The 57671-nt window shown below is 40.2% G+C and carries 55 protein-coding genes and 3 riboswitches (2 of these 58 cut by a window edge); of the genes, 43 read left to right on the top strand and 12 right to left on the bottom strand.

What is annotated here, in order from left to right; genetic code table 11:
- From qoxC to N9I19_RS03645, 11 genes are all read left to right on the top strand, one after another.
- Nucleotides 1-536, top strand: the 3' portion of a protein-coding gene (qoxC, locus tag N9I19_RS03690; RefSeq protein ID WP_061463593.1) for a cytochrome aa3 quinol oxidase subunit III. 61 nt of this gene lie to the left of the window's left edge; 536 of the gene's 597 nt are visible here — the last part of the coding sequence; its start codon lies beyond the left edge, outside the window; it ends in the stop codon at nucleotides 534-536.
- A 2-nt stretch (nucleotides 537-538) separates the two neighbouring features.
- Nucleotides 539-826, top strand: coding sequence for a cytochrome aa3 quinol oxidase subunit IV (gene qoxD / locus N9I19_RS03685; protein ID WP_089364036.1), 288 nt, complete (start codon nucleotides 539-541; stop codon nucleotides 824-826).
- Nucleotides 827-1647: 821 nt separating this feature from the next.
- Nucleotides 1648-1788, top strand: a complete 141-nt coding sequence (locus N9I19_RS25150) for a hypothetical protein (protein ID WP_411730402.1) — start codon at nucleotides 1648-1650, stop codon at nucleotides 1786-1788.
- A gap of 81 nt (nucleotides 1789-1869) precedes the next feature.
- On the top strand, nucleotides 1870-2049 hold the full coding sequence (locus N9I19_RS25145) for a hypothetical protein (RefSeq protein ID WP_061463591.1): 180 nt from the start codon (nucleotides 1870-1872) through the stop codon (nucleotides 2047-2049).
- Between the two features lie 756 nt (nucleotides 2050-2805).
- A complete protein-coding gene (locus N9I19_RS03675) occupies nucleotides 2806-3048 on the top strand; it encodes a YozE family protein (protein WP_061463589.1) in 243 nt (80 codons plus the stop codon).
- 14 nt (nucleotides 3049-3062) lie between these two features.
- Entirely contained in the window at nucleotides 3063-4829 is a 1767-nt protein-coding gene (locus tag N9I19_RS03670; protein ID WP_317777006.1) for an ATP-binding protein, read from the top strand.
- Nucleotides 4830-5004: 175 nt separating this feature from the next.
- The gene (locus N9I19_RS03665) at nucleotides 5005-5712 is read left to right on the top strand and encodes a hypothetical protein (protein ID WP_061463587.1); all 708 of its coding nucleotides are present in this window, start codon (nucleotides 5005-5007) and stop codon (nucleotides 5710-5712) included.
- 176 nt (nucleotides 5713-5888) lie between these two features.
- Nucleotides 5889-6059, top strand: a complete 171-nt coding sequence (locus tag N9I19_RS03660; RefSeq protein WP_064505166.1) for a YozD family protein — start codon at nucleotides 5889-5891, stop codon at nucleotides 6057-6059.
- A gap of 241 nt (nucleotides 6060-6300) precedes the next feature.
- On the top strand, nucleotides 6301-7005 hold the full coding sequence (gene deoD, locus N9I19_RS03655; RefSeq protein WP_061463586.1) for a purine-nucleoside phosphorylase: 705 nt from the start codon (nucleotides 6301-6303) through the stop codon (nucleotides 7003-7005).
- Nucleotides 7006-7299: 294 nt separating this feature from the next.
- Complete coding sequence (locus tag N9I19_RS03650; protein ID WP_317777005.1) at nucleotides 7300-8757, top strand: lmo1851 family serine protease; 1458 nt, start codon at nucleotides 7300-7302, stop codon at nucleotides 8755-8757.
- A 108-nt stretch (nucleotides 8758-8865) separates the two neighbouring features.
- On the top strand, nucleotides 8866-9753 hold the full coding sequence (locus N9I19_RS03645; RefSeq protein WP_317777004.1) for an LCP family protein: 888 nt from the start codon (nucleotides 8866-8868) through the stop codon (nucleotides 9751-9753).
- Nucleotides 9754-9929: 176 nt separating this feature from the next.
- On the opposite strand, the gene mtnA is transcribed toward N9I19_RS03645, so the two are convergent.
- The 3 genes from mtnA to N9I19_RS03630 all read right to left on the bottom strand — a co-directional run bounded on the left by mtnA (nucleotide 9930) and on the right by N9I19_RS03630 (nucleotide 13279).
- Nucleotides 9930-10976 (bottom strand): S-methyl-5-thioribose-1-phosphate isomerase, encoded by a 1047-nt coding sequence (gene mtnA, locus N9I19_RS03640; protein WP_317777003.1) that lies wholly within the window; start codon nucleotides 10974-10976, stop codon nucleotides 9930-9932.
- A 14-nt stretch (nucleotides 10977-10990) separates the two neighbouring features.
- Nucleotides 10991-12193, bottom strand: a complete 1203-nt coding sequence (gene mtnK, locus N9I19_RS03635; RefSeq protein WP_317777002.1) for an S-methyl-5-thioribose kinase — start codon at nucleotides 12191-12193, stop codon at nucleotides 10991-10993.
- Nucleotides 12194-12270: 77 nt separating this feature from the next.
- Nucleotides 12271-12425: riboswitch (SAM riboswitch) on the bottom strand.
- 71 nt (nucleotides 12426-12496) lie between these two features.
- On the bottom strand, nucleotides 12497-13279 hold the full coding sequence (locus N9I19_RS03630; RefSeq protein WP_289320220.1) for a carbon-nitrogen family hydrolase: 783 nt from the start codon (nucleotides 13277-13279) through the stop codon (nucleotides 12497-12499).
- A gap of 99 nt (nucleotides 13280-13378) precedes the next feature.
- Between N9I19_RS03630 and N9I19_RS03625 the strand changes: the two genes are divergently transcribed.
- The 7 genes from N9I19_RS03625 (at nucleotide 13379) to N9I19_RS03595 (ending at nucleotide 19495) form a co-directional block, all read left to right on the top strand.
- The gene (locus N9I19_RS03625) at nucleotides 13379-14551 is read left to right on the top strand and encodes a pyridoxal phosphate-dependent aminotransferase (RefSeq protein WP_089364029.1); all 1173 of its coding nucleotides are present in this window, start codon (nucleotides 13379-13381) and stop codon (nucleotides 14549-14551) included.
- Between the two features lie 129 nt (nucleotides 14552-14680).
- Nucleotides 14681-14833, top strand: a riboswitch (SAM riboswitch).
- 105 nt (nucleotides 14834-14938) lie between these two features.
- The gene (mtnW, locus tag N9I19_RS03620) at nucleotides 14939-16171 is read left to right on the top strand and encodes a 2,3-diketo-5-methylthiopentyl-1-phosphate enolase (protein WP_317777001.1); all 1233 of its coding nucleotides are present in this window, start codon (nucleotides 14939-14941) and stop codon (nucleotides 16169-16171) included.
- Nucleotides 16172-16177: 6 nt separating this feature from the next.
- On the top strand, nucleotides 16178-16837 hold the full coding sequence (locus N9I19_RS03615) for a 2-hydroxy-3-keto-5-methylthiopentenyl-1-phosphate phosphatase (protein ID WP_317777000.1): 660 nt from the start codon (nucleotides 16178-16180) through the stop codon (nucleotides 16835-16837).
- Nucleotides 16834-17463 carry a methylthioribulose 1-phosphate dehydratase gene (locus N9I19_RS03610; RefSeq protein ID WP_317776999.1) on the top strand — a complete coding sequence of 210 codons (630 nt, stop codon included), beginning with the start codon at nucleotides 16834-16836 and terminating at the stop codon, nucleotides 17461-17463. The genes N9I19_RS03615 and N9I19_RS03610 overlap by 4 nt, the downstream gene beginning before the upstream one ends.
- Before the next feature lie 250 nt (nucleotides 17464-17713).
- Nucleotides 17714-18247 carry a cupin domain-containing protein gene (locus tag N9I19_RS03605; protein WP_317776998.1) on the top strand — a complete coding sequence of 178 codons (534 nt, stop codon included), beginning with the start codon at nucleotides 17714-17716 and terminating at the stop codon, nucleotides 18245-18247.
- Nucleotides 18248-18371: 124 nt separating this feature from the next.
- Entirely contained in the window at nucleotides 18372-19298 is a 927-nt protein-coding gene (locus N9I19_RS03600; protein WP_284470456.1) for a CobW family GTP-binding protein, read from the top strand.
- Nucleotides 19299-19360: 62 nt separating this feature from the next.
- A complete protein-coding gene (locus tag N9I19_RS03595) occupies nucleotides 19361-19495 on the top strand; it encodes a hypothetical protein (RefSeq protein ID WP_284470457.1) in 135 nt (44 codons plus the stop codon).
- A 68-nt stretch (nucleotides 19496-19563) separates the two neighbouring features.
- Here N9I19_RS03595 and N9I19_RS03590 read toward each other — a convergent pair whose 3' ends face one another.
- Complete coding sequence (locus N9I19_RS03590) at nucleotides 19564-19806, bottom strand: hypothetical protein (RefSeq protein ID WP_061463574.1); 243 nt, start codon at nucleotides 19804-19806, stop codon at nucleotides 19564-19566.
- Between the two features lie 110 nt (nucleotides 19807-19916).
- Here N9I19_RS03590 and N9I19_RS03585 point away from each other — a divergent pair, with 110 nt between their 5' ends.
- From N9I19_RS03585 to N9I19_RS03560, 6 genes are all read left to right on the top strand, one after another.
- On the top strand, nucleotides 19917-20183 hold the full coding sequence (locus N9I19_RS03585; RefSeq protein ID WP_089364061.1) for a hypothetical protein: 267 nt from the start codon (nucleotides 19917-19919) through the stop codon (nucleotides 20181-20183).
- A 118-nt stretch (nucleotides 20184-20301) separates the two neighbouring features.
- Nucleotides 20302-21264: a YncE family protein gene (locus N9I19_RS03580; RefSeq protein WP_317776997.1), complete on the top strand. Its 963-nt coding sequence runs from the start codon at nucleotides 20302-20304 to the stop codon at nucleotides 21262-21264.
- A 5-nt stretch (nucleotides 21265-21269) separates the two neighbouring features.
- On the top strand, nucleotides 21270-21956 hold the full coding sequence (locus tag N9I19_RS03575; RefSeq protein WP_317776996.1) for a response regulator transcription factor: 687 nt from the start codon (nucleotides 21270-21272) through the stop codon (nucleotides 21954-21956).
- Complete coding sequence (locus N9I19_RS03570; protein WP_317776995.1) at nucleotides 21953-23368, top strand: sensor histidine kinase; 1416 nt, start codon at nucleotides 21953-21955, stop codon at nucleotides 23366-23368. The genes N9I19_RS03575 and N9I19_RS03570 overlap by 4 nt, the downstream gene beginning before the upstream one ends.
- 19 nt (nucleotides 23369-23387) lie before the next feature.
- Entirely contained in the window at nucleotides 23388-23825 is a 438-nt protein-coding gene (locus N9I19_RS03565; RefSeq protein WP_089364022.1) for a FixH family protein, read from the top strand.
- A gap of 448 nt (nucleotides 23826-24273) precedes the next feature.
- Nucleotides 24274-24993, top strand: a complete 720-nt coding sequence (locus N9I19_RS03560; protein WP_317776994.1) for a CAP domain-containing protein — start codon at nucleotides 24274-24276, stop codon at nucleotides 24991-24993.
- 202 nt (nucleotides 24994-25195) lie between these two features.
- Here the strand turns inward: N9I19_RS03560 and N9I19_RS03555 are convergent, their stop codons facing one another.
- Nucleotides 25196-25663 (bottom strand): Hsp20/alpha crystallin family protein, encoded by a 468-nt coding sequence (locus N9I19_RS03555; protein WP_317776993.1) that lies wholly within the window; start codon nucleotides 25661-25663, stop codon nucleotides 25196-25198.
- A gap of 159 nt (nucleotides 25664-25822) precedes the next feature.
- Here N9I19_RS03555 and N9I19_RS03550 point away from each other — a divergent pair, with 159 nt between their 5' ends.
- Nucleotides 25823-26596, top strand: coding sequence for an SDR family oxidoreductase (locus tag N9I19_RS03550; RefSeq protein ID WP_289337444.1), 774 nt, complete (start codon nucleotides 25823-25825; stop codon nucleotides 26594-26596).
- A gap of 49 nt (nucleotides 26597-26645) precedes the next feature.
- Here N9I19_RS03550 and N9I19_RS03545 read toward each other — a convergent pair whose 3' ends face one another.
- Nucleotides 26646-28001, bottom strand: a complete 1356-nt coding sequence (locus tag N9I19_RS03545) for an MATE family efflux transporter (protein WP_317776992.1) — start codon at nucleotides 27999-28001, stop codon at nucleotides 26646-26648.
- Nucleotides 28002-28129: 128 nt separating this feature from the next.
- A complete protein-coding gene (locus N9I19_RS03540; protein WP_317776991.1) occupies nucleotides 28130-29242 on the bottom strand; it encodes a mechanosensitive ion channel family protein in 1113 nt (370 codons plus the stop codon).
- Nucleotides 29243-29435: 193 nt separating this feature from the next.
- On the opposite strand from N9I19_RS03540, the gene N9I19_RS03535 reads away from it, so the two are divergent.
- The gene (locus tag N9I19_RS03535) at nucleotides 29436-30524 is read left to right on the top strand and encodes an undecaprenyldiphospho-muramoylpentapeptide beta-N-acetylglucosaminyltransferase (RefSeq protein WP_411730397.1); all 1089 of its coding nucleotides are present in this window, start codon (nucleotides 29436-29438) and stop codon (nucleotides 30522-30524) included.
- Nucleotides 30525-30576: 52 nt separating this feature from the next.
- Nucleotides 30577-30726, top strand: a complete 150-nt coding sequence (locus N9I19_RS03530; protein WP_081108830.1) for a DUF2639 domain-containing protein — start codon at nucleotides 30577-30579, stop codon at nucleotides 30724-30726.
- A 33-nt stretch (nucleotides 30727-30759) separates the two neighbouring features.
- On the opposite strand, the gene N9I19_RS03525 is transcribed toward N9I19_RS03530, so the two are convergent.
- The 4 genes from N9I19_RS03525 to N9I19_RS03510 form a co-directional block, all read right to left on the bottom strand.
- A complete protein-coding gene (locus tag N9I19_RS03525; protein ID WP_081108829.1) occupies nucleotides 30760-31443 on the bottom strand; it encodes an LrgB family protein in 684 nt (227 codons plus the stop codon).
- Nucleotides 31418-31810 (bottom strand): CidA/LrgA family protein, encoded by a 393-nt coding sequence (locus N9I19_RS03520; protein ID WP_089364014.1) that lies wholly within the window; start codon nucleotides 31808-31810, stop codon nucleotides 31418-31420. The genes N9I19_RS03525 and N9I19_RS03520 overlap by 26 nt, the downstream gene beginning before the upstream one ends.
- Nucleotides 31811-32016: 206 nt before the next feature.
- A complete protein-coding gene (locus N9I19_RS03515; RefSeq protein ID WP_061463563.1) occupies nucleotides 32017-32571 on the bottom strand; it encodes a GNAT family N-acetyltransferase in 555 nt (184 codons plus the stop codon).
- Nucleotides 32572-32923: 352 nt separating this feature from the next.
- Nucleotides 32924-33703: an undecaprenyl-diphosphate phosphatase gene (locus tag N9I19_RS03510; protein WP_317777080.1), complete on the bottom strand. Its 780-nt coding sequence runs from the start codon at nucleotides 33701-33703 to the stop codon at nucleotides 32924-32926.
- Nucleotides 33704-33927: 224 nt separating this feature from the next.
- Between N9I19_RS03510 and N9I19_RS03505 the strand changes: the two genes are divergently transcribed.
- The 5 genes from N9I19_RS03505 to dapF all read left to right on the top strand — a co-directional run bounded on the left by N9I19_RS03505 (nucleotide 33928) and on the right by dapF (nucleotide 38557).
- A complete protein-coding gene (locus N9I19_RS03505) occupies nucleotides 33928-34248 on the top strand; it encodes a DUF4870 domain-containing protein (protein ID WP_061463562.1) in 321 nt (106 codons plus the stop codon).
- 224 nt (nucleotides 34249-34472) lie between these two features.
- Nucleotides 34473-35267, top strand: coding sequence for a hypothetical protein (locus N9I19_RS03500; protein ID WP_317776989.1), 795 nt, complete (start codon nucleotides 34473-34475; stop codon nucleotides 35265-35267).
- 89 nt (nucleotides 35268-35356) lie between these two features.
- Nucleotides 35357-35929, top strand: coding sequence for a beta-class carbonic anhydrase (locus tag N9I19_RS03495; protein ID WP_061463560.1), 573 nt, complete (start codon nucleotides 35357-35359; stop codon nucleotides 35927-35929).
- 156 nt (nucleotides 35930-36085) lie between these two features.
- Entirely contained in the window at nucleotides 36086-37387 is a 1302-nt protein-coding gene (locus tag N9I19_RS03490) for an NCS2 family permease (protein WP_317776988.1), read from the top strand.
- 183 nt (nucleotides 37388-37570) lie between these two features.
- A complete protein-coding gene (gene dapF / locus N9I19_RS03485; RefSeq protein WP_061463558.1) occupies nucleotides 37571-38557 on the top strand; it encodes a diaminopimelate epimerase in 987 nt (328 codons plus the stop codon).
- Nucleotides 38558-38573: 16 nt separating this feature from the next.
- Here dapF and ligD read toward each other — a convergent pair whose 3' ends face one another.
- Nucleotides 38574-40418, bottom strand: a complete 1845-nt coding sequence (gene ligD / locus N9I19_RS03480) for a DNA ligase D (protein WP_317776987.1) — start codon at nucleotides 40416-40418, stop codon at nucleotides 38574-38576.
- A gap of 149 nt (nucleotides 40419-40567) precedes the next feature.
- Between ligD and ku the strand changes: the two genes are divergently transcribed.
- From ku to N9I19_RS03425, 11 genes are all read left to right on the top strand, one after another.
- Entirely contained in the window at nucleotides 40568-41410 is an 843-nt protein-coding gene (ku, locus tag N9I19_RS03475; RefSeq protein WP_089364863.1) for a non-homologous end joining protein Ku, read from the top strand.
- Nucleotides 41411-41928: 518 nt separating this feature from the next.
- The gene (locus N9I19_RS03470) at nucleotides 41929-42579 is read left to right on the top strand and encodes an MOSC domain-containing protein (RefSeq protein ID WP_317776986.1); all 651 of its coding nucleotides are present in this window, start codon (nucleotides 41929-41931) and stop codon (nucleotides 42577-42579) included.
- Between the two features lie 111 nt (nucleotides 42580-42690).
- Nucleotides 42691-42789: riboswitch (SAM riboswitch) on the top strand.
- Between the two features lie 103 nt (nucleotides 42790-42892).
- A complete protein-coding gene (locus N9I19_RS03465; protein WP_317776985.1) occupies nucleotides 42893-44740 on the top strand; it encodes a bifunctional homocysteine S-methyltransferase/methylenetetrahydrofolate reductase in 1848 nt (615 codons plus the stop codon).
- Nucleotides 44733-48182 (top strand): methionine synthase, encoded by a 3450-nt coding sequence (gene metH / locus N9I19_RS03460; protein ID WP_317776984.1) that lies wholly within the window; start codon nucleotides 44733-44735, stop codon nucleotides 48180-48182. Before N9I19_RS03465 ends, metH begins: the two co-directional genes overlap by 8 nt.
- Nucleotides 48169-49074, top strand: coding sequence for a polysaccharide deacetylase family protein (locus N9I19_RS03455; RefSeq protein WP_317776983.1), 906 nt, complete (start codon nucleotides 48169-48171; stop codon nucleotides 49072-49074). The genes metH and N9I19_RS03455 overlap by 14 nt, the downstream gene beginning before the upstream one ends.
- Nucleotides 49075-49129: 55 nt before the next feature.
- Nucleotides 49130-49900: a dioxygenase family protein gene (locus N9I19_RS03450; RefSeq protein ID WP_317776982.1), complete on the top strand. Its 771-nt coding sequence runs from the start codon at nucleotides 49130-49132 to the stop codon at nucleotides 49898-49900.
- A gap of 365 nt (nucleotides 49901-50265) precedes the next feature.
- Nucleotides 50266-53118 carry a 2-oxoglutarate dehydrogenase E1 component gene (locus N9I19_RS03445; protein ID WP_317776981.1) on the top strand — a complete coding sequence of 951 codons (2853 nt, stop codon included), beginning with the start codon at nucleotides 50266-50268 and terminating at the stop codon, nucleotides 53116-53118.
- A gap of 1 nt (nucleotide 53119) precedes the next feature.
- On the top strand, nucleotides 53120-54397 hold the full coding sequence (gene odhB / locus N9I19_RS03440; protein WP_317776980.1) for a 2-oxoglutarate dehydrogenase complex dihydrolipoyllysine-residue succinyltransferase: 1278 nt from the start codon (nucleotides 53120-53122) through the stop codon (nucleotides 54395-54397).
- Nucleotides 54398-54634: 237 nt separating this feature from the next.
- On the top strand, nucleotides 54635-55387 hold the full coding sequence (locus N9I19_RS03435) for a DeoR/GlpR family DNA-binding transcription regulator (protein ID WP_061463549.1): 753 nt from the start codon (nucleotides 54635-54637) through the stop codon (nucleotides 55385-55387).
- Complete coding sequence (gene pfkB, locus N9I19_RS03430; protein ID WP_284470481.1) at nucleotides 55387-56307, top strand: 1-phosphofructokinase; 921 nt, start codon at nucleotides 55387-55389, stop codon at nucleotides 56305-56307. The genes N9I19_RS03435 and pfkB overlap by 1 nt, the downstream gene beginning before the upstream one ends.
- A 4-nt stretch (nucleotides 56308-56311) precedes the next feature.
- Nucleotides 56312-57671, top strand: partial view of a PTS fructose transporter subunit IIABC gene (locus tag N9I19_RS03425; protein ID WP_317776979.1) — the 5' portion only. The gene runs 533 nt beyond the window's last position; 1360 of the gene's 1893 nt are visible here — the first part of the coding sequence; its start codon is at nucleotides 56312-56314; its stop codon lies beyond the right edge, outside the window.

The raw sequence follows: 57671 nt of genomic DNA, 5'->3' as shown, positions 1-57671 counted from the left end.
TAGGCTTCTGGATTTTCCTTGGAGCCGAAATTATGCTTTTTGGAACACTCTTTGCATCATATTTTACATTAGTTGATCGTACGGGTAACGGTCCTATTGGAGCAGAAATTTTTGAAATCACTCCAGTACTTGCTGAAACATTTTTGCTCTTAACAAGCAGTTTTGTCATCGGGCTTGGAATTCATGCAATGCGACTTGGCAACAAGAAAGCCATGTTGACATTCTTCGTAATCACTCTTCTTCTTGGAGTAGGATTCATAGGATTTGAAATTACTGAGTTCATTACCTATTATCGCGAAGGAGCTACACTGCAAACTAGTGCATTTACATCGATGCTCTTTACAACATTAGGGACACATGGAGCACATGTTACATTAGGACTTTTCTGGGGGTCATTCATTATCCTGCAAGTGAAAAACCGCGGATTGACACCTGAAACAGCCAATAAATCCTTCATTTTTTCTCTTTACTGGCATTTCCTGGATATCGTTTGGATCTTCATCTTCACCTTTATCTACATGAAAGGAATGACATAAACATGAAGGAATTTTTCCCGGCTAAACAAGTATGGGGTTTTGTATTTTCATTGATTTTGACGGTTGTAGCTCTTTTGGTTTACTTCTTCAATATGTCAAAAGCAACAGGCATGACGATTTTTATATTGACAGCATTCATACAAGCAGCTGTTCAACTAGTTGTGTTTATGCATGCTCGAGAAACTGATGATAGCAAATCAATTTTTATGACTCTATATTGCGCTATATTCCTAGCTCTAATTACTGTCTTGGGTACAATATTATGTATGATCTGGGGTTGGAGTTATTGATATGAAACAGTTGGGAAACAGAAGGCGAATGATGAGTAATTGAAGTTGGAAATAGGGACAATGAGCCATGAATAGGGAAAAGTTTAGAATGCACTATCACAATATAACTGCTGATAAAGGGGTATGGCTTTTGTAATTCCCTTTTAAGGTTATTTCCAACGTTTAAACATTCTCGCTATTCAAATTAAATAATACACTCTACTCTAATGGATGCATTGTTATTTAAGTATATGTATTTAATGTTTTGATTATCGAATCTAACTAATGGGGGTCTTTAGTGACAGAAACAAGCGATTTGCTGGGGGAAATAGCCACTGATAGTGCTTGGGGAAAAGTAATAGCAAGGTGTTTGATGTGGGGAAAGGGTATCAAATAGAAATTACTATTTCTCCAGATGCAATGAAGCTTATCTAGAACTTCATCGTGAAAATCCTACTCGTGAGTTATATGTTCTTCATACTAATCGTAAGAACCCCAATATCAAAAAATGTGTAGGTGTAAGGCGATAGTGAAAAGACTGGATTTATTACAGCAAATAAAAGCAATAAATAATATGGAAAAACTAACAATAGGTCCAATTGAAAGGCAAGTAGAGATGATTATTCTATACTTGCCTTTTAATTTATATGTACTCACTTATAAAGTAAGTTAAACAATAGCTAAGTTCTTTTGCTTATTAAAGTAACAGATGGTGCTAGCAAAATAACTAAGGGATCAGTTGAACAACCGTGTGTCTTTTGGCTTCTTTTCGCATGTTTTCTTTAGATAAGACACACATCCCATACTTACAATAAAAAACGACCTCCAGGGGGAGAGGGAAAATCACACTGCAGCCGAATTATATCCTTTCACAATCTCCAACAAAAACGGTGTTGCGAAATTTTGAAGGTGCGATAACAACATATCCTGAACCTGTGCATTATACTCCTGGACTTGCGGATGATTATTGGGGTATATCCTGATATGGAAGATAAACGATCAGATATAGGTGTATTCGGTTTAATGAACGACAAGCAATTTTAGTGCCTGAAGGACTGAAACGAATGCATCGACGGGAAAATTACGTGACTAACCCAGAGCATGCTTCATTGAAAAACCAGCTTGGAAAGAAAGATCTGTTAAAAGAAGAGAAATTCCAGGCACAGCAAAAAAGAGCACTCCAAAGGGAGATGAATATCATGGAGATGTGTCCATGGTGTGAGAAAGGGAGCTTGCATCGGTAAAGGGGACGGTGTATTGGGAACTGATTCGAAACAGATTGAAACAAACGAAGTACAGTGAGCTAATGAACATGAAAAGGCTGTTGAAACTTAACTACTTTGACTTTTAGAATGGCTCTTTTCGTAAAGATTGTTGTTTTTAAAACGAAACTATTTAAGGTTGATTGGAGCGGAAGTGCGAGACTCCTGCGGGAGCAGCGGGACAGGTGAGACCCCACAGGCGTTTACGCCGAGGAGGCTCACCGCCCGCCCCGCGGAAAGCGAGCATCTGGAGGGGAAATCAACCACAACTCACTACCTGGTAAATAGCAACAAAGTATGTGAAAACAGCCTTTAGAATTAAGGATAAATTACCAATCCCCTCATTTTAGGCAGAAAAAGCGTAATCGCTTTTTCTATCTTTGATGAAGGGGATTTTCCCAATCACTAAAAGTAAACAATCGGGTCATTGAATATTTTGAAGTAATACCGCCCATTATGCGGCATGAATGACCATGCTTTTAATGATGAACATAAAAGGCTAAAGCGTGAATGAGTACAAAAAATTTCCCGTCTTTACAAGGATGGAATTAATAAGGAATGAGAAGGATATTTATATTGTATTTTCAGCTTATATCGAATGCGGTTCTGTAGAAAAATCGTATATTTTTATAAATTGAGGAAGAAAAAACCAAATCGATTTCTAAAAAAGTGGACGGAAGCGAAAGTTTCCGATATATTAAAGCAGAAATCATAGTTATTTTAGGGGGGCTCGACATTATGAGACCATTTTATTTATATTTAATGAAATTTCGACAACCAAAGGAAATTGATTCAATCACTAAATTTGCCAATCATGCCTATCAGGATCATGGCTTTCCAAAACAGTCGACTGATTATAATGAAGTGAGCAGTTATTTAGAATTGAATGCAGACTATCTCGAAAGTATGTCAGTATTCGATCATGCATGGGAACAATATGTCCAAATAGAAGAAGGACTCCTATTGGGAGATCAGGAATAGGGAGGATCGGAAGGATGCTTAAAAGCCTTCAAACCCGAATTTTGCTTTATTCTTTACTTATAGCAAGTGTTCCTGTTCTGATATTGGGAATCATATCCTATGAATCACAACGGTCCCTGCTGGAAAAGGAAGCAAAAAATGCCTTGAATGCAGGTTCGATGAATATTGTAAATGAAGCATATAGCTATTTGAACGAACGGATCAGTGATGTGAAGTTAATGAGTACGAATTCGGTAATCATCAATCCTGACTCTTCAAAAGAAGAGAAGTCAGTTGAACTAAAAAAGTTTATCGATGCAAAAGGAAATTATTACGGTGTCTTGCATTTGGATATGGAAGGCAATGTCATTGCAGATACCTCCAATAAAATGATCGGGGATAACCTCGGGAAGAGAATATGGTTCAAAGAGGCCAAAGAAGGTCATGAATTCCTTTCTGACGTATATAAAACCAAGGCTTACTCAGAACCCATAATTGCTTTAAGTGCGCCGGTATATGATAGTACAGGGAAGATGACCGGTGTTGTGTCTCCAGCTTTCCGATTGGAAGGGCTTTGGGAGATGATGGAGAAAAAGGCTAATGAAATTAGCGATAAATACCCAGTGGACTTTTTCATGATTAATCAGGACGGTACCATGATTTCGAAAAAAAAACCACATGGCGTCATTCAGGATTCAGCCTTGGAGGAAATGGGATTAACGAAGGAACAACTGATGGAAGCTTCGTTATCGGATGAATTGTACAGTGCAGAGAATGGGGAAAAAATCCATTCTATCCAGCCTGTCCATACGATAGCACAAACGGAGAATAAGTGGTTTGTTGTTGTTGGTGCAGATAAGAAACAGGTGTTTCAGCCTTTGAATGACCTTTTATCACGGTATCTGACCATATACAGCATCGTATTTGTTTCTATCATTCTGGCAGTCTATTTACTTACAAAGACTCTTGTGCGTCCAGTTCAAGATCTTGTCGAAGCGACTGAAGATTTCATTGAAGGGAAGGAATTCGTCGTTTCCCAAAAAAGAAGCTTCGAAGAAATGGAAAAATTGAATCTCGCCTTTCTAAGAATGATGGAAACGATAGAAGATCGTGAAAAGGAAATCGTCCGTACAGAAAAATTAAAATATGTTGGCCAGCTTGCTGCCGGGGTCGCCCATGAAATCAGGAACCCGCTGACGACAATAAAGGGCTTTTTCCAACTATTGAAGAGCCAGGATCATGATAAAACATTAATAGAAAAATATAGTGATGTCATGCTGCATGAAGTGGATCGGGTCAATGTATTCGTGACACAACTTCTTGATTTGGCTAAACCTCATCAATTAGAATGGGAGAAAATAGATTTAAAAGATTTCCTTGATGAAATTATAGATACCTATACTTCTTCAATTCCTAGTTCTCCTGTAAAATTAATTAATGGAGTGACACAATCCGTCTTTGTTTATTCAGACAAAAACCGGTTAAGACAGGTCCTCTTGAATGTCCTGAATAATTCTTCTGAAGCTATCGAAGCAAAAGGCCAGATTGAACTACACCTGACTGCCGTGTCCCAATATGTAAAATTAATGATCAGAGATGATGGAAAAGGCATCAGTCCCGAGAATTTTAAAAAAATCGGCATGCCCTTTTATACCACTAAACCTGATGGAAACGGCTTAGGTGTAGCGACCTGCATCCAGATAATGGAGGAATTAAAAGGGAGATTCCAAATTGAGAGCGTTTACGACGAAGGAACGAAAGTGACGCTCATAATCCCTACTACGAACCGTCTCATAAAATGAGACGGCTTTTTGGTTGTAGTAAAATAATGTACAGGGTTTTTCATTCCTCTTTAATAAAATGGCAAGTTACTTATCTAAATGAGCAAAATGCCCTCTCTTTTCCATTAACCTCCATGTTTGTTTGTGCATATAATTTACTAATCAACGATAAGGACCATATTGGGGGATGTCTCTTATGGGCAAAAAAAAACAGCCGAAATATAAATTAGGCGATACAGTCGTAATAACAATGTATGGGACAGTCGGGAAAATAACCGATGTCAAATTTCTCGATGGTGCTTATGTGTATGAAGTGAACTATAGTGAAGGTCTTTATATCGAAAAAACATTGCAATCCATAAATGAATATGAAGGAGAAATCCTTTATCAAAAAGAACAAATCGATATTGAATATAAATATTTATTAGGTGACTTAGTCCAGGTAGATGGATATGAACAGGATTATTTCAAGATAATCGGTTATCGAACGGAGATTTGGCGCTATAAGGAAAATGCCTGGGAGGATGTTATCTATGAGTTATCAAGAATCTCGGATGGTGAATGGCTTGAAGCGCATGAAGAAGAACTGACTTTGATAGCCGATGCTAAACGTGCAGATGGGATCATTAAAAAGTTAGGACTGCTCCTTTCTAAAAAGAATAATGAGCTTGCTATCATTGCTAAACAAAACAACCCTGGTAAAGGTGAGCGAGAAATGACAATGACAAAAAATGAAAAAAAGGAAATGATTGATGGACTGTTGGATTTATATAATGATTATTGTAAGCTCTATGAACATTTTGGCGATGATGAATATCGTCATATCATGAAGATTGCCCTTGCTAAAATTGAAAAAGCGGCAGAGGAAATTTACCCAGATCATAAAAAAAAGCAAACGAAGTGAAAAGTATGCCAAACTTTTAAAGGGTCAATTTCCAAGTTTCTTAAAAAACCATATAATTGGCCGAGAAGGGACCATGGTAAAAATGTAGGTCCTTAAAATGATTTTCCATAATGGAATGCCTTACTGGAATATTTGTCTCTACACACTCATAGACCTTTAATTAAGGGGGCGATGATTTGCGAGAAATTGAGGTTTTTATTGATACAGAAGAGATAGCGGAATTCTTTTTTCAAGAATTGATAAGACGGGGCTATCTTCCAACAGAAGCTGAAGTTGAAGATCTTGCTGACATCACATTCGAGTATCTTCTTGAAAAATGCATAATTGATGAAGAAGTCGATGAGTAACCTGTCATACGACGGTTAGCAGCTTCCTTTCCCTTAATTTTAAAAACCATTAAAAAAAGACGGCGGACCTCCGCCGTTTTGTTTGCAATTTAGAAGGGGGTGCCAAAAGCCTTTTCTTGATTACCAGTTTTCCTTATCTTTTAAGTCTCTAGGATAAGGTTCAATTTTCCTAACTTGTGGCTGATATGGTATAGTAGTTTTGAATATCATTTCAACCACAAGTTAAGGAGGACATAGTTGTATGAGCGTACATATTGGTGCAAAAGAAAATGAAATTGCGGAAACGGTCTTACTTCCTGGGGATCCGTTGCGTGCAAAATATATTGCTGAAACATTTTTAGAAGATGCTAAACTTTACAATGAAGTTCGTAACATGTTTGGATATACAGGAACGTATAAAGGGAAACGAATTTCTGTCCAAGGCACAGGCATGGGTGTCCCATCCATTTCTATCTACGTAAATGAATTGATGAACAGCTATAATGTCCAGAAACTGATTCGTGTGGGAACTGCAGGGGCCATTCAAAAAGATGTAAAAGTCAGGGATGTAATCCTTGCGATGAGTGCTTCCACCGATTCCCAAATGAACCGCATGACTTTCGGGGGAGTGGACTTTGCCCCAACCGCGGATTTCGATTTACTAAGAAAAGCTTATGATGCGGGTACAGCTAAGGGCTTGCAATTGAAGGTCGGCAATGTATTTACGGCCGATCAGTTTTATAACGATAATAGCGAATTGGAAAAATGGGCAAAATACCAAATCCTTGCGATAGAAATGGAATCAGCAGCCCTATACACGCTTGCTGCTAAATTTGGCCGCCAAGCTTTATCTGTATTAACCATTTCCGATCACATCTTAACCGGTGAGGAAACATCGTCGGATGAGCGCCAGTCAACTTTTAACGAAATGGTTGAAGTGGCATTGGAAGCAGCTATCCAAGACTGATAATTGGCTGTGTTACGGCGGGTGACCAGGAATAAGTGATGCTGGATAATGAAAGTTGGGATAGAGGCTCATTCATTCCTTGGTATCCGCATTTTTGTAATGTCGAGGCTCATTCAGGAATTGCCTGGGTGTCCTTAGTGTTCCATTTGATTTACCGTTTACTGAGGGTTATAAAAATACATATGATCATAAGTTGTTATTTTTGATAACAATTATTTTTCGATTGGCATGAAAGCTGATAAAATAGAATGAAATCGTTTATATCGTCATGAAGAATGAAAGTGGTGAGGCTAAGTGGAAGAAGAAAATCAAAAACAGCCAAAAGAGGCAGGGAAATTCATTAAAATAAAGAAGTTTACGTTCATTATGGGGATTTTCTTAGTCATATTTCTAACAGCAGGGATTACTACAATAGCCTTGACCTTTGGAGATGAAAAAGTAGAGTCATTAGCACCTGATAAACATGCGGAATTTGAAAAGCTGTATTCTACATACGATACAATAAAGGGTAACTACTATGAAAAGATTGATCAAGACAAGCTGGTTGACGGGGCAATTAATGGAATGATTAAATCATTGGATGACCCTTACTCTGCATATATGGATAAAAAGGAAGCATCTAGTTTCCATGAGAGCATCTCTTCATCTTTTGAAGGAATCGGTGCAGAGATTCAGGAGCAGGATGGAAAAATCATGGTCGTCTCACCAATAAAAGGGTCCCCAGCAGAAAAAGCAGGGGTAAAACCGAATGATATCATTTTGAGTGTGAACGGTAAAAGCGTTGAAGGACTAAGCTCTTCTGAAGCTGTCCTGAAAATCAGGGGCAAAAAGGGTACGAAAGTGGATTTGTCCATCTCAAGAGCTGGTGAGTCGGAACCGATTGAGCTCACGATTAAACGTGATACAATTCCGATTGAAACAGTTTATGCGGAAATGCTTGATAATGGAGTTGCAAAAATTCAAGTGACCAGTTTTTCCGAACATACAGTCCAAGAGCTGAAAACGTCGCTTGAAGAGATGTCGAAGAAGGATATGAAGGGTCTGGTATTGGATTTGCGAGGAAATCCAGGGGGACTGCTTGACCAAGCAATAAAAATGGCAAGCCTGTTCATACCTAATGGGAAAGTGGTCCTTCAAGTTGAGGATCGCAGCGGGAAAAAAGAAGTCTATAAATCGAAGAATGATGGAGAGCTGAAGATACCGGTAGTCGTGTTGATTGATGATGGCAGTGCCAGCGCTTCTGAAATTGTTGCGGCCGCTGTCAGTGAATCTGCGGACATTCCTTTGATCGGTGTCAAATCATTTGGAAAAGGGACTGTGCAGACTGCCCAAGACTTTGATGATGGGTCTAACTTCAAATATACGGCAGCCAAATGGTTGACTCCTAAAGGCAATTGGATTCATAAGAAAGGGATCAAGCCGGATATTACTGTGAAGCTTCCTGATTATGCTAGCCTTCCGTACATTTCGCCTGATAAGGAATTGAAAGCATCTGATTCCTCCAGTGAAGTGAAAGCAGCCGAAGAGATGCTGAAGGTAGCAGGCCATGATCCTGGTAAGATAGATGGATTCTTTGATGAAGCAACTACAAATGCGGTAAAAGCGTTCCAAAGGGAACAAAAAATTAAAGAAACTGGTACCATCAAAGATGATACTACCGTGAAATTGATGCAGGTCATACGGGAAAAAATACTAAAAAACGACACACAAGTGAAAAAAGCGGTTGAAGTATTAAAGAAAGAAATCAAATAAATGGAAAAGCCTGTCAGCGATTATCGATGGCAGGCTTTTTTGTCGTTCAATGAATAGTATTCCAATATAAGGTAAAAGATATGGTTAATTTTCCGATGAGGTGAGGTAATGAAAGAAAAGGTACTGTTCATATATCTAATGGTCTGGATTCTGGCAGGTTGCACCTATGCGCCTTTACCCAAACAAAATGGAAATGCAGGTACGGAAAAAAAGATAACCAAAGAAGTGATCCAAGAAGGCGTGAAAACATTTCTGTTAATTGGTGTTGATTCTCGCGGGGAGGAAAAATCTCGATCAGATGCGATTATACTGGCAAAATACTTTCCAGAGCAGGAAAAACTAAAGCTGGCTTCCATTATGCGTGATAGTTATGTGAAAATCCCTGGGGATAAATCAGCATATAACAAAATAAATGCTGCTTATTATTATGGTGGAAAGGAGCTGCTAAAGAAAACCATTCAGGAAAACCTTGATGTCAAGGTCGATCATGTTGCAGTAATTGACTTTCAGGGATTTGTGAAGATGGTGGATTTGCTTGCCCCTGAGGGGGTAGTGGTGGATGTGGATCAGGAAATTATTGATGATATGAGTATTCAAGCAAGCGTTGGTAAAAATGTTTTACATGGTGAGGAAATATTGAAATATGTCCGTTTTAGACATGACGATGAAAGTGATTTTGGAAGGGTAGAGCGTCAACAGGAAGTATTGGTTCAATTAAAATCAGCGTTTATAAATCAAATCTCGTCCTTCGAAGGTATAGCGGCCCTTCCTAGTATAATCGAACAAGGACTTTCGTATTTAAATACTGATATTGGGGTGAAAACGATAATGGAAATGGGTCCAGAAGCCGTCTTCCATACACCGGACACCGTTGAAACTCTAAGGATCCCCGTAGAAGGAAGCTATAAAGATGAAATATATCCCCATATCGGAGCCGTGTTGGAAATGGACTATACTAAAAATAAGAAGGCACTTCAAGAATTTTTTACAAAATAAGAATAACTAATCATCATTTGTTATCGAAAACATCAATCGAAAGAAGTGATTTGTTCAAATCACTTAAATTATTTTATAATAGACCTCGCAAGAATATTACTATTTGATCTTCTTTTAAAAAACGAGAGGGATACTTAAATCCGTCTCGTCTTTTTATATCAATAAAATGACCTGGATCACTTAACAAAATGCGGAATGTTTTTTACAAAATCAGATCCAATGATGCCGTTTTCTGTAATGATGCCGGTAATTAGCTGATTCGGTGTAACGTCAAAGGCTGGATTGAATGTCTTCACGTTTTCCGGAGCGATCCGTACACCTTGAATGAAGGTGATTTCCGCTTCATCCCGTTCTTCGATCGGGATGGATGAGCCGGATTTGATAGAAAGGTCGAATGTGCTTGATGGAGCAGCCACATAAAAAGGGATACTAAAGTGCCTAGCTAATATGGCCAATCCCAATGTCCCGATTTTATTGGCTGTATCACCATTAGCCGCAATTCTGTCGGCCCCAACTATAATTCCATTGATCCGTTTCTGAAGAATCGTATGTGCAGCCATATTATCAGATATTAAGGTGACGTCAACCCCTGATTGCATCAGTTCCCAAGCAGTCAAACGCGCCCCTTGCAGGACAGGTCTGGTTTCACAAGCGTACACTTTTAGCGGAAAGCCCCTTTCTTTTGCAAGGTGGAAGGGAGCCAAGGCTGTTCCATAACGGGCTGTGGCAATCCCACCAGCGTTGCAATGCGTTAGGATGGAATCACCTTTAGCGAATAAGGATAAACCATGTTCCCCAATTTTCCTGCACATTTCTTCATCCTCAGTAAAGATGGCTTTGGCCTCCGTTACAAGTGCTTCCTTGGCAGCTGAAATGCTTTGTGCTGCTTGCAAGGTGCTTTCCATCCTCCGTAATGCCCAAAAAAGGTTGACCGCAGTAGGCCTGGAAGAGGCGAGCTTTTCAATATGCCCCGTTACATTCTTCTTGAATTCCCCTAATTCAGTGGTTGTTTCCTGTTTGGCACCAAGTGCAACGCCAAATGCTGCCGTCAGTCCGATTGCTGGGGCGCCGCGTACCTTTAATGTCAAAATGCTGTCGTATACATCATCAACTGAATGAAGTTCAATGAATTCAGTTAAGGAAGGCAGGGCCTGTTGATTTAATAATGTAATATGGGTATCATCCCATTGGACTGAATATGGTAAGGGTGCTAGTGTCGTCATGTACAGGTCTCCTTTTAAAGGGTTGAATAAAATGGAAGTGTATGGTTTTTCAACGCATCAATGACAGCTGGAACATCCAATTCTTCCCGTTTTTTAATTAAAAAAGCACCAATCTTCAATGTTGTCGTTTTCGCAGCGATCCTAGATTCTTTATCTTCAATGACATTTAGATCGGCAACATGGGAAAGGCCGATGGTTCGCCGAATCAGTTCGCATCCGGCAAAACCGAATGCGTCCCTTTTGAATTTAGCCAGTAAATAAGGTAGATAACCCTTCACATTGCGGAATGGGCTTATATTTTGGGTGTTCCATAGTTCAGTATATGCTTCTTCAAAGGCATTCCAAAATTGATGGAGGTGTGTGAAAATCTCTTCCTTTCCAGGGCCATTACGTGTGACTGCCTGAAAAAGAAGGTTGGCTGTGTATTGACCTAGGTCAAAACCAACTGGGCCATAAAAAGCAAATTCTGCATCAATAACCTTTGTTTCAGTTTCACTTGCAAATATACTTCCTGTATGTAAATCTCCATGAAGCAAGGATTCCTGCTCGGTTTCAAAGCTTTGTTTCAGCTTGGCGACTTCAAGTATCACATCTTGATCATTCCAAATACTTTTGGCGGCATCAGTCAATTCCACCTCGAAATCTCCGGGGAGCTCCTCGAAAAAAGGATCCGTGAAAATGTAGACTTCAGTGATTCTGCAAAGCTCCGGATTCGTGAAGTGTCGGGCCACTTCTTTTTTCGCAGAGGGTTCTAAATGATAATCGGATGTATAAAATGCCGTCTTCGCTACATACTCACCGATATGCTGTGAAAGCAATGGATATGGATCACCATCGATTAATCCTGTTCTAACGATTTTCAAGTGCGATAAATCTTCCATGACTGTGATCGCAAGCTGTTCATCCGAATAATAGACTTGCGGTACGAATTCGGGGCAATAGCTTTTGAAATGAATAAGTGCATTCGCTTCAATGGCAGCCCTTTTCAATGTCAGCGGCCAGCTTTCGCCAATTACCTTGGCATATGGGACAGCCTGTTTGATTATTATTCCTTTCTTTGTATCAGTTTCTGTAATATGAAAAACATAATTTAAGTTACCATCTCCGATTTCTTTACAGTTTAAACTGGCATCCGCATTGACCAACCCAAGTTTTTTTGCAAAGGTTATAGCTGTTTCGTTTGTCAATCTTTTAAAATTCGAATGGTTTTGAGTCATTTTTTTTCCTCCAGGTTCAAAATAAGAATAAAAAAGCCTCTTTCATATAGAAAGAGGCAGAAGTTTTGGCTTCGGACCTCTCATCTCCCAGAAAAATGAATTCTGGTGGAATTAGCACCGTGCTCTGTGGATTTTATAATCCGGCGGTGGATCCGCCCCATTTCACAATGGTATTACAGTCGGTTGCTGGGCTTCATAGGGCCTTTATCCCTCAGCCTGCTCTTGATAAGAGTATATGTATTCTGAAATTTTAATCTTCGGGAAAATAATATCAACTTTTTAAATAGTTTGTCAATGGGGAAATTAATAAAAGTCCGGCCGGCGATCTTCGAATACAGGTATTTTGTTACGTGCTTCCGTAACTTTAGTGAAGTCCAAGGTGCCTGTCAATAGTTCGTTTTCTTCTCCCGCTTCACTTACGATAACTCCCCATGGATCAATAATCAAGGAATGACCAGCAAATATATTATTGATATCCGAACCTGAACGATTAACGGCTACAACATAGGCTTGGTTCTCGATGGCACGACTAATCAATAAGGCTCTCCAGTGATCGAGTCTGGGCTTAGGCCATTCTGCGGTTACGAATAGAACTTCGGCACCTTGAACAGCATGGGCTCGCTGCCATTCAGGGAAGCGGATGTCATAACAAATGAATCCAGCACATATTTTTTCATCAAGAGTGAATAAACCTTCTTTTTCACCTGGCTGCAGGTAGCGATGTTCATCCATCAATTGAAATAAGTGAAGCTTATCATACTCTTTAATGAGTTTGCCATCCTTATTGATGATGATCATGGTGTTATAGAAACCCTTGCTCGTTTTTTTGGCAATGGAACCGCCTACGATGTGAATCTCGTGTTTCCTTGCCTGTGTTTTAAGGAATTCAATCGTTTTTTCCGCCTCTTGATCAGCAATCTCATTTAACCTGGTCAAGTCGTATCCAGTTGTCCAAAGCTCTGGTAAAATGACGATATCGGGTTCTGACCGTGCTGCTTCTTCCAACCATTGTTCCGCAACCTGAAAATTGATATCCGGTTGCCCGAATGCTATATCCATTTGAATACAAGCTATTTTCCACTTCATCGTTTAAAACCCCCACATGTAAAAAATGCTTTACAAGACTATGATAAACATATATCATTTGTGACTAGAATTTCAAGAAATTTCAGAGAAGGTGTATAAATGTTGCAATTCGAAAAATCCGGAAAGCTTCAGGACCTGCCAAAGCAGTTTTTTGCCTCACTTGTCGCAAAAGTCAATGCGATTACGGCGCAAGGACATGATGTCATTAATTTAGGCCAGGGAAATCCTGATCAACCGACGCCTGAACATATCGTGAAAAGTTTACAGACTGCCGCTGAAAGATCGATTAATCATAAATATTCACCATTCCGGGGACATCAATATTTAAAGGATGCCGCTGCCGTCTTTTATGAACGTGAATATGGAGTCAAGCTGGATCCAAATAGTGAAGTGGCAATTCTCTTTGGAGGAAAGGCAGGTCTTGTCGAACTGCCGCAGTGTTTATTAAATCCAGGTGATACGATCCTGGTTCCTGATCCCGGCTATCCGGATTATCTTTCAGGTGTAGTGTTAGCCCAGGCAAAAACCGAATTCATGCCCTTGACAGAAGAAAATGGTTTTCTTCCGAATTACAAAGTTATACATAAAGACGTGCTTGATAAAGCCAAAATGATGTTCTTGAACTATCCGAATAATCCCACTGGTGCTTCTGCAACTGAAAGTTTTTTTGATGAAACCGTCTCCCACGCAAGAGAGCATTCAATTTGTGTGGTCCACGATTTCGCTTATGGAGCGATAGGGTTCGACGGAAAAAAACCGACAAGCTTTCTCCAGGCAAAGGGAGCGAAGGATGTAGGAATAGAAATATACACACTATCGAAAACATACAATATGGCAGGGTGGAGAGTTGGCTTCGCAATGGGGAATAAAAGTGTCATAGAAGCTCTTGAACTATTACAAGACCATCTATATGTGAGTCTCTTCCCGGCGATACAGGAAGCAGCGGCAAGTGCATTGCTTGACTCGCAGAGCTGTGTAGAGGAATTAGTGAAGATGTATGAGGGGCGCAGGAATGTTTTCATTGAGGGATTAAGGGCAATCGGCTGGGAAGTCAAAGCTCCTGAAGCATCGTTTTTTGCCTGGCTCAAGGTACCAAAAGGTTTTACGTCAGAGAGTTTTGCAGACTATTTATTAACGCATGCCCACGTAGCTGTTGCCGCAGGGAATGGATTCGGTGAATTTGGCGAGGGTTACGTAAGGGTAGGGCTTCTGACTTCGGAAGAGCGGTTAAAAGAGGCTGTGGAACGAATTCGCACACTAAACTTGTTTTAACGAAGGATTGAGGTAACCAATCTATCTCACCGTTAAATGGTTAAAAACGTATTGACAAAGTATGGATTACCTGTCAGAATACAAAATAAATTCTAAATCTTTCGATACTTGTAACTATATATCAGCGTTTTCTTATTTTGAGCAGGTGGAGGGACTAGCCCTATGAAGCCCAGCAACCGACCGTAATTCCATTGTAAAATGGGGCGGAATTCTTCGCCGGATTTTCATGAAATCCACAAGGCACGGTGCTAATTCTTGCAGCCAATGGCTGGGAGATAAGAAGATGGCTTTTTAAAGCCTCTTCTTATATGAAGGGGCTTTTACCATTTAGAGCAATGCCAGGTTAATGACTTCGAGAGTTAACTAACGTGTAATAGGAGTGATCAGATGAGCGAGATAGTCGCTACTTATTTAATTCATGACTTTAATGGAAATCATGAGAAAAAAGCAGAGAGCATTGCCTTAGGTTTGACTGTGGGGACATGGACGGACCTGCCCCAATTGGTCCAGAAGCAACTGGAAAAGCATAAGGGACGTGTAGTATCCGTAACGCCACTATCTGAAGAAGAGAGGGCAAACGGCTACTTTAATCGTAAAGTGTACCGTTCGCTAATTAAAATTGCCTATCCGGCAGGGAATTTCTCTAATGATTTACCTGCAATCCTTACGACGGTCTTCGGCAAACTTTCATTGGACGGTGAAATAAAACTGATCGACCTGGATTTTGTCGGTGCTATTCAAAAAGCGTTCCCGGGACCGCAATTTGGCATTACAGGCATAAGGGAAAAGATTGAGGTATTTAACAGGCCCCTGGTGATGAGCATCTTTAAAGGTGTATTAGGAAGGGATCTAACCTTCCATAATGAGCAACTGAAGCAACAAGCGTTAGGAGGTGTCGACCTAGTTAAAGATGATGAGATTCTCTTTGACCAGGAACAGACTCCATTTTTCGATAGAATAAAAACGGGAAAAAGAATTTTGAATGAAGTCTTTGAAACCACTGGCCACCGAACTTTATATGCTGTCAATCTATCAGGGAAAACATTTGATTTATTGGATAAGGCGAAGCAAGCGGCTGAAGCAGGGGCAGATGCATTATTGTTCAACGTTCATACATATGGTTTGGATGTATTGCAAGCCTTGAGTGAACATGATCATATCAAACTACCGATCATGGCGCACCCCGCATATAGCGGGGCATTGGCAGCTTCATCATTTTATGGGATCGGCTATCCATTATTGCTTGGTAAATTAGTGAGGTTATCAGGAGCGGATTTATCCTTGTTCCCATCACCTTATGGAAATGTCGCACTTGAAAAAAAGGAAACATTAGCGATTGCTGAAGCTCTTACAAAAGATGAATTTTCATGGAAAAAGGCCTTCCCTGTACCTTCTGCAGGCATTCATCCCGGCATGGTTCCCGACCTGATCAAGGATTTTGGGCTGGACAGTGTCATTAATGCCGGAGGTGGAATTCATGGACACCCTGACGGAGCAGAGGGCGGTGCCAAGGCATTCCGTTCTGCTGTTGAAGCCGTACTCGCAGGAAAGGACCTATCAGAAGCGGCGGCTGAGGAAGAAGGACTAAAAAAAGCTCTTGTTTTATGGGGAGGATTGTAAGAAATAATGAAACCGATCATCTTTTGCGATTTCGATGGAACGATCACCAACACAGATAATATCATTTCTATCATGAAAAAATTTGCGCCTCCGGAGTGGGAAAAGTTGAAAGACGATGTCCTTGAGCAAAAAATCAGTATATCTTCAGGGGTCGGTGATATGTTTTCCTTGCTTGATAGTGGCTTGAAGGATGACATCATTCAATATGTATGCGAGACGGCCGGCATTCGTCCAGGATTTAATGAATTCGTTGAGTATACGAAAAAAGCCAATATCCCTTTATATATTGTAAGCGGGGGCATGGATTTTTTCATTGCACCTCTTTTAAATGATATCTTGCCAGCAGATTCCGTTTATTGCAACAATGCATTTTTTGATAAGGAAAAGATTTATATTGAGTGGCCACATGCTTGTGATGAGCAATGTAATAATGATTGCGGTTGCTGTAAGCCATCAATTATGAGGAAAATTACGGGTCCGGAAGATTTTAAACTCGTTATTGGAGATTCAGTAACGGATTTTGAAGCGGCAAAACAGGCCGATTTTGTCATAGCCCGTGACATGCTGCTTGAGAATTGTGATAGAGAAGGGATTTCTCATCAAGGTTTTGAGACGTTTTATGATGTAATTGATATTTTAAAGCGGCGGGAGGAGGTAAAGGCGTGAACACACATACTGAAGAATGGCTGGAGCTAGCCGATATTAAAGCTGAACTGGCCCAAAGGGATTGGTTTATGGGAACAAGCGGGAACTTGTCCATCCGCGAGCCCAAAAGTCCTTTCTTTTATATTTCGGCAAGCGGTAAGGATAAAAGGAAGCAATCGGATTCGGACTTTTTATTGGTGGATTTAAAAGGAAAACCAGTTGAAGAAACGGAGCTAAGGCCATCGGCCGAAACTTTGCTTCATACCGTTATTTACGGGAAAACCAATGCGAACTGTGTACTCCATGTCCATACAGTTGAAAATAATGTGATATCCGAATTGTACGGAGATGAAGGTCAAGTTTCTTTTCATAATCATGAAATCATAAAAGCGACCGGACGGTGGGATGAAGATTCAGAGCTTCGGATTCCAATAATTTATAATCACGCTGACATTCAACAGTTATCCGATAAGTTCAAGCAACATGTCGAAGAAGACTCTGGCGCCGTGCTGATCCGTAATCATGGAATTACGGTTTGGGGTATAAGCGGACTAGAAGCAAAAAGTATACTTGAAGCTTGCGAATTTTTATTTCAATATCAACTGTTGCTTAATCAACAAAAGGCGTTTGCAGGTTCTTTAAGATAGGCTCTTTTCGTAAAGATTGTTGTTTTTAAAACGAAACTATTTAAGGTTGATTGGAGCGGAAGTGCGAGACTCCTGCGGGAGCAGCGGGACAGGTGAGACCCCACAGGCGTTTACGCCGAGGAGGCTCACCGCCCGCCCCGCGGAAAGCGAGCATCTGGAGGGGAAATCAACCACAACTCACTACCTGGTAAATAGCAACAAAGTATGTGAAAACAGCCTTAAGATAAAAGATCCTAGAGGAGGATGAATGATGGCGATGATTAGGTTCCATGAAACAAACGAGGTTATTGAAAACGGTGAACAGGTAAAAGGCTTTTTAGAAACACAAGGGGTTATTTATGAACAATGGGACATTTCGAAATTACCGGCCCATCTTATGGAAAAATACGATCTGACAGATGCTGACAAAGAGGAAATCCTTTTAACTTTCAAATCTGAGATAGCGGAAATTTCCGAAAGAAGAGGCTATAAAGCTCAAGATATCATCACATTATCCGATGCAAATCCAAACTTGGATCAAATGCTTGAAAACTTTAAGCAGGAACACCACCATGAAGATGATGAAGTGCGTTTCATAGCAGGCGGAACCAGTATTTTTGCGATTGAGGGCAGCGATAAGCAGTGGTTTGATGTACGGCTTAATCCAGGAGATCTTATAAGTGTACCAGAATCCACACGGCATTATTTCACGCTGGCAGAAGATAGAAAAACTGTAGCTGTCCGTATTTTCGTTACAGCGGCAGGATGGGTGCCGATTTACGAAAAAGACGAAGTTCAAGCATGAATCATTGTCGAAAAACCAGCTTACGGGCTGGTTTTTTTATGTGGTTCGGGCAAGTGCTTTTAAAAGATAAGTATGATAAAATTTAACGGAATCGAATTTTACAGGATCATGGGAGCAGATACAAATGAAAACAACCGAAGTTTACATATTAGGAGGATTTCTCGGCAGCGGGAAAACGACGCTTCTACGAAATATATTAAAACAGGAAAGTGAAGCAAATAGGAAAGTGGCCGTCCTTTTGAATGAGCTCGGCAGTGTATCGGTGGACAGCGGCCTGATTGGTGATGAAGTGCCATTGAAGGAGTTGTTTGACGGGTGCATTTGCTGCACCATTCAGGATAAGCTGGAGGTTCAGCTTCATGAATTGCTAACTGAAAACAACCTTGACGCCGTATATATTGAAACGACGGGCGCAGCCCATCCAGTTGAAGTATTGGATGGCATCATGTCGCCGCTTTTCGCCAAAAGACTGGATTATAAAGGGATTATAACGGTCGTCGATTTACTACGGTGGCGCGATCGGGAAGAACTGTCTCCGCAGCTTCGGCAGTTGCTTGCTGAGCAAATCCACCATGCGGATTTCATATTATTGAATAAAGTGGACCTTGTAAGTGAGATGGAGGCCGCACAGCTGATATATTCGATACAGGCGCTTAACACCGATGCTGTTTGTTTATTGACGGAGTATGCGGCCATTTCCTTGATATCGTTGCAGCAGATGCAAAGAAAACGGCAAAATGGCCATCAAAAGCTTGATGTACACGACCATTTGCATTTAACTGCAGTGGTCCACACATTTGAGGGTGCCGTGGCACAAACTGACTTTGAAGATTGGCTTAGGGGCCTTCCGGAAACGGTCTATCGAATGAAAGGATACATTTCCTTTACACATTCACAACTCCCCCATTTATTCCAATACTCATACGGAATGCCGATGTATATGAATGAAATGATGAAAATGCCATTGAATATCGTCATTATCGGTGAAAAGTTGGATAGGGAAATTATCATCGGCCAGTTGAAGGCTTTGGAAGCGAAAGCGGCCCAATAAACGTCTGCCGTCCATTAAAGAGAAACATAAAAGGAGACTTTCTTATCAAGGAGGCGGTAATATTGCCATGGAATAAGAATGATTATCCGAATTCGATGAAAAATCTAGATGAAGATTTAGGGAAAAGGCCATTGAAATCGAGAATGCATTATTGGATGATGGATATGGGGATGGAAAAGTCATTCCAATTGCCATAGACCGCAGCTAAAATGTCGGTGGGAAAAGATTGAAAAAATGGTCAGACCATAAATGGGTCTGACCATTTTCATTGTTGCAATCCAAAGGCGGCAAATGTCTTTTCGTCTTCAATTAATCCGCAAGCAGCACATTGCACCCGAATTTCTGGACCATTATATGCTAGATGGAAGGGCTGAAGCGAATCGTTCGAATATTGTTCAACGATCTCACCGGATTGCGGATCCTTTTTAATGGGGGTTGATACTTGCTTAATGAGATTGAAGCGAGATTTATTTGTCCGGCAATTCGGACAGCGGTATACTTGAGACAATTTACTCACTCCTTTTTTTGAATTTTTTATTGCGTAATCGTAATATTAAGTTAGTCTTTACAAACTTGATTAATAATATGTATAAATTAGTGATGGATGGAAGGGATAATATGAAAGATAATGTCAGGCAAGAAGCAGTACTAGAGGCTTATTTAAGTTTATGGAATAATCGTAAGGTGCCGGATGGAGGTGGAAGGGAAGTATTATCGGAACTCATTCGCCGCGAGCTTTTAGATGAAAATGCACACCCCCGTGCCCGGAAACCAGTACTGGAAAAGTTTTACCTCTGTATTAAACGCGTGATGGGTTCTGCGCTTTCAGAAGAAATGAAAAACGCGATCGTCATATCCTATGTCACTGAATTGGAAAGGTTATGATTCCGGTTGTGATACGGATGCTTGTTTAGAGAATATTCTTTTCCGCTTCATACTTTTTTCACAAATCATTGTTAAAATTTTTAAAAAATAGATATTTAATGAATAAGGAGCTTAAAATATGAAGTGGGGCATTGGGCTTTTTCTTGCCATCTTACTGCTTACTGGGTGTAATGGCAGTAATACATTTACAAAAATAAATAAAAGTAAATCTTTCTTGGCGACAGTCAATATCAAGGATACCTCCCTGACTTTCATAGATGAAAACTATCATCCATTTGCCAAATGGGATATTTCAGAACCATTTACCGGAGCCCTGCTCCTGGCAGACAAAGATACTATCCTGCTTTATGGAAAGGATATGGAGAAAGTCCAAGTGTACTCTTTATCAGAAGGAAAACTGATAAACAGTTGGGAAATTGGGAAAGGGATCGTCAATATGCAGTTATTACATGATGGAAAAAGCATCGTGGCAGTCAATCAATCGAATCACTCCATTTATTTTTTAAATGATGAAGGTGAGGAACAGGATATAGTCAGTGTCGGTAAAAGCCCTTTGACCGTTCTTCAGGGTGTGCAAGCGAATCGCTTGTATGTAATTAATTTTGGGGATACCAAGTGTTCAGTGATAAATCTTGAAACGAAAAAGGTTGAATTCGAATTTCCCATACATAGTTCCAGCACTGGCTCATTATTGAGGGAAGAAAAGGATGAAATATGGATCGGAGGACACGGTCATGGAGATCAAGTGGAAGAAGATCTATATATTTATTCGGCAAAAACGGGAGAGTTGAAGAAAAAGTTGAAGGCTCCCACCATGCCGATAAAGTTCCTGGAGAATGCTGAAGGCATTTTTGTCCTTAGTCATGGCACAAGCTCCTTATATAAATTGAATGATCAATATGAGGAAGTGAAAAGCAAGGTGGTCGGCGTCAACCCTTTTGAAATGGCGAACTTTAACGAAGATGTGGTCGTAGCTGGATATGATAGTGATGAAGTGTATGTAGTGGATGCTGGAACAGTCGATGTTAAAAAAACGATCAAAGTCGGCGAAGGTCCATTCCAATTGATGTTGAGGGAGTAGTTGACATGCATGTTTACACCATTTTAGTCGTGGATGATGAAGAGGATATGCGGAATCTAGTTGAAATGTATTTGCTGAACTCAGGTTATCGATGCCTTCAAGCTGAGAATGGAAAAGAAGCCATTAGTATGGTTGAAACACATGAAGTGGATTTAATCCTACTGGATATCATGATGCCAGGTATGGATGGTTTCTCGGTATGTGAAAAGATTCGTGATAATTGGGAGATCCCTGTAATATTTGTCAGTGCGAAAGGTGAAGAGTGGGATATGGTGAAAGGGCTGAAGCTCGGCGGGGACGATTATATCGTCAAACCGTTCAATCCAGGAGAATTAGTCGCTAGGGTCGAAGCGGTATTGCGAAGGACAGGCAAACTATCATTGAAAGAAGAGGATCTAAACCAAGTGCGATTCGGTAAAATTAGCTTAAACTTACAATCCAGAACGGTTTTGGTGGAAGGGACCCCTATCAATTTAACCTTGAAAGAATTCGAGTTGCTCTTATTCCTCATGCGTCATAAAAGTCAGGCACTTAGCCGTGAACAACTGCTTGAAAATGTATGGAGCGGGGAGTATGGGGGGTCTTTACGTACCGTGGATACCCATATCAAAACTTTACGAATGAAATTAAGCGCGGCCGATTACATTCAAACCGTCTGGGGAATCGGGTATAAGATAGAGGAAAAGAAATGATTAATAAATGGAAGTCCCTCTCTTTTAAATTATGGCTTACCATCATCACCGCCATCATCCTGTCCGTGCTGTTCGCTTACTCCCTTTCCCAATATTATTATAAAAATCTTTATGTGGAGAAGCTTAAAACAGATTTAGTCAATGAAGCGTCATTGCTTGGTGAGGATTATACCGGCGGTGAAATTAGTGAAGACTTCAAGCAAAAAGTTGAATGGTTTAACAGTAAGAATGACAGCGAGGTCTTTGTCGTCAGCAATCCCAGGGAATTGAGTGCCTGTCTCCCTTTTGAAATCAATTATGACACCCTCATTTCTGAAGAAGAACGGCAAATGCTTTTAGACGGGAAAGCCGTTGAAAAAGAGGGGTACGAGAAAAGGTTTGAAAAGAACATCGTAGCGGCCATCATACCCCTGATTGACGGAGATCGCCTCGAAGGCATCATCTATACGTATATTCCAGTGGATTCTATTACGGTCTTGCTTAAGGAATTTGCTGCAAAGTGGATGGCAGCGGTTCTTTTATTCTTGATTGTCGCGATTTTTTTTACTACGAAATGGTTGAAAAAGTTAATCAGTCCTATCAAGGATATCGAGTCTGCTGCCCATCGAGTCTCAGAGGGCAATTATGACATACAGGTTCAGGTAAGGAGTCATGATGAAATAGGTAAATTGGCACAAGCCTTTAATGATATGGCTAACTCCATCCATTTGGAAGAAGAAAGAAAAAAAGAGTTTCTTGAAAATGTTGCACATGAGCTTAGAACCCCGCTTAGTTATGTAAAGGGATACACGCAGGCCATTTTGGATGGTGTAGTGAAAAATGATGAAGAGGAACGTAAATACCTTCAACTCATTTCAAGGGAAGCTCTTAGGCTGCAGCGGCTTGTAGGAGATTTGATGGATTTATCAAAAATGGATAGTGATCCACTCATGTTATTTAAAACCCCGATTGCCCTTGCTCAATTTATTGAAGATGTTCTAGTGATTTATGAACCTATAATAAAAGAAAAGCAATTGAACTTGAAAATCGATCTGGATCCGGACCCGATTATTATTGGGGATGAAGGCAGGATGGAACAAATCTTACATAACATTTTTGACAATGCCATTCAGTATACGGAGCCTGGAGGATCAATCAATATTACCTTGATTCAGCATAAAGAAAATTGCGAACTGGTGGTTACTGACACGGGTAATGGGATTCCTGAAGCGGATCTACCATATGTAATGAATCGCTTTTACCGGGTGAACAAAGCACGCAGCCGTTTTGATGGCGGGTCAGGGCTTGGGCTGTCCATCGTCAAAAAATTGGTGGAATTGCAAAATGGCAATATCGAAATAGAAAGTAAAGAAAAAATAGGAACAAAAGTCAGGGTAGTGCTACCTATAATAGGAGAAGAATTGAATTCATAAAAAGGGGATACGTTCAAAAATGAAAAGAATCATGTTATTTTGCATGGCATTAATTTTATTGGCTGGATGCGGCAAGGAAGAGGAAATTCCGAAAATGTTGAATGTCGATTTAGCTGTCAATCCAATTCATGGAAAAGTGGATGAGCCTGTGAAGTTTCAGGCAAAAGTGACCTATGGGGATGAAGAAGTGAAAGATGCGGATGATGTCAGCTTTGAAATTTGGCTTGCAAATAGCAAAGACCATGAAAAGATTCCTGCAAAACATAAAGAAAACGGCATTTATGAATTGGAAAAGACTTTTGAAGAAGAAGGAACCTATTATGTATATGCCCACGTAACAGCAAGGGATATGCACAACATGCCAAAGGAGAAATTCGTCATAGGCAAACCAAGCCCTCCTGAACAAAATGGTGGAAAAAAGGATATGGACGAGATGAATGATGATGAAATGAAATGATGAATGCAAAATCCAAACCAAAACAATTCGGTGGAATCCGGATTGTTTTTTTATTTGTAAAATCCTCATGGGGGATAGGGGTGAATGATGAAGTCTAATGTCGAATTTAAAACGAAAAAAATGTAACATAAAAGTAATGAAAGTCATAATAAGTAGCTTGGAAACGATATGTCAACGAAAAGTTATTAGTATTCCATGGAAATGGTTCTATGTAACTACCATTGACAAGGAATGGCTAGAAAAATATGGGTATTTATACTACTTACAGAAACATAGATAGTTAAAGCATTTTTGCAAGACTTCTCTGAAACTTGGATAAAAATATTTTCTCATTCGCCTCCTGTGAATTTGATGGAAATTGATGGTGCATATATTACGAAAAATGCATGATATGATAATTCCAGAAGCAAAACACAACACAAAATGAACATCACAGGAGGAAATACGAATGAAAAAGAAAATGTTTATGTCAGCAGCAGCAGCTGCAGCTATTATATTCACAGGAGTAGGAGTTAACCAAGCAGAAGCAGCCAACTGTGATACTGTAAAACAAGTAACTTATCAAACTATGAATAAAGAGGATATGCAAAATGTCCTTGACCAATACTTAGCTAAATACAATTTCACATTACCTGCAGCGCAGGCTCAACAAACACCAGTTCAAACACCAGTTCAAGAAGTTGGAACAACGAACCAAGCAAAACCTGAAGCAAAACCTGAAGCAAAACCTGAAGCACCAGAAGTAACACCTGATAAATCTACTGATAAAAAAGCAGAGACAAGCTCTGAATTAAGTGCTTATGAACAAGAAGTTGTTAAATTAACTAATGCAGAACGTGAAAAACAAGGTTTGGCAGCACTTAAAATCGACACTAAGTTGAGCAAAGTTGCCCGTATCAAGTCTCAAGACATGAAAGATAAAAATTACTTTGATCACAATAGCCCAACTTACGGCTCACCATTCGATATGATGAAACAATTCGGAATCAGCTATACATCAGCTGGCGAAAACATCGCACAAGGTCAACAAACACCTGAAGAAGTGGTACAAGCTTGGATGAATAGCGAAGGACACCGTGAAAACATCATGAATCCTAGCTTTACTCATATTGGAGTAGGTTACGTAGCATCTGGTAACTACTGGACTCAACAATTCATCGGAAAATAATAGATTAATAGAAGAGTGCATCCCATTAACATGGGGTGTGCTTTTTTTGCACGCAATTGATCAATTACTTCTAATGGAATGGCATGATTTGTGCCATTGATTTTTGTAATGTGCCGAAATCTAATTGTATGGACTGATGGTTGTTGGCAACAAGAGAAAGAAGGACCGCACCAGAAAATTAGTGTGGTCCCGTTGAAGCCAATCAAATCTCGGATACATCGATTTCTGAATACTGGGTATTGAAACTTTTTTGAAGGCGTATTTCCAATGTTGATTCTTTATATTGGGCGGATGCCCCTTTTTTCTTAACAAGAGCGGGAAGTGTTATGACATGCCGATCTGACTCCTCTGGAATCCCCTCGATGATGGATTGGTTAGAGGTATGGTAAAGTTTCATTTTCTTTAGCCAAGATTCATCTTCTATGGGAATTCTTACAAAGACATTTAAATGGGTTTCAAAAACATCTGCATGTAAAGGATGTTCAGATTTGGCATTTTCTTTTTGTGCCCCGCCTTCACTATGGTTCATCATACCTTGCATATTGTCAGGGATGACCTGTGAAAATACCTTTTCAATGAACGATTGTACATCACTTTGCTGCATATTTTTCATGAAGTCCTTTTGGTTCAGGTTATTTTTTAAAGAAAAAAGTGAATTCCAGGGAAACATATTGAATTCCTCTCTCCTGCTTATTGGCTGACAGGTTTATTTCTTATATTTTATGCAGGCTAAAGCCTATAGGTTCGTTTTTATAATTACTAAATTATAGAAAACGGGTCAAACTTATGTATAATTAAGTAAAATCCATTAGATAAAGAGGGTAATCCTGTGGATGAAAAAGTAGCTTTTATTACTGGTGGAGCAACGGGAATCGGCAAAAGGATGGCAATTTCACTTGCGGATAATGGCATGTCCATTATCATTACTTATCGAAAAAGTAACAAGGCAGCCTTAGCATTAGTGGATGAATTGCAGGAAAAGTACAATGTAAAGGCACTTGCGATTCAAGGTGACTCGTCGAGTGAGAAAGATTGCCGAAATATTTTGCAGTTGGTCTTGGAGGCTTTTGGCCATGTTGATATCTTCATTCATAACGCAGGGCCTTATATGCATGATCGCAAGCCCATGACTGAATATGGCAGTGATGAATGGAAGTACATCATGGATGGAAATTTAAATGGTTTTTTCTATTTTGCCAAGGAGCTTATTCCGCAAATGCGCAGTAGAAGATGGGGCAGAGTCATCACTTTAGGGTTTGAGAGGTGTGAAACTGCACCAGGCTGGATATATCGTTCTGCTTTTGCCGCTGCAAAGAGCGGGTTGACCTCCTTAACTAGAACTTTAGCTGCCGAAGAAGCTAAACATGGGATCACCGTGAATATGGTCTGTCCTGGAGATATCATAGGTGATTGGAAAGAAGAGGAAATTAGGGTCGCAAGAGGAGAAAAGGATGATACGGTTCCAGTCGGAAGACCAGGTACAGGGGAGGATATAGCGAGGGTCATCACGTTCCTATGTGATGAAAAATCAGATTTCATTACCGGTAGCGTCATACCGGTAACAGGAGCTAAGGATGTTCTTGGGAAATTATATAAAGCCTAGTGGTTTAGGGTAAAAAGGTGGGGCCGGTGTAATCCAGCCCCACTCTTTTTTATGCCATTCTTTTATACTTTACTTGCTGTATGAACCTTAAACGAGCAGCCAACCCTATCGCTCCGAGGGCCAAGCCGGAAATTAAGCCGATCCAATACCCAAAGGCTCCCATATCCGTATACTGTGCAAAGAAATAGCCAATGGGAAGCCCAAGAATCCAATATGAGACAAGGGACATCGCAAACGTGACATTTACATCTTTATATCCACGCAATATACCCTGTATAGGTGCCTGCAGGGCATCTGATATCTGAAAGAAGATGGCATAGATTAAAAAATGTGATGTCAGCATCATTACCTCATGATCTTTAGTGTAAACAGAGGCGACAGGTTCGCGGAAGAGGAATAGGATGGTCGACAAAACGAGCGACATCGTCAATGCCATCGAGATGCCAATCCAGCTGTACTCTTTGGCATCTTTATAACGGGATGCCCCAATTTCGAATCCAATGACGATCGTCAATGCCATGGATATACTTAGCGGCATCATATAAAGCAGTGACGCAAAATTCATGGCAATCTGATGCGAAGCAATTGTCACGGTATCATACTTACTCATCAAAAGGGTAACGGCCGAAAAAATGCTAGTTTCAAAAAAGATGGCCAGACCGATAGGAACCCCAATCAATAATAGGGCACGCCATTCTTTCCAGGAAACCCGGAAAAATTCATTGAAGACCTTATATGTCGAAAATGGGTTGATTTTCACCACTACAATGATGGCAACCAGTGCAATTAACCAATAAGTAATGGCAGTAGCGTATCCGGAACCGACTCCTCCAAGTTCCGGGAATCCAAACTTCCCGTATATGAACAGGTAATTAAATATGACGTTAATTGGAAGTGCACACAAGGTAATGATCATGGAGATCCTCGTCTGCCCGAGTGCATCTATGAATGACCTCAACGCATTATAAACGAATAAAGGAATGATCCCGATAGAAAGGGCGATCAAATAATCATGCGCCACCCGGTGGACATTATCTTCAAGATCCATGGCATTCAATATGGGATTCAATGAAAACGCCCCAATGATTAAAATGACCAAGGCTAAAGCGACAGCTAAATAAATGGCCTGCATCACAGAATAGGAAACGGATTTGGACTGCCTGGAACCAACGAGCTGTGAAACCACCGGCGTTAAGGCAATCAATATCCCACTTAGCCCCGTGTACACGGGTGTCCAAAGCGAACTGCCGATCGAGACGCCGGCAACGTCCTGCGTACTGTATTGCCCTGACATCATTACATCAAAAAAAGTCATGGCATATAGGCCGATTTGAGTTATCAGGATAGGTATCAATATATAAAATAACATACGGATCTTTTGCGATTTAGTATAGGTCTGGTTCATCAAAGTACCTCAATATAAATATTTGAAATTTTCAACACAATGAAAGAATTATATCACAGAAGCGCGTGATGTTTTAAGCTTTTATTTGAAGTTGAAAAAGACTTGCCGTTTTAGGGCAAGTCTTTTTGTCAGTCGCGCATGGATTCAAAATCATTCATGGCTTCTATATTTGATTCTTTTTGAAGAATGAAAGCCTGGGAAGGGATGGCAATTTGCACATCTTCCTGCTCTAATATCTCCATTATTTTAAAGTTCACATCTTCTTTAATTGATAAATATCCTCCAAAGTCAGTCGCATTCGTGAAGAAATAGAGGTAAAGGTTGAAGCCGGAATGACTAAACTCATCAAACTTAACAAGAATCGTTTCCGGATGTACTTCTGAATGATCAATCAGCATTTTTTCTATGTTTCTAATGACATTTTCCAATTTTTCTTTTGGCGTTGTAACATTCACATCCAAATGGAAGGCAATCTGTCTTTTACCCATCTTTGACCAGTTAATGATCGGTTCATTCGAAAGGGTCGCATTTGGAACCGTAACTAAAGCTTGGGCGAAAGTCCGAACTTTGGTGCTTCGGAATGTGATGTCTTCAATGGTTCCCTCAACACTTGGAGTTTTGATCCAATCCCCTATTGTAAAAGGTTTTTCGGTGACGATGACGATACCCCCGAAAAAATTGCTGACGGTATCTTTAGCAGCAAGAGCGAAAGCCAATCCACCCAAACCAAGCCCTGCAACAAATCCATCGACATTAAAACCCCATTCCTCCGCAATAATGGAGGCACCAAAAGCAATGATGATTAACTTTATGATTTTCGTAAAGAACGGCATGACGATTTGATCGACTTCAAGTCCAAATTTACTTACTAATTTCGGAAATAAAATAGTTAAGATCGAACTGATATTGAAAATCGTCCAAAAGAATAAGAAGACAAAAAATGATCTGTATATTTTCAATCTTAATTCAGTCGAAGGCGAGTCAAGCGGGAAATAGTGCATCGAAATAATAACACCAATCAAAACGATAAGCAATCTTACCGGCTGTTCGATAGCGAGCATTAAGTTGGCCGCAAATTCAACTTTACGTTTTTCTGCCATTCGAAGAAAGAATTTGAATATATATTTAGTAAATACTTTCCGAAGCAAAAGGAAGATTAGAAAAATACCTATGGAAATTCCTAATTGGGTCCAGGCTTCGATTCCATCAAATTGATGGAGAGATTCAGAAACTTCTTGCAATGTATTACTCCTCCAATGTATCTTGTAGTATTGTAGAATACTAAGATTATAATATATTCATGTTAAAAAAGGAAAAAATAATCGATAATTACATTCATCATGGTATTTTAAGGTCCACTTACTGCTTTTTCAAGTTATTAATGGCATGGATATATGGTAATATGGATGCAAAGTGATTTTTTAAGTTTGGAAGGTGGAAATATTGACTAAGAAAATAGTATTTACCGGAGGCGGTTCTGCCGGTCATGTATCTGTTAATGCAGCAATCATCCCGGAATTTTTAGAGCATGATTGGGATGTTACTTATATTGGTTCAAAAAAAGGCATTGAAAAAAATATCATCGAAAAGGAATTTCCCGAGGTCCGTTATGAAACGATTTCAGTCGGGAAATTCCGACGTTATCTTTCTGTTGAAAATATGAAAGACCCTTTCCGGGTCATAAAAGGGATTTTTGATGCACGAAAAATCCTAAAAAAGACCAAGCCGGATTTCATTTTCTCTAAAGGTGGATTCGTATCCGTTCCGGTCGTTTTGGCAGGCAGAATGCTGAGAATTCCGATTGCAATCCATGAATCGGATTATACACCTGGACTGGCCAATAAAATTGCCATGCCACTTGCATCGAAGATTTTCACTACCTTCCAGGAAACGGAAAAAGATCTTCCGAAGGAGAAGGCCATGTATCTAGGAGCTGTATTGCGCGATGGGATTTTTACGGGAAATCCTTCCGCTGGAAAGGCATTTTGTGGATTCACGAATAACAAACCGGTTTTACTCGTTATGGGCGGTAGCCTAGGGGCTGTAAAAATCAATAACTTGATTACAGATAACCTTGATTCCCTACTAAAGGAATACCAAATTATTCACATTTGTGGTAAGGGAAATGTGAAAAACGAATTGAAACAAAGGGGATATGCTCCCTTTGAATTCGTACATGAAGAATTATTCGATCTATTGGCTGCTGCTGATGTCGTCGTATCAAGGGCAGGTTCAAATTCAATATTTGAATTCCTAGGTTTACAAAAGCCTATGTTGCTTATCCCTCTAAGTGCCAATGCATCCCGTGGAGATCAAATCTTAAATGCTTCAAGCTTTGAAAAACAGGGATTTTGTAAAGTCATTCAAGAAGAGGATCTAAATGAGGGGATTTTTCATGCTACATTAGCGGATTTAGTGAATCAATCGGAAGGTTATCAGGAGAAAATGCGTCAAAAACGCCCATTCAAAACGGCAGCGGAAATGTATGAATTATTACTTGAAGTAATGACTGCAAAAAAATAAGTATCAATCCCCTCATTGAAGCATATCTTTTTCGAACAGAGGAGGGGGTAGAATGGCTTATGAATATTCTAAAGGATGGTTCATTCAGCAATTAAAAGCCGCAGGGATTAACTATCATCCAATCGAGAAAAAAAAGCTGGAGCTGTATAAATCATATATTCTAAGACGTTTATATGAAGACCTGCAAAAGGATAAATCATAAAAGAACCGCAACGTCATTGACGTTGCGGTTCTTTTATAGGAAATGACTTATAAACGGAAAGAAACAGGAAATGAGGATACCTGCAATAGCCATTGCCGCACCTGCGACTGCCCCGGTAAACTCACTTTCCTGAGCGGCTTGAGCCGTTCCAAGGCCATGAGCGATCGTACCATATGCGATACCACGCGCAAAGGGCATCGTAATGTTTAATTTATCCATCATTTTTGGAGCGATCATCGTACCCAGCACCCCAGTCAAAATGACGAAGGCTGCTGAAATATTAGAATTACCACCATAAAGTTCCGTGATTTCTACTGCGATTGGCACTGTAATTGATTTAACCGCCAATCCTTGGAGTATGAATTGCGGAAGTGAAAATGCTTTAGCAATGGCTAAGGCAATGATCAATGTGACCATAAGACCAAAAATCATGCCGCTGATTGCCGGCATTGCATATTTAACGATTATCTTCCTGTTTTTATAAAGTGGTACGGCCAAAGCAACGGTAGCTGGCCCCAAGAAATAGGTGATGATGTCTTTTCCCGGTGAATAATCTTCGAAGTTCAAACCGCTGATCAGCAGTACGAGAATAATTGTAACCGTACTGAAAAATACGGGCGTAGTAAAAGGTGATGGATGTTTAGCATATATTTTCCTTCCTATGTAATAGGAAAGGATGGTTATCAAGATGCTATATGTTGTGATGAGCGCTGTCATGCCGCTTAACCTCTCCTCTATTGGATAACTTTTGAACAGCCCAAGCCGAAACGATGAATCCAAATATCAGGCTGACTCCCAATGTAAGTGCCAATGGCAAACCAAATTCAATGAAAAGCCATCCCATGGTCATTAAACTGATTGAAATTGGAATGAAGAAAAAGGCTAGGTGCTTTACCAAAAATCCTGAAGTAAGATCGATCCACTCAACTTTTATAACCTTCATCTGTAATAAACTGAATAACAGAATCATGCCGATGACGTTGCCTGGAATAGGTAAATGAAGTAAAGTGGCTAAATAATAGCCGAGCTTGCAAATGATGAGCAGCATGATAAGCTGCACGATAAAAGCAAATGTTTTTTTCATGATTAGGTCCTTTCAATGACTCTTTGAATATATTTTTGAATGGGTCAATTGTATTCATTATAAAAAAATATCCCTGAAATGAATAGGGAATTGTAGTAATCTTTCCTAAACATCCTGTGAAAATGGAAAAAAGAGCTTTCCAATATTGGAAGCTCCTGACCATTATATGAAAAGATAAACAAAGCCATCTTAAAATGCTTTTCGTTTTATGCTTCAAGTAACTGTTGTTCGTCATCATCATGCTGTCTAAGGATATGAAAGGTGTATAAATCTTTCGGGATTTCATACAAATCGAAGATATCTCCTTCATGATTGATCTGATCATAGAGGGACTTTCTTGTTTCGTTGGCATTAACAGCATAGGGAAGCTTTTCCGCGGCTTTAATCGAGCGAATATTTTTTTTGCGAATACGCATGAATACTGTTTCCAAACCGAGCTCGAAAAAAAGCTCTTTAAAGAAAGCGTCCTTTGCAATGGCATTATACCCTTTCCCGTGAAAAGGCTTGCCAAGCCATGTGCCTAAGAAACCTGCACCATCTTCAATATCGTATAAAGAAATACAACCGATGGGATTTTCCCATTCATCCAAGATTGTTCGTGAAATGAGTTCCCCAGAATCTTCTGCCTCGATCGTTTGCTTAGTAATGAAAACATATTCTTCATATGAATCTACTTTATGGCGCACGAAAGGGAAGACATCTGGATGCGTCATTTGTTCATAAAGAGAAAAACAATCTGTGAAATCTCTCTTTTTTAACATTTCCGTCCCTCCGTTTGAGGGCAGTTCTTATGCGTAGTCGCTGCCCACCCTCGAAATTTTTTAAGTCGTTCATCAAAAAATTTCGGGGTGGGAATCGAACCCACTAGAACCGGAAACCGGTGGCGCACCATTTGCCTTCCCTATTTTTATTGTCAGAAATTATACAAATCAAAAGACCCTTACGAAGGTATAATACTAAAAAAAAATCGGTTTGGGAATAGGTTTTTTGCCTTTTTTTTTCGTCAAATTTCAACTTTTTTATGAAGGGTGAAATTTGAAGGCAAACGCTTGCTTTTTTTCATGAAAAACTGATTTCTTCGCCCGATTTTTCAAGGGTAACTTGATGCTTCCTTTAAAACTTCCCTGTGAATTGCATGAATAAAATGATTGCCCCGAGGGCCCATACATAAATGGAGAATATTTTCAGTGAACGCTTTTTTAAGAAATCGATCATCCATACTACAGCAATATAACCAAAGATTGCTGCGGCTAGGGTACCAACGAAAAGCGCAGTGACTGGAAGCCGTTGAACTTCTCCTGTAATTATTGGTTTCATCTGAAATACAATGCCCCCCGTAATGGCTGGAATTGAAAGCAAGAAGGAAAAATAAGCTGCCGTGGCCCTATCAAGCCTGCAGAAGAGCCCTGCGGCTATCGTTAGGCCGGAACGCGAAAGAGCAGGCATGATGGCAGCAGCTTGGAAAGTACCGATGATCAGGGCATCCTTAATGGAAATTTCACTAATTGACTTGCCCCCTTTTTTTACACCGTCCGCTACCCATAAAATCAGCCCGGTCACTAAAAATTCCCAGCCAATGGTCACCCCTGTTTTTGATAGGCCATCAAACCAAACCCCAAGTAAAATGCCGGCAATCACTGCAGGGATCGTCCCTGCAATGAGAAGCAGAGTCATTTTGGAGAAAGGGTTTTTCAAAACCGAAATAATGTCATTCTTGTAGACGACCAATAATGCCAGCAATGTACCGATATGGAGCATGGTATCAAGAAAAATGCCGGCCTCGTCAAGATGGAATATATGCCGTCCTAAATATAAATGTCCAGTACTTGAAATAGGTAAAAACTCAGTCAAGCCTTGAATGATTCCAAGGATGAAGGCTTGAAAATCGTTCAGCAAAAAAACATCACTCCATTCTAGAAGGTTGGGACAATCCATTATTTAATCTGTATGCACAAGACGGATGAACATGTTCGGATTTTTCGTTAAATGTATTGCCAATGGGGTTTCATGAAGAAAAGGCAGTCCATTTTTACTTTTTTCGAATATAATGAAAGGAAAATGAAACTATTTTTCAACTGATTCGTAATTATTAATATGAGAGAGGAGGAGAAGACACTATGCCTACTAAAGATGAGAAAGTGTTTGCTGCCCTTATTTATGTAATCAGCTTTTTTACAGCATTTATCGGTCCTTTAGTGATTTGGTTATTGAAAAAGGACTCGTCACAATTTGTGGATTATCATGGAAGGGAATACCTGAATTTTTTCATTTCCTACACTGTATATTCAATAGTTGCAGGGATACTTACTATAGTATTGATTGGATTCTTGCTATTGCCGGTTATCGGGATAGCTTTAGTCGTATTCACCATCATTGCTGCTGTAAGGGCTTATGAAGGAACGGATTACAGGTTCCCCTTAATTTTTAGGATTTTATAGAATGATGTAAAAGGATTCCGTATTCGGAGTCCTTTTTTATATGAACCATGTTGGGAATTGCCCTTCATTAAAAAGGGAATAGATCATATTAAAGCGAATAAAGTAATATGATAACAACTTCAATGCACTTTAGGAAGTGAAAGACGGGCGGCTTGTAGTACTGCTAATTAATGTTCGCTTAAGGCGGCAAACTTTCTTGTAAGGGGTGAGGAAAAGAGCAGGATATGAATATACGTGAATATTATCAAAAAACGAGCAATTCAAATTTCAATGCCTCTTGGATATCTCTTGTTTTGGCCGTTGTATTTTTCATTTGCCATTTTTTTTCGTTGATACCTGGCAATATACTATTGATAACGTTTCCTTTTATTTTATTTAGTATTGTCCAATTTATCAGTCACAGGATATATGAAAGTAGAATTAAGGAATTGCCTGATGAATTCGTCCGGACGAATGCCGGGTTATTAAAAAATGAACATGTTTTATTGACTTTTATGCCAGCACCGACATTGCGGCTGCTTCTCTTTGCACCTGATGGGTCTCTAATGGGCGAGATACGTGATTTGAATATGAAGTGGTTCATGTGGATGATTCCCAATTTCTTGTCGATGCTCCTGGCCAAGCGATATGAACTGGTGGACAATGAGGGGCGCTTGTTAGCCAAGTACCATATCAAAAGAGGGCTTTTCAATAAAATGACGATCATGGATGATCAAGGCGGCCTTATTGGATCGTATCAAGAAAATCGTTCATTCGTGAAGATCAATGGAATGATATATAAGGAAGACGGCACAGAATGGATGCCCATTCAAACGCCGGGGAGTGTGAATTCTTTTGAGATAGCCACAAAAGATGGGGAAAAGATCGTTTCATACCAAGAAGGTTGGATGCCTATGGAATGGGGGAGACGATTCAAGACAAATACCCCCATACTTTCTTTTTCATCCAATGTTGACGAAATCCCTAAAATCATCGTCTTTGGGTTTTGTGCAGCCACTCTAAATCATCGTTCAAATTGACTAGTGTTATCCTTTAGCAATTCCTTTTAATATTTGATATAATTATAGAAGGATACATAGATTTATTACATAATAAAAGGGTGGTAAATATGAGTTTACTTAATGAGATTCTTAATTTTAATGAACAGTTTGTAGAAAAAGGTGATTATGTTAAGTATAGAACGGATAAGTTCCCTGAGAAACGTATGGTCATCATAAGCTGTATGGATACTCGGCTCGTTGAACTATTGCCAAAATCCTTGAATATCAAAAATGGCGATGTCAAAATCCTGAAGACTGCCGGGGCAATCGTCTCCCATCCATTTGGAAGTGTCATGCGGAGTATCCTGATTGCCATTTATGAGCTAAAGGCAGATGAAGTATTCGTCATACCTCACCATGACTGTGGAATGGCATCAGTAGATGCAGATTCTGTAGTAGGGAAAATGGTTGAACGTGATATTCCACAGAGCACCATCGATACCCTTGGAGCTGCAGGAATAGATATTCGCAGTTGGCTTCGCGGATTTGATGATGTTTATGAAAGTGTTAAGAAAAGTGTGGAAGTGATTAAAGGCCATCCTTTAATACCTAAAAATATTCCTGTACATGGTCTTATCATTTCACCCGATACAGGGAAGCTGGAATTGATAGTCGATGGGTATGCGGAAGAACAAAAATAATATATTTATCGAAGCTGTCGGGATTATTTCCGGCAGTTTTTTTCAAATTTTAAGCCATACTATTTATTTTTATCCTTTTTTTTGATAAAATCGCGAAGTGTAGTTTGTCACTAATACAAACGGGTGGGCGAGGGATAAATTTTATAAGGATACAACATGAAGAAATTAAACTTGGAAGCGTTTTTTTACTTTTCAGACTATGGAACGAATGGAAAACGTGAAATCCTTGCTGGAGTCGTCGGCTATTTTACGATAGTCTATATACTCATCGTGAATTCCCTGATTTTATCGGAAGCAGGCATACCAGTTAATGGTGCAGTGATTGCCACGATTCTTTTATCTGCTTTAAGCTGTGTCATGATAGGAATTTGGGCGAATGTCCCAATCCTACTCGTTCCAGGAATGGGCGTAAATGCCCTTTTTGCTTATACCATGGTTCAAGGGATGGGTCTATCTTGGCAATCGGCGCTTGGTGCTGTGTTTATCTCAGGGGTTATTTTTGTAGTCATTGCTTTTACAAAATACTCTAAGTTAATCAGTGATTCAATTCCAAGTTCGATAAAAGAAGCCATATCTGTTGGTCTTGGCTTATTCTTGATGCTAATCGGTCTCGAGAAGGGCGGGATAATCACGGGAGGTTCATCATCTATCGTCGCATTGGGAGATTTAAGCGATCCAGCAGTGTGTGCAACGGTGTTAACCTTTTTACTGGCAATCACGCTATTCATCAAGAATGTCCCCGGTAACTTCATGATTACCATCCTGGCAGGTAGCCTTATTGCCTATTGTTTCGGGACGGTTCAACTATCGGAAATCCATTTTTCAGGCATAGACACAGCTTCCTACGGCGATCTCTTCTTTTCATTATCGTTCATGGAAGCGGACCGAATTGAATTCTGGATAAGTGTATTTGCGATGACGATGGTTCTTGTTTTTGAAAATATTGGTCTTGTACACGGGCATGTGGACAGTATCAACCGCCAGGACGCCTATAAAAAGTCGCTGCAGGCGACAAGTGTTTCCGTTTTATTTTCAGGTATATTCGGATCGAGTCCTACCGTTGCAACAGTTGAAACCGCAGCAGGAATCGCATCTGGAGGCAGAACCGGTTTTACTTCAGTGGTGACGGGTTTGCTATTCATTCTATCATTGCTGTTTATACCAGTGATTAAAGTGATCCCTGATAGCGCCATTGCCCCCATTTTAATTATTATTGGCATTTTGATGCTCGGAAACATTAAAAAGCTGGATTTCAGCGATTTAACCGAGAGTATACCTGCAATCATGATCATCACGATCATTCCATTCACATACAGTATCGCGGATGGAATGGCATTCGGTTTCATTCTGTACCCGTTCTTGAAGCTTGTTACCGGAAAGGCGAAAGAAGTGTCAGCCCCGATGTATGTGAGTGCTGGAATGTTTATCGTCTATTTCATCATCAGTATGCTCGGTTAATATTATGGAAGAGCGGTTGGAATGAGTTCTCTCTTATTCCAACCGCTCTTCTTATTGTATATTTTTGACGAAAAAAATGGATTTATTGTGAATTACTCGATGACACATCCATTCTGAAAATGCTATGATATAGAATATTAAAAAATGATAAATGACTAGCAGCATATTAGAGGATGTGACAGGATGATTATTGAAGGTTTAAAAAGCCATGGATCAGGTAATGATTTCTTAATAATTGATGAATTGACTACGGCCTTGACGTTTACTGAAGAAGAGCGAAAAAATTTCGCGAAGGCCCTATGCAATAGGGAAAAGCTAGGAGCGGACGGTATTTTGTTTGTAATGGAAAGTGAACAGGCTGATTGCCGGATGCGTGTCTTTAATGCGGATGGATCGGAAGCTTCGATGTGTGGCAATGGACTTCGCTGTGTTGCGCGTTATGCGAACGACGTTCTAGGGCTCGATAAAATGATTGTGGAAACGATGAAGGCAAATCTACTCGTGGAGAAAACGGAAGATATTTATGAGGGCATCCCGACTTTCAAGGTGGAAATTTCCCCGGTAAGTTTTAATGTAAAGGATCTTCCTCTTGTATTAGCAAAAGAACAATTGCTAAACGAACCAATGCCGGAACTTCATGATACCCTTTTATTTTCGGCATTGGCGGTTCCTAATCCACATTTAATCACGCTCGTCGATAGTGACGTTTTGCAAAGTGATTTGCAGGCAGACCTTTCGACAAAGGTCAATCAACCGAATGCGCTTTTCCCTGATGGTGTCAATGTCAGCTTTGTGAAAGAGCTTGAACCAGGGAGCATTTATGTGCGGACATTTGAACGGGGAGTAGGCTTCACTAATGCATGTGGAACGGCGATGTCAGCTTCAAGCCTAGTAACATGCTCTGTTGGAATTAACTCGTTGGAAAGTGAAATATCTGTCTATAATAACGGTGGAAAAGTTAAATGCGTCGTCCATCATGATGAAGAAAGCCAAAAGTATTCAATAGATTTAATCGGGAATGCAACCTATGAATTCAAGGTATTGATTGAAATAAACTTAGATCAGCCTGAAAAATTCAAAATGCTTGAAAAACAGGTTTTTGAATCGGAAACAAGCTTATATTCCAAGCTGCAGGATGAAGTTCAAAGTTATTTGAAAACGACATTATAAATTTAAAGACCAACAATTAGTTGGTCTTTTTTTGTTTTAGGAACGACAATACTTCCAAAAAGGCTGGGCCATTATCGACAAGTCTGTAATCCATAAATGGACACCCTTCCCTTTTTAATCTGTTTGGTACGGTTTCAATCGTATAGTCCTTCAACTGGAGACTTTCGTCCACTTCCTTCCAAAACAAAGGTGTGGCCACACCCGCGAAAGAATTTCCGCGTGGGGAATAAGGAACAATTATGGTTTTTCCTTCACTATGCTGCACAAAGTCCAAGTAAAGTCGATTATGCCGATTTATTTTCATTCTTTCCGTTGTAAAATCATTTGGGTTGGAACTGGTTAGGTAGTCGCCGAGAAAGTCGGTGAATATGCGTGTCTCCTGATAAGTAAATCTGTCATCAGGCAGAGGGATGTGAATTTGCAGTCCTTTGTTACCTGACGTTTTTACAAAAGCCTTTATCCTTAATGATTCCATCACTTTTTTAATTTCCTGTGCGGCCTTTATCGCCAATGAGAAAAATTCGATGGAAGGAGGGTCTAAGTCCAGGACGATTTCGTCGGGCCTTGTTTTACCCGCTTTCTGAAATGGGGCATGGAATTCCAATGCAAGTTGATTACCAAACCAAAGAAGCGTTTCAATATCGTTACACAGCATATACTCGATATCCACATCCATGAACGTTTTAATAAAGGCCGGCGCATAATCAGGTTTGTTTTTCTGGAAAAATCTTTCTTTATCCATAGTGCCATGAGGATAACGGATTGTCGTAAGCAGTTTATCCTTTAAGAAAGGTAAGAAGAAGGATGAAACCTCTCTTAAATAATGGAGGTATTCAACTTTTACCACCTTTTTTCTACCAGTTATCCAAAGCGGTTTATCCTTGGAGGTTATTTGTACAGTATCTGGAAACGTGTACTGGCCTATCACGAATTTCTCCCAGGTGCATTCTTCGGGAGCCGTTTGTAAAAGCCATTGCGAAAACTGAGGTTCACGCAATTCATTTTCCTCATATACGTGTAGGAATTGAACTTCGATGCAAATGGATGGATGGATATAAAAAAATTGTGCATCTTCATCTGATGCATTTTGCTTGATCAGTTCATGCAATATCCTTTTATCTTGAGCACTCAGTCCATTTTTAACACTTCCGATTTTCGTTGCGGCACCTTCTTTTAAAACTGCGAGGGAAACGTAACCATTTTCTTTGTGCAATGCTGTAATGAAACAAGAAACGGTCTTCCAATTTTTCACTTTGATCCAAGATGTAGTACGTTTTCCTTCTTGCCAAGTACCCCGAACTTCCTTAGCGACAACCCCTTCGCCATCTAATAGGATGACCTTATTCAAGGCATTATCCAAAACGTCAAAACTCTCAATTAATTGGATCAAAGCCTTATCATTGGGGTCAGGCGGCATAGGAAAACCAAGTACTTCACCCATATTCAGCATGAATCCCCTTCGTTCTTCCATAGGTTTAGCAGCTATGTCCTTTCCGCTGATGCGAATCAGGTCAAACGCAATAAACCGGCATGGCGAAAAATGAGCTTTTTCTGAAATTAAGGATTGTTTCCCAAGGCGCCCTCGCCACTGTATTTGGAAAAAGTCGGCCTTTGCTTGATTGGTAAGCCAAACCAACTCTCCATCTAACTGTAGCGGGAGATAATCTTCCAGGTCCAAATTTTTGATGTAAGCAATGATTTCTGGGAATTGTGGTGATAATTCCTTCTCGTTCCGACTCGAGATGCTTATCGTATCGGAGTCTATCGTTAAAATTGCCCTAAAGCCGTCATATTTGACCTCATAACGCCAATCTTTGGAGGTGGGGGCTTCAGGGTAATAGGTTGGCAGCATTGGTTTCATTTAGTTTTACCTCCGCAAATAATTGATTAACATTATTTTGCCAAAAAAACGAAGTGTTAGAGTTGGCAATTGTTTTTTCGGTTTTTTTTGAACAAAGGGGAATAATAAAATTGTTCTTCTCTTTAAAAATAAGTTATGAGGTGACGAATATGCATACGATGTGGAAGGGGAGCATATCATTCGGTTTGGTGAACATTCCGATTAAACTTCATGCTGCAACGGAGGATAAGGATATTTCTTTAAGGACGTTGCATAAGGAATGCCATTCACCGATTAAATACGAAAAAGTTTGTCCGGTATGTCAGAAAGAAGTGGGTAAGGATGATATAGTCCGCGCTTTTGAGTATACAAAGGGAAAATTTGTTGTATTGGAAGACAATGAACTAGAGCAACTGAAAAAACAAAACGAAGAAAAAGCCGTGGAAATTGTGGATTTCGTTAAAATAGAAGAAATAGATCCCATATATTTTAACCGGAGTTATTACATGTCGCCTAATGATGGAGGGATAAAGGCTTATTCCCTTCTGAGACAGGCCCTCAAGGAATCGGATAAGGTAGGGTTAGCGAAAATAATCATACGCTCAAAAGAACAAATGGCGGTAATTCGAGTCGTTGATAATACCTTGGTGATGGAAACGATCCATTATCCGGATGAAGTTCGCTCAACAGCGGATGTACCGAATATCCCTGCTAATGATACCATTGTAAAAAAGGAAATAGATACTGCCGTGTTATTGATAGATCAATTAACGACTACTTTCGATCCGGCAAAATACACAGATGACTATCGAACCGCATTACTTGAATTGATTGAATCGAAGAAAACGGGACAAACGACGATTACAGCCAAAACAAAAGAGCCAGTTTCCAACAATGTAACAGATTTAATGGAGGCTTTACAGGCATCCATTGACCGAACGAAACATGATGAACCGGAAAAGAAAAAGACGACCCGAAAGAAAGCGGCACCGAAAAAAAAGAAACAAGCATAAAACAGGAAGCTGAGCGGAAGACGCATTATGTCGCTCGGCTTTTTGCTCGTTTTAACAAAGGGAATGGCAAGATTATGAAAGACTTTACAAAGAAATAATTCGTTAAAATTACATAAGTAATGCATGTACAAATAGGTATTGGATCAAGATGTGATCCGATTAATGGGATTAAAAGAAAATAGTGGATGCAAATGAAGGCAAAAAAATTCGCTCCCTAAAGAGCGACAATGAGGAATTCAATCGTGAAAATCAACATATAGGCGAACGGTTGTAGTTTTCGACTATATATTGTGTTCATATTCTACCATATTTAATTCTGAAATAGCAACAAAATTACTAAACTATCCTATGATTTTTTCTGGAAATCAATGATATTCGACCGCTTAACGGATCATGGGGGATTTTGTATGTTCCGATCCACTATTTTCTCATAAATAATTACAGAAAAAATGGATTTTTAGTATAATTTAAACATATGGGATGATATAAATTAAAATGAACGGAAGATGATGTTAAAAATGGAAAATGGAAAAATCAAATCGCTTCATGCCGGAAGGCCCAAACAGGAAAATTTTTCGAATATCGATATCTTTTCAGCCATGGATAAACAAGCACGGGATAATGTGACAGTAACTAGATCTGGCATAATTGGTGATGGGGTAGGTAATATAAAGTTCCATGGAGGTCCTGATCGGGCTTTGTGCTTTTACCCCTTTGAGCATTATTCATTATGGAATGAAAAATTCTCTAAAAAGCTGGATATCCCTGCATTCGGTGAAAATTTAACCATAGCGGGGATGACGGAAGTATCAACATATATCGGCGATATTTATCAAATAGGCGAAGTGATTGTTCAAATTAACCAGGGGAGGATTCCTTGTTCGACCATTTCCCACTTCAATCAAGAACCTAAGTTTTTGGAACTCGTGCTAAAAACGAGTTTCACTGGTTATTTTGCAAAAGTACTTCAAGAAGGAACGATAAATAAACAAAACGAAATCGTGCTAATAGATCGTTTGCAAGAAAAAATTTCAGTTCATTATGCAGCAGAGGTGATCCTTCATAAACGAGATGGGCTGGAAGGCGCAAACGCTTTACTCAAACTGGATTCGTTAGCGGAAGACTGGAAACAAAGGATATTAAAGAGAATTCAAGCTGCAAAAGATTGAATGATTTTTGCAAAAGTGAAAAAAATGACGATCAGGTATTGAAATTGACAGATTATTAATGTAAATTAAATATAATCAAATTTTGAAATCTTGTGAAAATTATATAAATGGATCTTATCGAGAGAGGTGGAGGGACTGGCCCGAAGAAACCTCAGCAACCAGCTTAGGCAAAGGTGCTAAATCCAACAAGCAGAGCTTGATAGATGAGGAGAATGTTTCAAAAAACCTTCTTCTTTGAGAAGGTTTTTTTTCTTTTCTCTCATACTCATAGAAAACGACAAAAACAGGATTGTTTTTGAGAGAGGATGTAATGATGAATTTTCGTAAAGAAGTGAAAGAAAGAATGCTGGTTGGGGAAGGGGCAATGGGGACCTTACTGTACTCTAATGGCATCGATCAATGTTATGAGGAATTAAACTGTACGAACCCAGATCAAATAGTGTCCATCCACCGTGCCTATTTGGAAGCTGGTGCAGATATCCTTCAATCGAATACCTACGGTGCCAACTTCAACAAATTGAAACGCCATGGACTAGAAGATGAAGTAAGCAGAATCAATCGCCAGGGAGTCATCCTTGCTAAAAAAGCGGCAAAAGGAAAGGCATATGTCTTCGGTACCATAGGGGCACAGCGGAGTATCAGGAAATCGGATTTAAGCATTGAAGAGATAAAGCGAGGTTTTCGAGAACAGCTATACAGTCTGCTGATGGAAAATCCTGATGGGATTCTCCTAGAAACATTCTATGACCTGGAAGAACTTGAAACCGTCCTGCAAATCGTTAAAAATGAAACTGGACTGCCGATCATCGCAAATGTTTCGATGCATGAACTGGGTAATCTTCAAAATGGAATCCATTTAAATGAAGCCTTTCAAAAACTTGAGCAATTGGGTGCCGATGTTGTTGGGGTGAATTGCCGTCTCGGTCCACATCATATGATTAGGGCCTTGGAAGAAGTAAGTTTACCAAAGCAAGCGTCGATTGCCATTTATCCTAATGCCAGCCTTCCGGATTATGTGGATGGAAGGCTTGTCTATAAAGCTGTGCCGGAATATTTCGGTTCAAGTGCCCTCGAGCTGCGTGAGCAAGGTGCCACGATCATAGGAGGCTGCTGTGGAACGACGCCTTTGCATATTCAAGCTGTAAAGAATGCAATTGGAAGTTTGGTACCAGTAAAAGAGAAAATTACTAAAATCCGTGAAATAGAAATAATTGAAGTGATTGATAGAGAGTTGGAAATCCCACTTTACGAAAAGGCCAAAACTGAAAGGACGATACTAGTTGAACTTGATCCACCGAAAAAGTTGGGAATAGAGAGTTTCATGACTGGTGCTGAGGTTTTGAAAAAAGCAGGGGTCGATTCAATTACATTAGCGGATAATTCACTTGCTTCACCAAGGATATCGAATGATGCACTGGCTAATTTACTGAAGACCCAATTGAATGTAACGCCGATGGTGCATATAACATGCCGGGATCGAAATTTAATTGGCCTGCAGTCACATTTAATGGGTCTGCAGACAGTGGGGCTGAATGAGTTATTGATCATCACCGGAGATCCTTCTAAAATTGGGGACTTCCCAGGTGCCACTTCGGTTTATGATTTATCTTCGTTTGACCTGATAAGTATGGTCAAACAATTTAATGAAGGTCTTTCCTATTCCGGTCAAAGTTTGGGCCAACGGGCAAATTTTAAAATTGCCGCCGCGTTTAATCCCAATGTGAAATATCTGGATAAGGCTGTTCAGAGAATGGAAAAGAAGATTGCATGTGGTGCTCAATCCTTTTTAACACAGCCAATTTATTCGGTGGAGCAGATTGAAGAGGTATATGAAGCTACAAAACATTTAGAGACCCCGATTTTCATCGGTATCATGCCCTTGACAAGCACACGGAACGCCGAATTCATCCATAATGAGATCCCAGGCATCAAATTGCCTGATAATGTTAGAAGGGCTATGGCTTTAGCGGGGGATGACCCTGTAAAGTCAAGGATTGAAGGGGTGAATATCGCACGAGAGCTAGTGGACGCTGCAAGGGAAAAATTCAAGGGCATATATTTAATCACTCCGTTCCTTCGCTATGAAATGACGGCGGAACTTACGAAATATATTAGAAAAGTCGATAGTAAACAAACATCAGAGGTGGCAGTACATGAATAAAAAAGCGATTCAAGAACAGTTGGGTACTAAGATTCTCCTTCTTGATGGAGCGATGGGGACCATGCTCCAAGCGGAGAATTTAACAGCAGAGGATTTTGGCGGGGAGCAATTCGAGGGCTGCAATGAGTATTTATCACTGACACAACCAGAAATCATCCAATCCATCCATGAAAAATATTTAGCAGCAGGTGCTGATATCATTGAAACAAATACCTTCGGAGCGACAAGCATCGTGCTTGAAGAATACCAAATAAGCACAATCGCTTACAAGCTTAATAAAATTTCAGCCGAGCTTGCCGTTAAAGCATGTGAAAAGTATTCAAATGAAGATTGGCCAAGATATGTGGCTGGCTCGATGGGTCCCACTACAAAAACGCTTTCCGTAACAGGGGGAACGACTTTTGATATTTTAACCGATTCCTATGAAGAACAGGCACTTGGTCTCTTGGATGGTGGGGTGGACTTGCTATTGGTGGAAACCTGTCAGGATATGCTTAATGTCAAGGCTGCCTTTTCTGGAATCAAAGCAGCCTTCGCTAAAACAGGAAAAGATGTGCCTGTCATCATATCAGGTACGATCGAACCGATGGGCACGACACTCGCTGGCCAGTCCATAGAAGCTTTCTATTTATCGGTTGAACATATGAAGCCCGTGGCTGTCGGCCTGAATTGTGCAACAGGTCCGGAGTTCATGATAGACCATATCAGGACACTTGCAGATATAGCAAATAGCGCCATCAGTTGTTATCCGAATGCTGGGCTCCCGGATGAAGAGGGTCACTATCATGAGTCACCGACTTCCCTTGCGGAGAAAATGAAGCAATTTGCCGAAAAGGGATGGGTCAATATCATTGGGGGCTGTTGTGGTACGACACCAGAGCATATTAAAGAACTTTCCAGGGTCCTCGAAGGCATTCAGCCCCGTGCTATTACGACCTCAGCCCATGGTCATGCCGTATCAGGCATAGAGCCGCTCATTTATGATGATTCAATGCGCCCTTTATTCGTTGGTGAGAGAACGAATGTTATCGGATCTCGAAAATTCAAGGAGCTGATTCGTGGAAAGCATTACGAGCCAGCTGCTGAAATTGCACGTGCCCAGGTGAAAAAAGGTGCCCATGTCATTGATATCTGTCTTGCCGATCCTGATGGGGATGAACTTGGCGATATGAAGGAGTTCGTAGAAGAGGTCGTCAAAAAAGTGAAAGTCCCTTTGGTCATCGATACTACAGATGAAGCCGTACTTGAACAAGCATTAAAACATTCACAAGGAAAGTCCATCATTAATTCCATTAATCTTGAAGATGGTGAAGAACGCTTTGAAAAAATTGTACCATTCATCCATCAATATGGTGCTGCCGTTGTCGTAGGAACGATTGATGAAATTGGGATGGCCGTCGATGCTGAACGGAAATTGGAAGTGGCTACACGGTCGGTGGATTTGCTTGTCAATAAATATGGTCTAAACAAAAGTGACATCATTTTTGATCCGCTGGTATTTCCTGTAGGGACGGGAGATGAACAATATATCGGATCTGCTTTAGAAACGGTGAAAGGAATAAAGGCGATCAAAGAAAAGTATCCGGAATGCTTAACGATACTTGGCATTTCGAATGTTTCATTCGGTCTGCCAGCAAGGGGAAGGGAAATTCTAAATGCCGTTTTCCTTTACCATTGTACAAAAGCAGGTCTCGATTATGCTATCGTTAATACAGAAAAACTTGAACGTTTCGCTCTGATACCTGAAGAGGAAGTCAAATTGGCTGAGGCACTCCTGTTTGAGACATCTACAGAAACTTTAGGTATCTTTACCGAGTTCTATCGTGGTAAAAAAGCGGAGAAGAAGGATAATGGTGTTATCCTGCCATTGGACGAACGTTTAGGTAACTATATTATCGAAGGAACGAAAGAAGGATTAATTGATGATTTAAATAAAGCAATTGAGCGCGGTGATACCCCATTGGAAATCATCAATGGACCATTGATGGATGGGATGAGTGAAGTGGGTCGGTTATTTAACGACAACCAACTTATTGTCGCAGAAGTGCTTCAGAGTGCAGAGGCAATGAAGGCGGCTGTATCTCACCTTGAGCCGCTAATGGAAAACTCTGAAGATAGTGCTAAAAAAGGAAAGATCCTCTTAGCTACTGTCAAGGGGGATGTACATGATATCGGGAAAAACTTAGTGGATATCATCCTATCCAATAATGGCTATGAAGTCATTGATTTGGGTATCAAGGTCGCACCGCAACAAATCATTGAAGAGGTTCGAAAACATGAGCCAACCATCATTGGCCTATCTGGGTTACTGGTTAAATCAGCACAGCAAATGGTTTTAACCGCACAGGATTTAAGGCAGGCGGGAATAGATACCCCTATTTTAGTGGGAGGGGCAGCGCTATCCCGTAAATTCACCGATTTTAAAATATCACCAGAATATGAAGGACCTGTTTTATATTCCAAAGATGCGATGGATGGTTTAGCTGTAACGAATATTTTACATGACACTGACAAAAAAGTGGTGTATTTAAAAGAGTTAGTCGAGAAACGAGAAAAATCGAAAGTCAATGCCGCCATTGCTGCCACGATGGAAAAACCTGTTCGGAAGCAGTCCACAGCTGCGCCTTTGAGTAATGTGCCTGTTCAAAAACCGCGTGATATCAAACGTCACGTCCTGAAAAACTATCCATTGGATGTAATCCAGCCATACATTAATAGGCAAATGCTGATTGGACATCATTTGGGCTTAAAAGGTAAGCTCGCCGAATTGCTAAAGCAAGGGAATGAAAAAGCAGTGCAGCTGAATGCGCTTGTTGATGAATTGATCGAATTCTTAAAGACGGAACCCGACTACGGCTTGCATGCAATTTATCAATTTTTCCCTGCTCAAAGTGAAGGAGACAAACTATTGGTTTACAACCCGGAAAATCACCTGGAGATATTGGAGACTTTTGACTTTCCTAGGCAAGATACCAATCCGCACCTTTGTTTAGCGGACTTCGCGAAACCGGTTTCCTCCGGACAAATGGATTATGTTGGTTTCTTCCTGGTAACCGCCGGAAAAGGGATCAGAAAATGGGCAGAAAAACTAAAGCTTGAAGGTGATTTCTTGAAAAATCACGCCCTTCAATCACTTGCTCTCGAAACGGCTGAAGGGTTTGCGGAAAGAACTCATCAATTAATGCGTGATGATTTAGGTATAAGCGATCCGATTGAAATGTCTATGAAAGAGCGGTTTGCCGCTAAGTACACCGGGCAAAGATTTTCATTTGGTTATCCAGCTTGTCCTAATCTGGAGGACCAGGAAAAGCTATTCCGCCTGTTACAACCTCAGGATATTGGCGTGGAATTGACTGAAGGATGCATGATGGAACCTGAGGCTTCCGTTTCAGCCATAGTTTTTGCACATCCGGAAGCTCGTTACTTTAATGTCGATCGGTAAGCATATGGATAAGGCAGCGGTATTTTTTACCGCTGCCTTATTGCGCATGAAACCTCTTGGATGGTACATCTTAATGGTCAAAAGGAAGGGGATGCAGCATATGAAGAATCCGCTTAAATTATTTCTCACCATAGTATGTTCTTTCATTATTTTTTTGTTATTGACGGATGTGCTGGCCATTCATGTACATGCAATGGTTCCCGAAGAGATGGAACCGATCCTAAAAAGTAAGGAAAATCAGAAAGTCGCTTATTTGACTTTCGATGATGGACCTTCTTTGAATACGATGGAGATATTAGATATTTTGGACCGCTATCATGTTAAGGCCACATTTTTCGTTAAAGGTAACGAAGAACCATACGCAAAGGAATGCTATCAGGAAATGATTTCCCGAGGTCATGCGATTGCCCTTCATTCTTATACACATGATTATTCCATCGTTTATCGATCGCCCGAGAGCTTCTTTCAAGATTTGAATAGGCTTGAAACCATGCTGCAAAAGGAGTTTGGGGTTAAAAGCCGTATTGTACGCCTTCCTGGCGGTTCCAATAATCGTCTTAGGCATCAGGCTGCAACTAAACCCATCATTAATGGAATCCTTCAACAACTAATGGAAAAAGGGTATATTTATTTCGATTGGACGATTGATTCGACAGATGGGATCAGTCCATCAATAAGTGAACAACAAATCATTACTTCCGTACAAAAAGGCACGAAAGATCAAAAGCAAGTTAATATCTTGTTGCATGATATCAATAGTATGAAAAATACAGTGAAGGCATTGCCTGATATTATTGAATATCTTAAAAAAGAAGGGTATACCTTTGATACTATTGACGAGACAACCCCAAAAATACAATTTATTGATGAACACATTGTTTATGTTAAGTAATTTAAGGTATAAGATAAGAGATTAGATTACTTTTGCGAAAGGATTTATCGTTTCTATGATGCCATCATTGTTTTTATCACATGGAACACCTTTATTAGCTCTGGAAAAAAATGGCTACACTTCTTTTTTGAAGGATTATATGAAGGGTATGGAAAAACCAACTGCCATCGTTATTTTGTCAGCACATTGGGAAAGTGAAGATCAGATGATTTCAGCGGTAGGGAAGCATGAAGTCATTTATGATTTTGCAGGGTATCCTGAAGAAATATTTCAGATAACATATCCTGCTTCGGGGTGCCTGGAGCTGTCCGATCGAATTTTAACCTTATTGTCAAGGATAGGTGTATGGGGGCAACTTGATGAAAGGCGCCCCCTAGATCATGGAGCATGGGGGCTTTTGCACATTATGTATCCTGAAGCTGACATCCCGATCGTATCTATGTCCATTAGTCCTGCACTTCCATTGGACAAGCAGTATGAAATCGGGAGAACATTGAGGGAATTAAAGGAAAGTAATGTTTTAATCATCGGGAGCGGTGGAATTGTCCATAATTTCACCCATATTCAGGAGGATATGCATGTTGCAGAGGGGTGGGCAATCAACTTTGAGAACTGGGTTGAAGAGAAAATCATGAAATGGGATTTGGAATCTTTGTTTAATTATGCAAAAATCGCTCCTTATAGTACAGAGGCTGTGCCTTCCAAAGAGCATTTCATTCCATTGATCATCGCAATGGGAGCAGGAGATGTCAACAAAAAATCGGCTCTCCTTCACAGAACATTTCAATATGGCAATCTGAGTTTAACAGCTTGGAAGTTTGATTGACTTGTAAGGGTTTTCAGTCTAGTTAAATATACCTGAAATATAAACGATATACAAAAATACAAAAATCTTTTTTTAGCGAAAAAAAGGCTTAAATGAGCAAAAAAGTCAATTTAAAGCGTAATTTGACGAATTAAACAGAAATATAGTTTAAAAAAGGTTGCATAAAGTTGTTTAACCTTTGGATATTTCGACAAAAACATGTTAATATAACATCTGAAAACGTTTTATCCTTTAAAATTTTATTATTCAATAACCAAAGTTGTTAATTATATATCATATTTTTGGGGAAAATTTAGAAGAAAGAAATTTGGGGATAGATAAAACGAAATGCAAAAAATTATGAGAAAAATTTGGGGGTTTACAAAATGACCATCAAGGACGCTAAGGCATACGACCCATGGAAAACTTTTTCAGGTCCAAACCTTGGGTATGTCATGGAGCAATACGATCTATTTCAAGCCAACCCGGAAGAAGTAGATCCGGAACTGAAAAACTTTTTTGAAGTATCAGGTCCTCCTTCATTCGATGTATCGGCTGAAACAACAATCGGAAGTGCACCAACTGTACAAACTGGAGAAGTTCTTCCAATGAAGAAAATAATGTCTGCAGTTACGTTAGCAGAAAACATCCGTGCATACGGACATCTTGCAGCAAATATTTATCCTTTAAAAGAAGAAGCTCTAGATACGGAACAAATTCACTTTGAAAAATATGGATTGACCGCAGATGATTTAAGGAAAATACCGGCTGACTTAATTTGTCCAGAATCACCTGAAAACGTGAAAGACGGATACGAAGCCGTTCAATACCTAAAACAACTTTATACAAAAACGATAGCCTTTGAATTTCACCATGTTAATGACTTGGACGAAAAGCAATGGCTTACTGATATGGTCGAATCCGGAAAAATGTTCCCGGAAGTGGCTAAAGAGAAAAAAGAACTATTACTTAAGCGATTGAATGAAGTTGAAGGTTTCGAGAAATTCCTTCACCGCACATATGTGGGGCAAAAACGTTTCTCCATTGAAGGACTAGACGCCCTAGTGCCGATTTTAGATGAAATGATTTCACAAACTGTTCAAAATGGAACAGGGAATGTGAATATTGCCATGGCTCACCGGGGACGTTTGAATGTGCTTGCACACGTACTAGGAAAGCCATATGAGGTCATTTTCTCTGAATTCCAACATTCACCTAATAAAGATTTGGTTCCTTCCGAAGGTTCAACAGGCATTAACAACGGATGGACTGGTGATGTTAAATACCATTTAGGTCTGGATAAACAGATTACTAATGCTAACATACAAAAAGCAAGGGTTACACTTGCCAATAACCCAAGTCACTTGGAAGTAGTCGGTCCAATCGTGGAAGGGTATTCTCGTGCGGCACAAGAAGACCGTTCAGAAAAAGGATTCCCTGTCCAAGACATTTCCAAATCACTTGCAATCCTGATTCATGGTGATGCAGCATTCCCAGGTGAAGGTATTGTTCCTGAAACGTTTAACTTAAGCCGTTTACGCGGTTATCAAGTTGGCGGCGCTATCCATATCATCGCCAATAACATGATTGGTTTCACAACGGAAAGTGAAGATTCACGTTCAACTCTATATGCCAGTGATTTGGCAAAAGGCTTTGAAGTGCCGATCGTACATGTGAATGCAGATGATCCAGAGGCATGTATGGCTGCGGTGAACCTTGCGAACCTATATCGCGAAAAATACAATAAGGATTTCTTGATCGACCTGATCGGTTACAGACGTTTCGGCCATAACGAAATGGATGAGCCATTGGTGACTCAACCTGAAATGTATGCATTAATTCATAAGCACCAAACTGTCAAAGAGCTTTATGGGAAGAAACTCATTCAATCTGGTGAGTTCACTGAAGCTGAAGTTAAAGCAATTGCTGAGCAAGTGGATACAAGGCTTGCGGATGCATATGCGAAAATTTCCGGAAATAAACCGGAAGCTTCTAAAGAATGTAATCCTCCTGGGATTATTGAAAAAGGACTTCCAGCCATTGAAACGGCTGTTCCGAAACAAGAACTGGTTTCAATTAACGAAGAACTTGTTAAGTGGCCGGAAGGATTCACTCCTAATAAAAAATTAGGTAAGATTTTATCACGTCGCTTGGATTCCTTTGGTGCTGACGGTAAAATTGATTGGGCTCATGCCGAGACACTGGCATTTGCATCCATATTGAGTGACGGTACTCCAATCCGTTTGACAGGACAAGACTCAGAGCGTGGAACATTCGCTCAACGTAATATCATGTTACATGACAGTGTTAATGGAAAAACGTATTCACCACTTCACACACTTGAAACTGCTAAAGCTTCTTTCGCTGTTCATAACAGCCCGCTTACTGAAACGGCAGTTCTAGCTTATGAATATGGTTATAATGTATTTGCTCCAGAGACACTAGTATTATGGGAAGGCCAATTCGGTGACTTCGCAAATACAGCACAAGTGATCTTTGACCAATTCATTGCGGCTGGCCGTGCAAAATGGGGTCAAAAATCAGGTCTTGTCATGCTGCTTCCACATGGTTATGAAGGACAAGGGCCAGAGCACTCAAGTGCACGCCTAGAACGTTTCCTTCAATTAGCGGCTGAAAACAACTGGACAGTTGCTAACTTAAGTTCGGCAGCTCAATACTTCCATATCCTTAGAAGACAAGCTAAGATTTTGGATCAAGAGCAAGTTCGTCCGCTTGTCATCATGACACCGAAGAGTATGCTTCGTAATCAGGTGATGGCTTCTACAGCTGAAGAATTCAGTGAAGGCTCTTTTGAATCATTCGTTGAAACTAAAGCTTTAGGCAAAAAACCTAAATCGGTTGAACGCATTGTTTTTGCATCAGGTAAATTGGCGGTTGAACTTCGTGAAAAAGCGGCAACTGAACAAAAAACGGACTGGTTGCAAATCATCAGTATCGAAGAAATTTATCCATTCCCGTTCACTGGCGTTCAAGAAGCTTTGAAAAAATATACAAATCTTAAAGAGATCTTCTGGGCTCAAGAAGAACCTAAGAACATGGGGGCTTGGACATTTGTTGAACCTCGCCTTAATGCAGCGGCTCCTGGAAATCTTTCAGTGACATATATAGGAAGGAAGCGCAGATCAAGCCCGGCTGAGGGAGATCCGCTTGTCCATAAAAATGAACAACAACGGATTATGACTCAAGCAATTACACGCAATAATGAGGGGGAGAAATAAAATGGCTGAAGTAAAAGTACCTGAATTAGCAGAATCAATTTCTGAAGGATCTATTGCGCAATGGTTAAAACAACCCGGTGATCATGTTGAAAAAGGCGAATATGTCCTTGAACTTGAAACGGATAAAGTAAACGTGGAAATCATTTCAGATTATACGGGTACTCTTTCGGAACAATTAGCAGAAGAAGGCGATACTGTCCAAGTTGGACAGGCTATCGCTATCGTTGATGAAAATGGGTCAGCTGCAGCAGCTCCAAAAGCGGAAGCTCCTAAGGCTGAAGTAGCCAAAGCAGAACCAGCTAAAGCGGAACAAGCTGCTCCTGTTAAAGAGGTTCCTAAAGCTGAAACGAAAGAAGCATCATCCAATCAACAAGTCATTGCTTCACCAGCTGCAAGGAAATTGGCTCGTGAAAAAGGAATTGACTTGACTCAAGTGCCTGTAGTCGATCCACTAGGTCGTGTACGTGTACAAGATGTAGAAGCAGCAAATAATGCACCTGTGACACCTGCTGCATCTTCTGCAGCTCCAACACAAGCTCCTGCAGCTAAACAAGCAGCAGCTCCTGTTGAAGTGAATGATGATCGCATTGAAGTGGTTAAGATGACTCGCCGTCGTCAAACCATTGCCAAACGTCTAGTTCAAGTACAATCCGAAGCAGCCATGCTTACTACTTTTAACGAAGTCGATCTTTCTGCAGTCATGGAATTGCGTAGCCGCCATAAAGATTCTTTCGTGAAAACAAATGATGTTAAACTTGGTTTCATGTCATTCTTCACTAAAGCGGTCATTGGCGCATTGAAAAAATATCCGTTATTGAATGCAGAAATCAAAGGCGACCATATCCTGAAAAAGAACTTTTATGATATCGGTGTAGCCGTATCCACTGATGAAGGTCTTGTCGTTCCGGTGGTAAGGGATGCTGACCGCAAAAGCTTTGCTGAAATCGAAAAGAACATTTCTGATTTGGCTGTTAAAGCGCGTAACAACAAACTGGGACTTTCAGATTTATCTGGTGGTACTTTTACCATCACAAACGGAGGGACTTTCGGTTCCCTATTATCTACACCAATCTTGAATGCCCCTCAAGTTGGGATTTTGGGCATGCATACAATTAAGACGCGTCCAATCGCTGTTGGAGATCAAATCGAAAACAGACCAATGATGTACCTTGCATTATCTTACGATCATCGTATCGTTGATGGAAAAGAAGCGGTTGGTTTCTTAGTAGCTATCAAAGATATGCTAGAAGATCCAGAACAACTTTTACTTCAAGGCTAATAAATCATAAAAACCCCCCCATGTCATAATGACATGGGGGATTTTTTTGTGAATGAGTTTAACTGAAAGGCATATTTTCATTGAAAAAAAGATAATGGGGGTCATGCAAAGGTTTTGTCTCTGTTGTGAATGTTTTTGGAAGTATTTTTGAATGTATTTGAATATTTTTAAACGTTTGTGATTGATTATTCCTTTGTTTTCATATATGATGATGATATTAAAGTGAGGTGGGATTGATTGTTGACAACAGAAAGGCACCAGTTCATCTTATCGATCCTTAAAGAACAGGGAACGATTAAGCTTCAGGAGCTTGTAGATCAGTTACATGCTTCGGAGTCGACCATTCGGAGAGATTTAGTGCAACTCGAAGAAATGAAGCTCTTGAAACGCGTGCATGGCGGGGCCTCTTTACTTCAAAGAAAAGGCCTTGAACCAACGACTATAGAAAAGCAAAACAAAGCAATAGCTGAAAAACAACTGATTGCAAAGCTTGCGTCTTCATTCATAGAGAAAAATGATTGTATATATCTTGATGCAGGCACAACCACTGCAGAAATGATTCCTTACTTAAAGGATAAGAATATAACGGTCATGACAAATGGTCTTATGCATATTCCAAAACTTATTGAATTGGAAATCAAAACAGTCTTAGTGGGCGGAACGATTAAATTCTCGACAAATGCGGTTATAGGAAGTAATGCTGTACAATTTTTGAATGAATACCGTTTCGATAAATGTTTCTTGGGAATGAACGGCATCCATCAAGAATTGGGTTTCACAACACCAGATCCGGAAGAAGCTCTACTGAAGAAGATGGCATTACGACTCTCTAACGAAACCTACGTGCTTGCTGACAGTACAAAATTGAATGAAGCTACTTTCGCTAAGGTGGCAGATGTAAGCGATGCCATAATCCTTACTGACAGCAATGATGAAGAGGCTGTTGCTCAGCTCCATAAAAATCCAAAGGTAAAGGTAGTGACCATTTAATGATTTATACAGTGACACTTAACCCATCCATCGATTATCTGGTCGAGGTGGAGAGTTTTAAAATGGGCAAGGTGAATCGAACTAGTTATGATGCCAAATTCCCTGGAGGGAAAGGGATTAATGTTTCCCGGATGCTTAAAAGGCTTGGAAATAGTACGACAGCTTTAGGTTTCATAGGTGGACAAACAGGTGAATTTGTAAAAAGGTTTTTAAGACAGGAAGAGATTTTCACGGATTTTACAGAGATAACAGGAGATACAAGAATAAACATTAAATTGAAAACAGGGCTGGAGACTGAAATCAATAGCCAAGGGCCAGTTATTTCAAAAGGGGATTATCAACAATTATTTAGTCAGATTGAACAGTTGAAAAATAATGATATTCTCATTTTGTCAGGGAGCATCCCTCCAAGCGTCCCTTCGGATGTATACGAAGCCATGGCAAAGTCTTGTTCTGATAATGGCATTAAGGTGGTGGTGGATACGAGTGGGAGGGAATTACTGAGTGTCCTTCCGTATCGGCCATTTTTGATAAAGCCTAATCACCATGAATTGGGTGAACTTTTTTCTACTGAAATTAGAACGGTTGATGATGCTATCGAATACGGTTCTAAATTGGTTCAATCAGGAGCACAAAACGTTATCGTTTCAATGGCAGGACAGGGTGCTGTGCTTTGCTCCGGTGGTGAGTCATATTCCGCTAATGTGCCAAAAGGAAAAGTCCTCAACTCAGTGGGTGCCGGTGATTCGATGGTGGCCGGTTTCATCGGGACATATGAAAAGACAGAGGATATTTTATCTGCTTTCCGATTCAGTCTTGCAGCAGGAAGTGCTACAGCCTTTTCATCAGATCTTGGTACATTGGATAAAATCGAAGAGTTATTACCGCAAATTGATATCAATCAACTAACAGGAGGCTGACTTTATGAAAATTACAGACTTGTTGAAATTGGATACAATCATAATCAATCTACAAAGTGCTACAAAGCAAGCTGTCATTGATGAACTGTCAGGGAAGTTAGCCGAGGCTGACAGGTTAAACGATGTGGAGGCTTTCAAAGCCGCTATCTTAAAACGTGAACAACAAAGCACAACAGGGATTGGTGAAGGGATAGCGATACCACATGCTAAAACAAATGCTGTAAGGACACCTGCCATCTGTTTCGGAAAATCGGTTAATGGAGTGGATTATGAATCGCTTGACGGTCAGCCAGCTCATCTGTTCTTTATGATTGCAGCAAGTGAAGGAGCGAATGCGGATCACTTGGAAACCCTTTCCCGGCTTTCTTCATTACTGATGGATGAAAAATTCAGAGACCGATTGATCTCGTCTTCTTCTGGTGAAGAAGTGTTAGAGATAATCAATCAAAAAGAAATGGAAGCGGATGAAGAAGAAAGAGAAGAGCAGCAATCAAGTGATGCTCCCAGCGGTAACAACAAAGGGAAAATCCTTGCCGTTACAGCTTGTCCAACAGGAATTGCCCATACTTATATGGCTGCTGATGCATTAAAGGCCAAAGCGAAGGAAATGGGAATCGATTTCAAAGTGGAAACAAATGGATCGACAGGAATCAAAAATGGTTTAACCGCTGCAGAAATTGATGAGGCGGATGCGATTATCGTTGCAGCGGATAAGCAGGTGGAAATGGATCGTTTTAATGGAAAGCACGTTATTATTGTCCCTGTTGCCCATGGGATCCGGAAGACTGAGGAGCTGTTAACCAGAGCCATGAATCAGGATGCACCTGTTTACAAAGGAACTGGAAATGATAAAAGTGATGAAGGTGATTCAGCAAAAGGAGGATTGGGGATTTACAAGCACTTAATGAATGGGGTAAGTAATATGCTTCCATTTGTCGTCGGTGGCGGAATCTTGGTTGCGCTTTCTTTCTTTTTTGGGATCCAGGCAGCCGATCCGGCAAATCCTGATTATAATCCCATTGCCAAAGCATTAAGTGATATTGGCGGGGGAACTAGTGGTGCATTCTTCTTACTTGTCCCAGTCCTTGCTGGATTCATTGCTTCAAGTATAGCCGACCGTCCTGGTTTTGCTCCCGGTATGGTAGGGGGATTATTGGCAGCACAGGCTCATGCCGGTTTTCTTGGCGGACTAATCGCCGGTTTCCTTGCAGGTTATGTCGTCTTATTTTTACGAAAGCTGTTTTCTAGGTTACCGCATACACTAGAAGGCATTAAACCGGTTTTACTCTATCCTGTATTCGGCATGTTAATTACAGGCTTAATCATGATATTTGTTATAAATGGGCCAGTAACCGCAGTTAACA

The organism is Peribacillus sp. CSMR9 (assembly GCF_033141925.1).
Taxonomy (GTDB): Bacteria; Bacillota; Bacilli; order Bacillales; family DSM-1321; genus Peribacillus; species Peribacillus simplex_A.
This window is presented reverse-complemented; position numbering and strand designations above follow the sequence as displayed.

Excerpts from the sequence above, each read along its gene's own strand:
- qoxD (WP_089364036.1), top strand. The coding sequence starts at position 539 with ATGAAGGAATTTTTCCCGGCTAAACAAGTATGGGGTTTTGTATTTTCA.
- N9I19_RS25145 (WP_061463591.1), top strand. The coding sequence starts at position 1,870 with ATGCATCGACGGGAAAATTACGTGACTAACCCAGAGCATGCTTCATTG.
- N9I19_RS03675 (WP_061463589.1), top strand. The coding sequence starts at position 2,806 with ATGAGACCATTTTATTTATATTTAATGAAATTTCGACAACCAAAGGAA.
- N9I19_RS03670 (WP_317777006.1), top strand. The coding sequence starts at position 3,063 with ATGCTTAAAAGCCTTCAAACCCGAATTTTGCTTTATTCTTTACTTATA.
- N9I19_RS03665 (WP_061463587.1), top strand. The coding sequence starts at position 5,005 with ATGGGCAAAAAAAAACAGCCGAAATATAAATTAGGCGATACAGTCGTA.
- deoD (WP_061463586.1), top strand. The coding sequence starts at position 6,301 with ATGAGCGTACATATTGGTGCAAAAGAAAATGAAATTGCGGAAACGGTC.
- N9I19_RS03645 (WP_317777004.1), top strand. The coding sequence starts at position 8,866 with ATGAAAGAAAAGGTACTGTTCATATATCTAATGGTCTGGATTCTGGCA.
- mtnA (WP_317777003.1), bottom strand. The coding sequence starts at position 10,976 with ATGACGACACTAGCACCCTTACCATATTCAGTCCAATGGGATGATACC.
- mtnK (WP_317777002.1), bottom strand. The coding sequence starts at position 12,193 with ATGACTCAAAACCATTCGAATTTTAAAAGATTGACAAACGAAACAGCT.
- N9I19_RS03630 (WP_289320220.1), bottom strand. The coding sequence starts at position 13,279 with ATGAAGTGGAAAATAGCTTGTATTCAAATGGATATAGCATTCGGGCAA.
- N9I19_RS03625 (WP_089364029.1), top strand. The coding sequence starts at position 13,379 with ATGTTGCAATTCGAAAAATCCGGAAAGCTTCAGGACCTGCCAAAGCAG.
- mtnW (WP_317777001.1), top strand. The coding sequence starts at position 14,939 with ATGAGCGAGATAGTCGCTACTTATTTAATTCATGACTTTAATGGAAAT.
- N9I19_RS03615 (WP_317777000.1), top strand. The coding sequence starts at position 16,178 with ATGAAACCGATCATCTTTTGCGATTTCGATGGAACGATCACCAACACA.
- N9I19_RS03605 (WP_317776998.1), top strand. The coding sequence starts at position 17,714 with ATGGCGATGATTAGGTTCCATGAAACAAACGAGGTTATTGAAAACGGT.
- N9I19_RS03600 (WP_284470456.1), top strand. The coding sequence starts at position 18,372 with ATGAAAACAACCGAAGTTTACATATTAGGAGGATTTCTCGGCAGCGGG.
- N9I19_RS03585 (WP_089364061.1), top strand. The coding sequence starts at position 19,917 with ATGAAAGATAATGTCAGGCAAGAAGCAGTACTAGAGGCTTATTTAAGT.
- N9I19_RS03580 (WP_317776997.1), top strand. The coding sequence starts at position 20,302 with ATGAAGTGGGGCATTGGGCTTTTTCTTGCCATCTTACTGCTTACTGGG.
- N9I19_RS03575 (WP_317776996.1), top strand. The coding sequence starts at position 21,270 with ATGCATGTTTACACCATTTTAGTCGTGGATGATGAAGAGGATATGCGG.
- N9I19_RS03570 (WP_317776995.1), top strand. The coding sequence starts at position 21,953 with ATGATTAATAAATGGAAGTCCCTCTCTTTTAAATTATGGCTTACCATC.
- N9I19_RS03565 (WP_089364022.1), top strand. The coding sequence starts at position 23,388 with ATGAAAAGAATCATGTTATTTTGCATGGCATTAATTTTATTGGCTGGA.
- N9I19_RS03560 (WP_317776994.1), top strand. The coding sequence starts at position 24,274 with ATGAAAAAGAAAATGTTTATGTCAGCAGCAGCAGCTGCAGCTATTATA.
- N9I19_RS03555 (WP_317776993.1), bottom strand. The coding sequence starts at position 25,663 with ATGTTTCCCTGGAATTCACTTTTTTCTTTAAAAAATAACCTGAACCAA.
- N9I19_RS03545 (WP_317776992.1), bottom strand. The coding sequence starts at position 28,001 with ATGAACCAGACCTATACTAAATCGCAAAAGATCCGTATGTTATTTTAT.
- N9I19_RS03530 (WP_081108830.1), top strand. The coding sequence starts at position 30,577 with ATGGCTTATGAATATTCTAAAGGATGGTTCATTCAGCAATTAAAAGCC.
- N9I19_RS03525 (WP_081108829.1), bottom strand. The coding sequence starts at position 31,443 with ATGACAGCGCTCATCACAACATATAGCATCTTGATAACCATCCTTTCC.
- N9I19_RS03520 (WP_089364014.1), bottom strand. The coding sequence starts at position 31,810 with ATGAAAAAAACATTTGCTTTTATCGTGCAGCTTATCATGCTGCTCATC.
- N9I19_RS03515 (WP_061463563.1), bottom strand. The coding sequence starts at position 32,571 with ATGTTAAAAAAGAGAGATTTCACAGATTGTTTTTCTCTTTATGAACAA.
- N9I19_RS03505 (WP_061463562.1), top strand. The coding sequence starts at position 33,928 with ATGCCTACTAAAGATGAGAAAGTGTTTGCTGCCCTTATTTATGTAATC.
- N9I19_RS03500 (WP_317776989.1), top strand. The coding sequence starts at position 34,473 with ATGAATATACGTGAATATTATCAAAAAACGAGCAATTCAAATTTCAAT.
- N9I19_RS03495 (WP_061463560.1), top strand. The coding sequence starts at position 35,357 with ATGAGTTTACTTAATGAGATTCTTAATTTTAATGAACAGTTTGTAGAA.
- N9I19_RS03490 (WP_317776988.1), top strand. The coding sequence starts at position 36,086 with ATGAAGAAATTAAACTTGGAAGCGTTTTTTTACTTTTCAGACTATGGA.
- dapF (WP_061463558.1), top strand. The coding sequence starts at position 37,571 with ATGATTATTGAAGGTTTAAAAAGCCATGGATCAGGTAATGATTTCTTA.
- ligD (WP_317776987.1), bottom strand. The coding sequence starts at position 40,418 with ATGAAACCAATGCTGCCAACCTATTACCCTGAAGCCCCCACCTCCAAA.
- ku (WP_089364863.1), top strand. The coding sequence starts at position 40,568 with ATGCATACGATGTGGAAGGGGAGCATATCATTCGGTTTGGTGAACATT.
- N9I19_RS03470 (WP_317776986.1), top strand. The coding sequence starts at position 41,929 with ATGGAAAATGGAAAAATCAAATCGCTTCATGCCGGAAGGCCCAAACAG.
- N9I19_RS03465 (WP_317776985.1), top strand. The coding sequence starts at position 42,893 with ATGAATTTTCGTAAAGAAGTGAAAGAAAGAATGCTGGTTGGGGAAGGG.
- metH (WP_317776984.1), top strand. The coding sequence starts at position 44,733 with ATGAATAAAAAAGCGATTCAAGAACAGTTGGGTACTAAGATTCTCCTT.
- N9I19_RS03455 (WP_317776983.1), top strand. The coding sequence starts at position 48,169 with ATGTCGATCGGTAAGCATATGGATAAGGCAGCGGTATTTTTTACCGCT.
- N9I19_RS03450 (WP_317776982.1), top strand. The coding sequence starts at position 49,130 with ATGATGCCATCATTGTTTTTATCACATGGAACACCTTTATTAGCTCTG.
- N9I19_RS03445 (WP_317776981.1), top strand. The coding sequence starts at position 50,266 with ATGACCATCAAGGACGCTAAGGCATACGACCCATGGAAAACTTTTTCA.
- odhB (WP_317776980.1), top strand. The coding sequence starts at position 53,120 with ATGGCTGAAGTAAAAGTACCTGAATTAGCAGAATCAATTTCTGAAGGA.
- pfkB (WP_284470481.1), top strand. The coding sequence starts at position 55,387 with ATGATTTATACAGTGACACTTAACCCATCCATCGATTATCTGGTCGAG.